General features: G+C 32.5%; 29 protein-coding genes and 2 tRNA genes (2 of these 31 cut by a window edge). 14 read left to right on the top strand and 17 right to left on the bottom strand.

Annotation, left to right across the window (positions count from 1 at the left end):
• Positions 1 to 605: the end of a class II fumarate hydratase gene (fumC, locus tag P856_RS02740; RefSeq protein ID WP_025300645.1), read on the top strand. It extends 805 nt beyond the left edge of the window; only the last 605 of its 1,410 coding nucleotides appear in the window; its start codon lies off the left edge, out of view; it ends in the stop codon at positions 603 to 605.
• Positions 606 to 1,753: 1,148 nt separating this feature from the next.
• On the opposite strand, the gene serS is transcribed toward fumC, so the two are convergent.
• From serS to argS, 6 genes are all read right to left on the bottom strand, one after another.
• The gene (serS, locus tag P856_RS02745; RefSeq protein WP_025300646.1) at positions 1,754 to 3,037 is read right to left on the bottom strand and encodes a serine--tRNA ligase; all 1,284 of its coding nucleotides are present in this window, start codon (positions 3,035 to 3,037) and stop codon (positions 1,754 to 1,756) included.
• A 118-nt stretch (positions 3,038 to 3,155) separates the two neighbouring features.
• Positions 3,156 to 3,968: a twin-arginine translocase subunit TatC gene (gene tatC / locus P856_RS02750; RefSeq protein WP_044215016.1), complete on the bottom strand. Its 813-nt coding sequence runs from the start codon at positions 3,966 to 3,968 to the stop codon at positions 3,156 to 3,158.
• Positions 3,969 to 3,973: 5 nt separating this feature from the next.
• A complete protein-coding gene (locus tag P856_RS04150; RefSeq protein ID WP_025300648.1) occupies positions 3,974 to 4,471 on the bottom strand; it encodes a twin-arginine translocase TatA/TatE family subunit in 498 nt (165 codons plus the stop codon).
• A gap of 111 nt (positions 4,472 to 4,582) precedes the next feature.
• A complete protein-coding gene (locus P856_RS02760; RefSeq protein ID WP_025300649.1) occupies positions 4,583 to 4,777 on the bottom strand; it encodes a twin-arginine translocase TatA/TatE family subunit in 195 nt (64 codons plus the stop codon).
• Positions 4,778 to 4,916: 139 nt separating this feature from the next.
• Positions 4,917 to 6,014 carry an ABC transporter ATP-binding protein gene (locus P856_RS02765; protein WP_025300650.1) on the bottom strand — a complete coding sequence of 366 codons (1,098 nt, stop codon included), beginning with the start codon at positions 6,012 to 6,014 and terminating at the stop codon, positions 4,917 to 4,919.
• Positions 6,015 to 8,526: 2,512 nt separating this feature from the next.
• Positions 8,527 to 10,281: an arginine--tRNA ligase gene (gene argS / locus P856_RS02770; protein ID WP_025300651.1), complete on the bottom strand. Its 1,755-nt coding sequence runs from the start codon at positions 10,279 to 10,281 to the stop codon at positions 8,527 to 8,529.
• 1,385 nt (positions 10,282 to 11,666) lie between these two features.
• Between argS and P856_RS02775 the strand changes: the two genes are divergently transcribed.
• On the top strand, positions 11,667 to 12,461 hold the full coding sequence (locus tag P856_RS02775) for a hypothetical protein (protein ID WP_144079727.1): 795 nt from the start codon (positions 11,667 to 11,669) through the stop codon (positions 12,459 to 12,461).
• A 1,995-nt stretch (positions 12,462 to 14,456) separates the two neighbouring features.
• Here P856_RS02775 and P856_RS02780 read toward each other — a convergent pair.
• The gene (locus P856_RS02780) at positions 14,457 to 16,469 is read right to left on the bottom strand and encodes an aminopeptidase P family protein (RefSeq protein ID WP_025300653.1); all 2,013 of its coding nucleotides are present in this window, start codon (positions 16,467 to 16,469) and stop codon (positions 14,457 to 14,459) included.
• Positions 16,470 to 18,264: 1,795 nt separating this feature from the next.
• On the opposite strand from P856_RS02780, the gene P856_RS02785 reads away from it, so the two are divergent.
• A complete protein-coding gene (locus P856_RS02785; protein ID WP_025300654.1) occupies positions 18,265 to 19,071 on the top strand; it encodes a sulfotransferase in 807 nt (268 codons plus the stop codon).
• Between the two features lie 497 nt (positions 19,072 to 19,568).
• Here P856_RS02785 and P856_RS02790 read toward each other — a convergent pair whose 3' ends face one another.
• Positions 19,569 to 20,462 (bottom strand): DMT family transporter, encoded by an 894-nt coding sequence (locus tag P856_RS02790; RefSeq protein ID WP_025300655.1) that lies wholly within the window; start codon positions 20,460 to 20,462, stop codon positions 19,569 to 19,571.
• Positions 20,463 to 22,373: 1,911 nt separating this feature from the next.
• Here P856_RS02790 and P856_RS04540 point away from each other — a divergent pair.
• The 5 genes from P856_RS04540 (at position 22,374) to msrB (ending at position 29,034) form a co-directional block, all read left to right on the top strand.
• The gene (locus P856_RS04540; protein ID WP_420885838.1) at positions 22,374 to 23,192 is read left to right on the top strand and encodes a DUF4167 domain-containing protein; all 819 of its coding nucleotides are present in this window, start codon (positions 22,374 to 22,376) and stop codon (positions 23,190 to 23,192) included.
• Between the two features lie 1,315 nt (positions 23,193 to 24,507).
• Positions 24,508 to 24,816: a 2Fe-2S iron-sulfur cluster-binding protein gene (locus P856_RS02800; RefSeq protein WP_025300657.1), complete on the top strand. Its 309-nt coding sequence runs from the start codon at positions 24,508 to 24,510 to the stop codon at positions 24,814 to 24,816.
• A 2,326-nt stretch (positions 24,817 to 27,142) separates the two neighbouring features.
• Positions 27,143 to 27,216 (top strand) — tRNA-Cys (locus P856_RS02805).
• Positions 27,217 to 27,285: 69 nt separating this feature from the next.
• Positions 27,286 to 27,360, top strand: a tRNA-Asn gene (locus P856_RS02810).
• Between the two features lie 1,272 nt (positions 27,361 to 28,632).
• Positions 28,633 to 29,034 carry a peptide-methionine (R)-S-oxide reductase MsrB gene (gene msrB, locus P856_RS04120; RefSeq protein ID WP_047170281.1) on the top strand — a complete coding sequence of 134 codons (402 nt, stop codon included), beginning with the start codon at positions 28,633 to 28,635 and terminating at the stop codon, positions 29,032 to 29,034.
• 3,011 nt (positions 29,035 to 32,045) lie between these two features.
• On the opposite strand, the gene P856_RS02815 is transcribed toward msrB, so the two are convergent.
• A complete protein-coding gene (locus tag P856_RS02815; RefSeq protein ID WP_227028657.1) occupies positions 32,046 to 33,209 on the bottom strand; it encodes an ABC transporter substrate-binding protein in 1,164 nt (387 codons plus the stop codon).
• A gap of 1,957 nt (positions 33,210 to 35,166) precedes the next feature.
• On the opposite strand from P856_RS02815, the gene P856_RS02820 reads away from it, so the two are divergent.
• From P856_RS02820 to thiM, 4 genes are all read left to right on the top strand, one after another.
• Positions 35,167 to 36,081, top strand: a complete 915-nt coding sequence (locus P856_RS02820; RefSeq protein WP_025300659.1) for a homoserine O-succinyltransferase — start codon at positions 35,167 to 35,169, stop codon at positions 36,079 to 36,081.
• 1,720 nt (positions 36,082 to 37,801) lie between these two features.
• Positions 37,802 to 38,800, top strand: a complete 999-nt coding sequence (locus P856_RS02825; RefSeq protein WP_025300660.1) for an RluA family pseudouridine synthase — start codon at positions 37,802 to 37,804, stop codon at positions 38,798 to 38,800.
• Between the two features lie 133 nt (positions 38,801 to 38,933).
• Entirely contained in the window at positions 38,934 to 39,821 is an 888-nt protein-coding gene (rpoH, locus tag P856_RS02830) for an RNA polymerase sigma factor RpoH (protein ID WP_025300661.1), read from the top strand.
• Between the two features lie 968 nt (positions 39,822 to 40,789).
• The gene (gene thiM, locus P856_RS02835; RefSeq protein WP_025300662.1) at positions 40,790 to 41,575 is read left to right on the top strand and encodes a hydroxyethylthiazole kinase; all 786 of its coding nucleotides are present in this window, start codon (positions 40,790 to 40,792) and stop codon (positions 41,573 to 41,575) included.
• A 1,247-nt stretch (positions 41,576 to 42,822) separates the two neighbouring features.
• Here thiM and P856_RS02840 read toward each other — a convergent pair.
• Positions 42,823 to 43,032 (bottom strand): cold-shock protein, encoded by a 210-nt coding sequence (locus P856_RS02840; RefSeq protein WP_025300663.1) that lies wholly within the window; start codon positions 43,030 to 43,032, stop codon positions 42,823 to 42,825.
• 49 nt (positions 43,033 to 43,081) lie between these two features.
• Positions 43,082 to 44,542, bottom strand: coding sequence for a DEAD/DEAH box helicase (locus tag P856_RS02845; RefSeq protein WP_025300664.1), 1,461 nt, complete (start codon positions 44,540 to 44,542; stop codon positions 43,082 to 43,084).
• Between the two features lie 1,827 nt (positions 44,543 to 46,369).
• On the opposite strand from P856_RS02845, the gene P856_RS02850 reads away from it, so the two are divergent.
• Together P856_RS02850 and P856_RS02855 are read left to right on the top strand one after the other, a co-directional pair.
• Entirely contained in the window at positions 46,370 to 47,182 is an 813-nt protein-coding gene (locus P856_RS02850) for an ABC transporter substrate-binding protein (protein WP_025300665.1), read from the top strand.
• 10 nt (positions 47,183 to 47,192) lie between these two features.
• Positions 47,193 to 48,200: a FecCD family ABC transporter permease gene (locus tag P856_RS02855; RefSeq protein ID WP_044214902.1), complete on the top strand. Its 1,008-nt coding sequence runs from the start codon at positions 47,193 to 47,195 to the stop codon at positions 48,198 to 48,200.
• A 2,157-nt stretch (positions 48,201 to 50,357) separates the two neighbouring features.
• On the opposite strand, the gene P856_RS02860 is transcribed toward P856_RS02855, so the two are convergent.
• From P856_RS02860 to obgE, 6 genes are all read right to left on the bottom strand, one after another.
• A complete protein-coding gene (locus P856_RS02860; RefSeq protein ID WP_025300667.1) occupies positions 50,358 to 50,927 on the bottom strand; it encodes a DJ-1/PfpI family protein in 570 nt (189 codons plus the stop codon).
• A 2,067-nt stretch (positions 50,928 to 52,994) separates the two neighbouring features.
• Positions 52,995 to 53,552, bottom strand: a complete 558-nt coding sequence (rfbC, locus tag P856_RS02865; RefSeq protein WP_025300668.1) for a dTDP-4-dehydrorhamnose 3,5-epimerase — start codon at positions 53,550 to 53,552, stop codon at positions 52,995 to 52,997.
• A 106-nt stretch (positions 53,553 to 53,658) separates the two neighbouring features.
• Complete coding sequence (locus P856_RS02870; RefSeq protein ID WP_044214903.1) at positions 53,659 to 54,282, bottom strand: nicotinate-nucleotide adenylyltransferase; 624 nt, start codon at positions 54,280 to 54,282, stop codon at positions 53,659 to 53,661.
• 128 nt (positions 54,283 to 54,410) lie between these two features.
• Positions 54,411 to 55,721 carry a glutamate-5-semialdehyde dehydrogenase gene (locus tag P856_RS02875; protein ID WP_025300670.1) on the bottom strand — a complete coding sequence of 437 codons (1,311 nt, stop codon included), beginning with the start codon at positions 55,719 to 55,721 and terminating at the stop codon, positions 54,411 to 54,413.
• A gap of 15 nt (positions 55,722 to 55,736) precedes the next feature.
• Complete coding sequence (proB, locus tag P856_RS02880; protein WP_025300671.1) at positions 55,737 to 56,903, bottom strand: glutamate 5-kinase; 1,167 nt, start codon at positions 56,901 to 56,903, stop codon at positions 55,737 to 55,739.
• Positions 56,900 to 57,671: the 3' portion of a GTPase ObgE gene (gene obgE, locus P856_RS02885; protein ID WP_025300672.1), read on the bottom strand. The gene runs 284 nt beyond the window's last position; only the last 772 of its 1,056 coding nucleotides appear in the window; its start codon lies beyond the right edge, outside the window; it ends in the stop codon at positions 56,900 to 56,902. Before obgE ends, proB begins: the two co-directional genes overlap by 4 nt.

Genomic DNA, 57,671 nt, shown 5'->3' on the forward strand with positions numbered 1-57,671 from the left:
CCGCCCATGACGCCGTAGTAGAGATTTCTGGCGTACTTAATACTGTGGCAGTATCTCTAATGAAGGTGGCAAACGATGTACGCATGCTTGGTTCCGGCCCTCGTTGCGGTATAGGTGAGCTGATTCTACCTACCAATGAGCCTGGTTCTTCCATTATGCCTGGAAAGGTTAACCCAACTCAAGCTGAAGCTATGACTCAAGTCTGTGCTAAGGTAATGGGGAATCACACTACCATCACTGTTTCTGGTTCTAATGGACATTTTGAGCTTAATGTATTTAAGCCAGTAATGGCAGATGCGCTATTGCAGTCAATTCGTTTACTGGGCGACGCAGCAGCTAGCTTTGCTGAACGTTGCGTAGAAGGGATGGAAGCTAACAAAGGACGTATTGCCGATTTATTAAGCCGTAGTTTAATGCTAGTTACCGCCTTAGTACCACATATTGGCTACGATTCAGCAGCTAAGATTGCCCAAAAAGCACACCAAGACGGCATTAGTCTAAAACAGGCTGCTAACGCCCTTGGATTAGTTTCAGAAGCAGATTTTGACAAGTGGGTATGTACAGAAACAATGTTGGAATCGCGGAGACAAACAGCGTTCGATTAGAAGAATTAATTAAAATTTCTCATAATATTATCTGTAAAAACTAGCGAAAGAAACACAAAAAACATTTTCATGCAATCATTGTATTCTTTTAGATGATGTACAACTTTCTTTTCAAATAAAATAGTTGTTTTAAGTTAATGCAACGATTACACCAGATAATAAATTTATCTATGGTGAACAAAAAATTTCTATTTCAGCAAAGGAAATTCATGCTTGAAAACAGGTTAATTACCTAAACTCATCTAGCCATTACTAAAGAAAAGATCTAATAGGTGGATTTCTTCATGGATATTAAACAACGGCATTACAATACTTAAAAAATAATTTAACTACAATTTATAGCACAAAAACAATTTAAAAATCCTAGAAGCTAGGATTATTGTAATAGTCAATAAAATCTATTAAAAATTACACAGTTTATTGAAAGATTGTTTTTGAATTCATTTACAGTACTAAAAAACAAATAAAGAATCGCTAATGACAGTAGTATTTTTCTCCTAATCAACTAAAAGCTAAGTAAGATATGCTTGCCATAAAGTGACTGCGCTTGCTTTCTTGTAGATCATAATTTTTTAATTAAGTTGCTCGACATTTATCACTAAATTATGATTATGCTGTAAAATTTAAAAAGTAATAAGTGATGAATCTGAAATGGTGGGTAATACTTGCAATTCTTTGCTTTATCATTAGCAAATTAATTTGCCGATTAGTGTCCCGTGCTTTCGCAATGAAAAGATAAAATCAGGTATTAACAATTAAATTATAGTTTTTAAAATGATATTTTTATTATCCATTGTTAAAATTTGTAAATAGTGCCTAGAATAGAAAGCTTGATAGGTTATAACCAATCACATACAGAAAAGCGCTTTGTTATTGTATGATGCTTTTATCGTATTTTAATAAATAATTTCCATAGAATCACTAAGGATTCTAGATTAGTAGAAATCTAATAAAGGTCATCTTATTGTTTGCATAAAATATTTAAAATAAATTAAAATTTAACTGTAACACTTAAAAAGATTTATTCTATAAGAATCATAGATAGTTATTTACCCTTATTCTTTGCATTATGTACCTGCAAATTGCAGCGCATTAATCATTAAACAAGCAATTTGGTAAATTATGTCGTATGATATGGCCAGCAATTATTATACTAAATTAATCAGATCCCTGCCAAAATATGGTTGTAAAACATCAGGAACCGATATTGAGCCATCTTCTTTCTGATACGTTTCCAGAATAGCTATCATCGTTCGTTCAATAGCAAGACCGGAACCGTTCAATGTATGGACAAAATCAGTTTTCTTTTTTCCCTTAGCTTTAAATCTGCTTTTCATACGTCGCGCCTGAAAAGAACCACAATTTGAGCAAGATGAAATCTCGCGGTACTGTCCCTTGCCTTCATTTTGACCCGGCAACCAAACCTCCAAGTCATAAGTGCGCTGAGCAGTAAACCCCATATCACCTGCAGATAACTTCATCACACGATATGCCAAGCCAAGCTTTTGTAGAATAGTCTCAGCACAATTAGTCATTCTCTCTAATTCATCGTCTGAATTGTCTGGATGAACTATAGATACTAACTCAACTTTAGTAAACTGACGTTGCCGAATCATACCACGAGTGTCTCTTCCAGCAGCACCTGCTTCTGAACGAAAGCACGGAGTATAAGCTGTAAAACGCAAAGGTAGTTCATTCTCATCAACTATGCTATCTGCAACTAAGTTAGTTAAAGGAACTTCAGCAGTCGGAATCAACCAATATCCATCGATGGTTTGAAATAAACTGTCAGAAAATTTAGGTAATTGTCCAGTGCCATAAACCGCAGCATCACGCACAATGAAAGGTGGAACAATCTCAGTATATCCAAATTCTTTTGTATGAATATCAAGCATAAAGGATGCGATTGATCGCTCTAGTTTAGCTAGATGACTCTTCAATACAACAAATCGAGAGCCAGCAAGCGCAGCACCCAATGAAAAATCCATCATACCTAACCCTTCACCAAGCAAAACATGATCTTTTGGTAAAAAATTAAAACTGCGCGGGGTACCGAATGTACGCATTAAAATATTAGAATTTTCATCTAGGCCATCTGGCACATCATCCGCTGGAATGTTGGGCAAAATCTCAAGCATAGCATTAACTTCAGCGGCAAGCTTCCGCTCTAATTCTTCCAGGTTAGCTATATAATGTTTAATTTGCGATATCTCAGCAATAATGTCTTCAACACCTTCCCCTTTGCATTTAGCAACATATACTTGTCTGGATGCTTCATTACGACTTCGTTGAGCAATCTGTAGCTTAGTAATTATTGCTCTCCATTCTGAATCCTTAGCTAAGACAGCTTTAGAAGGTGAAGCTATGCCTCGTTTGATTAATCCTTTATCGAAAGCGGCACTATGTTTACGTATGCTTTGAATATCGTGCATGATTAAATTATAGGCTAATTACGAATCTTATAAATACATTCTAGGAATTCATCATGACATTTAGTTTAAAAAAACCCCATTGTTTTAACAACTAGATAAGGATTAATAACTTATAACATTAAACCACACCGCACCCTGTTGTCTCTAGATTTTCTTTACGCCTATTTTCGACAAACTGGGCAACAAAAATAGAAAACTCATAAAGAAGAATAATAGGAACGGCAAGCAGAACTTGGCTAACGACGTCGGGGGGGGTTACTATAGCAGCTACTATAAACGACAATACAATGAAATACTTTCGCTTTGCTTTAAGGATCCGAGAATTAACTATACCATACTTAACTAGCAAAATAAGCAATACAGGAAGCTCAAAAGCAACTCCAAAAGCAAAGATTAATCTCATTACCAAAGACAAATACTGATCAACTTTCGGCTCTAACATCATAGCTAAGCGACCATGCGAAGTGGCGATTTCAAAACTGGCAAAGAACTGCCAGGCAACTGGTATAACGACGTAATATACAATAGCTCCACCTAGCAAAAACAACAGCGGAGTAGCTACCATAAAAGGTAATAATGCACGACGCTCCCTCTTGTATAACCCAGGAGCGATAAAAAGCCATATCTGCATCGATACTAACGGAAAAGATAAGCAAGTAGCAAAAAAAAAGCCTAACTTTATGTAAGTAAAGAAAGCCTCATGCAAACCGGTATAAATAAGCTGGCGCTCTGACTGACCAATCCACAATTCTCGTAGAGGCTCAACCAAAAACCAAAAAATCGGCTCAGCCAAATAATAGCCTAAAAAAAAACATGCTAGGAAAGCTGCAATCACATAGATCAACCGCATCCTCAACTCAAGTAAATGAGCGACGAACGGCATTTTCGCATTATTTAGATCATATTTTTGATCTCTTAGAGAATTACTCATACCGATCAATTACTTCTAAAATATTTATTCTCATCAACGCGATGAGTATTAACAGAATCTTCCTCTGGCAGCATAGAAGATAAACTCAAAGTAGTTTTTTCCCGAAAAGATGATAATGTTTTATCAGAATCATCACATGCGATATCAAAAATTCGTGACGGATTATAAATGCCGTTATCAACCTCATTACTAGTGCTATCAAAGATCAATTTTGCATTTACTGACTTGTACATTTCCTTAAAACTATTATGCATAAAACCCCTCTGCTCAGAGGGCACATCGAAGTTTTTGCTAACTATTTCCTCAAAAACCGAACGCATATCAAGTTGCATGCCATCAAGCCCAGGCTCTTCTATAATACGTTGAAATTCTCGTACCATCAAAGCTATTTTACGCATACACCGACCAATTGATCGCATTACGTAAGGCAATTCTTTTGGACCCAGCACAATAATTGTTACAATGGCTATCATAATGCATTCTTGCCATCCAAGTTCAAACATTTATATTTACTCACTCTGTTCGCATTACTATAATACTTCAAGCAGCAGCACTTTAAAAATTTAAGGTCAGCACTTAAAGATTTTTTGATCAAGTCACTTGTTAATCTTACGCTAATCTTTGGTCTTTTCGGATATTAACTTGTTTGTTTTTTGAGCACCAGAGCTATCAGATTCCATGCCTTGTTTAAGATTTTTTATTCCTTTACCGAAGTCACCCATTAAGCTAGAAATTTTACCCTTACCTCCAAACAACAAAAGTAAAACTGCTAACACAACAAGCCAGTGCCATATGCTAAAGCTTCCCATGAAATGTTCCTAAAAATTCTAGCCTAAAATGAATTTATTTAACTGACTTTACCAACGATCTATAGCAAAATCATTATAATTTTAATGAAAGCAAAATATATAAAGCCAGATTATGTTTAGATACCATAGCCTTTCGCTTTTACTTGGGTTCACTATGCGCAAACACAAAAGTTTGAGAAGGATCGATCGTAATCCGTACACGAGTTCCAGGCAATGGCAAAAAAATTCCTGACACACGCGCAATTAAATGCAATGTTTTACCAAATCTCGCATCCTCACTTCTAACACTAAGATTAATTAAGCTAACGCTACCCAGTAATCGGGATTGATTTACTTCACAATAAATACCGCAATTAAATGTGTCAGATGCAGTCTCAATATGCACACCTTCTGGCCTCACAACTACAGTAACATGTTGATCATTAGGCAGTCCACCAGAAGAAAATGCTCCGGCTATAGTATCGACCGTATCACCACGCACTCTACCCTCAATCAAATTCACCTCACCGAACAATGCAGCGACAAAAACTCCAGATGGTGAACAATAAAGCTCAGCAGGACTACCACGCTGAACAATTTGCCCAGCTCTCATGACGACAATCTTGTCAGCCATAAACATAGCTTCCTCAGAATCGTGAGTAACCATTAAACAAGCAGAAAAACTTGATTTCAAAATACGTAGCATTTCTTTTCGTATACGATCCCGCAGTCGAGCATCCAGGCCAGAATACGGTTCATCAAGCAGCACTAAACGCGGCTTCGGAGCTAAAGCGCGAGCTAGTGCAACACGTTGCTGCTGACCGCCGGATAGTTCATGGGGAAAGGCTTTGGCAACATCTTTCAGTCCGACTATTTCTAGCATATATGCCCCGCGAGCCTTACGATCACTAGCTCGCCAATCAATCAAACCAAAGGTTACGTTACCTATCACATCAAGATGCGGAAACAAAGCGTAATCCTGAAAAACTAGTCCAACTCCGCGCTTTTCCGGAGCCAAATTGTTGCCGTTTACCGCCACAACTTGTCCGTTCAGGGATATCTCTCCCTCTTGTATATCCTCTAGTCCAGCTGCCAAGCGTAAGATTGTTGTTTTTCCACAACCAGACGGGCCAAGTAAACAAACTATCTCACCAGGCCTAACAGAAACATTTAATCCATCAATAGCCTGTACCGATCCATAGGCATGGCGAATACAGGTCATGGAAAGAGCTAGAGGAATACGATGCTTGTATGTCATATTAGATGTAGGCAACCCAAAAGTGTCAGCAGCCGTGACTATTACATAAAAAATTTAGTCAAAGAATTGCTTAGATTTGTCTAAAGGATTAACAATTCACTAGTCAGCTATTAAGTAGTAGCTTACCGAAATATCCTAGTAGATAGTCTCCGAGCAAAATTCAAACTAAGACATTACCTTTATTATTGTTTCCTAACAAAAGCATAATTAGGAACTGCCCATACAAGAATGTTTGTTATTGTATTAATAATAAAAATTAAGAATAATTATTAATTTACTGATAGTATTTTTTATTCATTGATAGAGATCTTTTCGATTATTATAACTATAAAAATCTATAATGCAATCGCCAAATTAATAAAGCAAGCAAGCAATTATTTTTACTTACTGGAAAAATTAATATAATTAAGATTATATTAAAGTGATGCTGTAGTGATCATCTAAAAACTAATTGTTAGGCTTATATTCCTAACTGCAATACATAATATTCGTTGTCAAAGACAAAAAAACAAGAATAATGATTTTGCTAGATGTAAAAAATCGCAACTATTAGATTATTGACAGATAGATCAAATCTGATAATAGGTTCTAGCACATAAAAACATAAACTACTTAACATTGTGCAATCGTAAACATTCTCCTACCAATTTACGACTAATTTAAATATAAATTTTTAATAAAAATGATCTAAATTTTAGACCGGTTAATCTTATTAAAGGCGAGCCAGATAATTTTTCCTTACTTAATATGCGCTATAACGCATAACAGTATAAGAATTAATCTAACCTAAAGGAAACTAATAAATCTTTACCTTAGCAACTTTTAATTTCACAGCAATTAGCAAGTTTATACTCATCGAGTGTTATCAAAAAATATTGCGTTAAGCTGCAATGTTTGCGATGCAATCCCCTAAATAGAGTACTTCAACGTAACACAGAATCGATGCGCTAAGAAATAACTAGATCTAAATAACTACAAATGAATTTGTACCTGAAAGAACCCAAACAGTAAATATTAACAACAAATACAAATCTAGATTATCCATCACAGGTCATAGACTTGCTCTGAAAAAAATTAATAACGCATATTGTTCCACTAACTACAAGTCCCTAGCTAATAAGCTAGTATAAGTTCACGAAATTGCAATCAAGAACAACAAGATTCTATCAGTGTAGAATTAAATTAACCTTATGGATTACATAAATCAACGCATGCTTATCTTAATACTTATTATGGCCGTAAGCACAAGATCAGTAAAAAGCGTATTATTAGGATAAGCTCCGGAGACATCTTCTAAATAATTTAATACAAAATATAAATACTTAGAAGTTTTTGGCATTTAAAAATATTCCATAATATAATGAATAATATACTCCATAATATAATAAATAATTAATATAATAAATAATTATTTATTAGCGACCAAACGCACTTTATGACATAAAAAGAGAACACAATTATATGACTATTAGGTCTTTAATAAGGATTTCTTGCTATATTAATCAATATTAATTATCCTAGAAAGATGAAGTATATTAAAAAAAACTTCTTTAGTGAAAGCAGATTTCTATAATTAAATGTAGAATTTTAGTAAATAAAATCTTTGGATTAGTTTGGAGTTAATTAAATTCTAATTACTAAAATAAGATAAAAAAAGTTAACTAATCCGCCTAAACATTTTTTATCTTGGGTGGCTATACTACTGCTAAAGGCAAAAATGCTATTTTACAGACGCTATAGATTAAAAGGTAAAATATCAGCATTGTTTACGGCACTAAGAGGGATATTTGTTTGGCTCTCGTCATTTTGGTAGCATACTACTCTGCTCTTACAAAGGAGCGCATAGTTGTTTGAGCAATGTGCTAACGCTTAATAGCTTGCTTGCTTCCAAGCAATAGCATGCATTTAAGCCGTAAATATAAAATACCTTCACTTATAACAAGTGCTATTAATAAGATCTAAGTCAAGGAAGTTGTTTCTGTTATTAAGTTAAAATATATCAACAAACTATCCTAAATTGAAATAATTTCTTAACCTGAATCTAGGCTAAAGCAAATGCTATTAAAATAAGGAATAATCTTATCCAAGGTCGCTCATGTTAAACTTACTTACCAATTTTATCTGCTATTAGCTGTTGTATTGTTATCAATATACTAAGGTGTATATCAATATTCTTTTCTCATCCCAAGTAAAATAATAACAGCATCACATGGAATAATTTTATACCACGATGATGGTGCAGTGTTAGAGTTTGAATAACTGATTGCATTGAATGTATTGATATTATGAACTATTGTCAATTTATCTTATATTACCACGTCGCGACTTCCTTGTCTTGCATATCGAAAATTGTAAGTTGTAACTATAAAATTCAAAATTCCACTTGTGTCAGTAAGAAATTACTGAATCTAATTGCCTCTAAGCTACATAGCTTAGTCCGTACAAATACCCGACGGTAGATCCAAAATAGTTATTATAAGGCTCTCTTGTGTAATTTACTAATTATTCTTCTTTATCCTCTGAGCTCATCCATAGGTGTAACACCAATGATTTTTAGTCCAGAGGCAATCACCGTAGCTGTTGCACGCACCAGGGCAATCCGTGCCATAGTTATTTCTCGTTCATTTTTTAAAATAAAACGCAACCGAGCATTTTCTCTACCCTTGCTCCAGAGCTCATGAAAGGCAGCGGCAACATTAGCAAGATAGAATGCAACTCGATGTGGTTCGTGTGATGACGCTGCGCTTTCTACGACTCGAGGCCAACTTGCAAGCAGCTTGCTAAGCTTTAACTCATTATGGTCAGTTAATAAATTTATTTCAGCCTGAGAAAGTGCAAAATCCGAGAGATCTTCAGCAACAAAAATTTCCTTAGCGTTACGGATTACTGAACAAGCTCTGGCATGCGCATACTGTACGTAAAACACCGGATTATTTCGGCTTTGCTCGCTAACCTGCCGATAGTCAAATTCCAAAGTTTGATCGTTACGCCGAGTCAACATAATAAAGCGTAGAACATCAGGTCCAACTGTATCTAGTACTTCGGACAAAGTAACAAAATTTCCGGAACGCTTTGACATACGCACCGGCTTGCCGCCGTCCAACATATGCACAATCTGACACAACTTAACGTCCAAATTACCCTGACCAGCAGTTATGGCAGAGACTGCCGCCTTTATTCGATTTACATAGCCTCCGTGATCAGCGCCAAAAACATCGATCATATCCATATAACCGCGTTCCACTTTATCCATATGATAAGCGATATCATTGGAAAAATAAGTCCAGGAACCATCAGGTTTTTGTAGTGGGCGATCAACGTCGTCACCAAACTTGGTTGACCTAAAGAGAAGCTGTGGTCGTGGTTCCCAATCGTCAGGACATTTTCCCTTTGGTGGGGTTAACACACCTCTGTAAACTAACCCAGCCTCTTCTAGTTTAGCTAATGCACGACTAATAACATTTTTTTTTACAATAGCACGCTCAGAGGAAAATCTGTCCATATGAATGCCCATCGTTAGTAGGTCTTTCATAATATTAGTCATTATAAGTTCGACGGCAAAAGTCCGAACAGGTTCTAGCCATTCCTGTTCTAAAGCATTTATCAAATTATCGCCCTCTCGCATTACTAATGCCTTACCAAGATCCTTTAAATATTCACCCGGATAATCGCATTCTGGAATGTTCGAGTTAGCATTCAGCGCTTCTAGATAACGAAAATAAACAGAGTGAGCCATCTTATCTATTTGTGAACCAACATCGTTGACGTAATACTCTCGTACAACTTGAAAGCCAGCTTTCTCTAGCAAGGATGCAAGTGCATCACCAAAAACCGCACCGCGGGCATGAGCAGCATGCAGTGGACCGGTAGGATTTGCAGAAACGTACTCCACGTTTACTTTACGGCCAGCGCCCATCCTAGAGCTCCCAAAATTTTGGCCAAATTCGAGTATTTTGCTAACCTGGGCCAACCAAACACCTGATAATAAGCGAATATTGATAAAGCCTGGCTCGACAATCTCAACGCTTTTGACAGATTCAAGCTTTTTCAACCCTTCTGCCAGCGGTAAATAAATATCGTACGGATCAATCCCAATCGGCTTAGCCAATATCATGGCAGCATTCGTGGCAATATCGCCATTAGAAGCATCGCGCGGAGGCTCAACAGTAATTCGCTCAAATGGTAATTTTTCTGGCCATTTTTTTGAAATAGCTGCGCTTCTTAAACAAGCTTTGATTTCGTACTTGATCCAATTAAATATATTCATTATAACTTACTTATTATTTTTCTCTCTCATTCCAATTATTTACATTAACAGCGCAAACTAAGCTTAGTAAAAAATCTTATGCAGGAAAACGAAGAGTGTCTACGTAAGAAATATACTCCTTTTGTACGTTTAGTCTTTAATAGCTTTATATTGTAAATTACTTACTTAAATTATAATCATATACAAAGTAATTTTTCTCAAGAAAAGTACTATAATTTAAAAAAGATAAGCTTTTGATAGATGATCAATGAAGTAAAATTGATCCTTAATCAAACTCTGATCCACTTCCACATTACTAGGTTAAAATTTTTAGCTTCTCTATTAGTCCGCGAAGAAAAATAAAAATATCAAAACAAACTCTAGTTAATAAGAAACAAACAATATGTATCAACCAGGTACTATGCTATCATAATTACAGTTTTATAGTATAAAATATAATCTTTAATAGCAAAATCTATCTAAGACAAAATGTTAATACAAACAAGTTGTTGTAATTGCTAACAATGCTTTTTATAGTTCATGATTAGCATCTCATTACTGAGACAATTAGATTTTATAGCTCGCACTATTGATCTCAAATAATACAACTAGCAGATGTACGACTAAAATTTACTTTAACAAAATAACTTTCCTGGGCTCTATGCAGTGTAAAATTATAATTTTATAGTAAGTTATTTAAAATATGCTAAGTTTGTGGAATAAAAACCAAACGCTATTATTTAAATCACCGGCGTTTACTAAAAAAGACTTGCAACATTTTTCACTGAGCATTTAGCAAAGTTTTGCTTGTTGTTGTCCAACTATAACAAGAATCAAAAAGACTCAAAGCATTTCTTATTGTCTCATCCCGTATATCTAAAATCCCAAGCATGATAGCTAATGCTTACTCCATCCGAGTACGATAAGTGTAACACATTTTAATTAAAAGTAATTTTTACTAAGCTAAAGTAAAAGTTATTCTAAAAAATGAAAGTTAAATTAACTAAATCATGCTGACCAAAGCTATTGTATGAAAACTCAAAGAATTATCAATTTAACAAACCTATCAATATTTTTTATATCGTCTTATCGCACGTAATTATATAAAAGCTCCATATTACTAACGTTAGCACAAAATTTCAAGAGAACAATTATGAATTATAAGCAGATAATTAATAAAATGATAAATATATTTATCATAAATCATTATTTATAAGCAATAAAAACTAGCAACGTGCATAATGCACACTTTAATAAAACACTTTAGACAACTTAAATCTTAACAAGAATAAAAATAATGCAGTATAATATTGCCGTTGCTGCTAATGTTAACTTTACTATTCTTTTTGATCAATAATAAATCAAGTTATCGTTTGATACCTAAACAGCTCTCAATTTTAAGCATTTTGGTTCTATTATCTGCCTGCGGACAAGTACCACAGCCATTTTCTAAGAACATAGCCAATATAGCTCATGATTCTTTCCTAATCCCCCCTTATACAGAAGGAGTATTGGTACGTCCAGTGATTGGTCTAGCGGATCCCGCTGTAATGAGCCGAATTACAGCTATGGCCGTTAAAGAACTCCAAAAGCGTGGTATACCTGCTAGTTTGGTAGCATCAAACCAGTTAAGTTTAATTCTTATAGTACTAGTTGAGCAACAATCGGATGATAAACTAAAAATCAATTGGACTTTAAAAAAACCAGACGGCAAAGTGGTTGCGGTGCGGAAGGATATGATCGTAAGTAATATCAGTCTTAATCAAGCTCTAAATCAAATGACCTGTTGGATCATGCCAGAAATTATTAGTTGCATTAATATTAAGCCCGCGGATCTAACAATAACAATCAATAAAATTATAGGTGCCCCGGGTAATGGCAACGATTTGCTGCATCATAGTTTGACTGATGCTATAAAAAAAGTTAATGTCAATATTACTAAGTTTCCTGCGAAAAATGGATTTGTGGTACAGGGAACAGTTATGCTAACACCAAATGATATCAATAATGATTTAGTTGTTATTTCTTGGAGTGTAGCAGATGCTTACGGGTACAATCTAGGTAGCATTAAGCAATCCAACGTTGTTGCTCACAAAAAGTTGCTGATGGATTGGTCAGCAGTTGCTTCACAGATTGCTACAGCTGCAGTTCCTGGTCTCTTACACCTTATTAGATCACACTTATATCTTATTGCAAGATAGATAGGTTTAGCTGTCAATTTGACAATTATGTAATACACTTAATTTTTATAGATATCTTGAATAATAAATTAATGAGCAATAATGTCTGCATTGATGATTATGTAATTATCTAATGGCGACTAAAAGCACTGATATCGCTTTTACTAAAGTTATAAAATTACTCAATCATTCTAGGCTAAAAATTAGCAACAGAGCAATTTTATTATAGATTCAGGGATTAGCTTGCAGCAGATAAACTAGAGAAAAATTAACTAATCTTCCCCAGTAGAGATATTTGTGGATCATTTAAGCACTTAATCTTTTCATAAGCCGCTCAAAATATAACAAAATTTAAAATCTTCGATAATTCTGTATTATCTCGAATTATATTTAATAAGATCTATTAGAGTAAAATATTCCACCTTTGTTACGTTACAGAGACCTTTAGTAACGTAACAAAGGTAGTAGATTAGGTGACTGCCTTGTCAAGTTTTCCAAGATTATTTCTAATTAAACATCTAAATACAATCTTAACAATCAAATTATCTTTATAGTACCCATCAATAAAATAATTACATGAAGAATATTACATCCAATCGTTAGATAATTTGTACAATAAACTTTTTATACAACACTTTCTTAGATTATTAGTAACATCAATAAAAGTAAAACTTAGCAATTGGATTTATATATACAGCAAAATTTAATGTTAATTTTATTAAGGCTAACTTGACTAAAGGGTTTTGCGAATTCATTCTGTAGCATACCAAAGACTAATGCTACTAAAACAATATTAAATTTTAACTAACGATTTTAGATAAATACTTCTAGCTACTTAGTGTGAAGCGATGCCAAATAGCTCTATAGCGTAAGAGACAAATATTTAATAAATCCTTCTTTTTGTATTTTACCTAATTTTTTATAATTACATAACTATAGCTAAAAATACATTTTATTGCTTATGTGCTATCCTATTACCAGACAAAAATACTAACAATATCCTAATACCCTAACATCAAGCTCACTAAAAATAAAATAATAAATAAATAATAAAACTATCATATAATTTTTTAAAAAGCAACAAAGCATTTTATTGCTGGTTTAATTAAGTGCATGAAAACTTAAAAATAGCAATAAGATCTAATTTTTATCACTAATTAATCGTTGTTTTAAGTAAAAATATGTTATCTTAACTAGCAGTACTATCGGTACATTAGCAGGTATCATTATACGATCAATCTTCACTAGATTTATCTTTTTAATAAAAAGATTATTACTTTTACCAACAGCTATCTGCTAAAAATCTAACTATATGATACAACTAACAAAAACCTCTGTTCGATTTTTAGTAGATAATCAAATAAATTGAAAGCATAATATATTTCTCCAACTACAGTAACACAAAATTATGTACAAGATTACCTTATTGCTAGAAGCAAATGCATAAAAATAACTGTTTTTATTCTAAAAAAACAAAATTTGATTATTAAGATATCCAGATAGTTATAGATTAACGACTGATAAAATTATTTTCAACGCTTGTTAATTACAAATTAGGTAACCTAAAAGCCTATATATAGCTTATTGCTAAATCATAAAAACAATAGTTACGATTGCCAATCAAGGCAGCGCATTAAATTATTAATAGGATTAAATAGCGAATAAATTAAAAAATAATGATGACTCTATTGTAAGACGACAGATTGATTAGTTATCTTAGATAGATTTGAAATATAAACATTAGGTATACCCATAATCATTATACCGACTGGCTTGCAAAGCAAGCAATCATCCGATTACTTACCGCTAAATATTCAACATAAATATTAGTATTCTTAAAAAAAAGAAAATAAGCGAATTGCTAATCTATTAGCTCACCGGCAATTTATTTTTAATTACAACGCAAAAATACAATATATTAAAAAGCTGGTATGAGGTCTTTCTTCTTAGATTAAAAGCTAAGTTATATTTTGATTAAACTATTTGCTGATAAAGATAAAAACCGAGCAATTATACTTAGCTGCCCAGAGGCGCTGTCGCCTGTTTTAGCCAGTCCTGGTGAATTGGATCCAAATGCGGCAATATTGTGGCAAATACTTCTGCATGATAAGTGTCAAACCAGCTAATTTCCTCCTTTGTCATCAATGATACCTCGATTAACCGCCGATCGATTGGTACAAAACTAATGATCTCAAAACCCAGCATTTCAGTTACTTGATCATTATCTGAAGGTATTGGTACAGTTATCATCAAATTTTCTATACGAATGCCATAAGCACCAGGTTTATAATATCCCGGTTCATTCGATAAAATCATTCCAGCTTCGATGGGAATACTATTTGCAATGGCTATCCTCTGTGGTCCTTCGTGAACACCAAGAAATACTCCCACCCCATGCCCTGTGGCATGATCGAAATCAAGCCCAGCTTTCCACAAAAACTGTCTAGCTAACGCATCAAGCTGACCACCATTAGTTCCAACCGGAAAACGCGCTGAAGCAATGGCTATATGTCCCTTTAAGACCAAAGTAAAGCGCTCCTGTATCTCTTGATTTGGCTCACCTATAGCGATAGTTCGTGTAATATCAGTAGTTCCATCAGAAAATTGAGCACCGCTATCAATCAAATAAAGATTATCATTATATAGCTGACGATTATTCCTTGATGTTGCTCGATAATGCACTATAGCACAGTTAGGGCCAGAGGCAGATATTGGGGGAAAACTAGGACCACGCCAATCAGCAATCTCAGAGCGAAATTTTTCCAATACCTCAATAGCACCTAATTCAGTAGTGTTATTAGCATTACCTTCTAACCACTTCAAAAAGCGTATTACCGCAACTCCATCGCGAATATGAGCATTACGAGTATTAGCTAGTTCAACAACATTCTTGCGCGCCCTAAACATAATACAAGGATCAGAAGCCAAGACAATAACGGCACCAACGTTTTTCAACTTACGACGCATCCACTCAGTAGCGTAATTCGGATCAATTGCTATTTTATTATCCGGCCCTAAAGTAGCTATTTCGTTATTAATGTCCTCGAATGGCCGCAAAGAAAGCATCTTATTATCCAAGATGGTGGATAAGCACTTCTTGCACTTTGCTTCTTCTAAAAATAGCTTAACATGTCCGGTATGATTAATAATAGCATAAGCCAATGGCAAAGGTGTGTACTCTATATCAGCACCACGTAAGTTTAGCAGCCAAGCGATTGATTCTAATTGATTTAATATCATCGAATCTACTTTATAGGTTTCCAGTGTATTTGCAACTAACTTTTGCTTAACTACCGCTTCTAAGCCTGTTAATGTAACTGGAAGTAAATCTACTGGACCAAACGGAGGATATGGTTGATTGGTCCATAACTCATCAATTGGATTGATTTCCAATGGAACCATAACACCGCCCACATCTTGGACTGCAGTAGTCAATTGCTTAATTGTGTTAATCGAATGTAGTTTAGGATCAAAGGCAAGAGATCGGCAGGCAAGATACTTCTGTAAGTAGCTGGTTAGGTTTTTGAGAGAAAAATTTTCCACTTTCCATAGATCAAGGTCAACTTGCTGAACGACTTGATTAGTGTAGCGGCCGTCTACAAATATTACCGCTACATCAGCTAGTATTAACAACACAGCAAATGAACCAGTAAAGCCAGTTAACCAAGATACACGCTCCGCTGAGTATGGGATATATTCACCCATATGTTCGTCCGCTCGAGGCAGAATAAATCCGTTAAGACCTATCTTTGTAAGTGCAGTGCGTAACTGACTTAACCGAGATGAATAGGACTTTGGTCCTGCCTTATAGGTTGTTTGACGTAATGATTCCACCGCATAATCGAGATTATCTGCCAAGGTATTAGGCAAAGCAGAAGTGAAGATTAGCTGATGCCACGCACGAGTTGGATAAGTTCTGGGACTACTCGCGATTCGCATTAAAATTTGAGTTAATTCACAAGCATCAATTTCAATGCCTGTGGCATGCAAAGAAAAGCAAAGAGAAGAGATATAGCTAGGTATTTTCAATTAAAGAAAATCCATCCAAATATGCTTTTTTCTTATGATTTTGATAAAACAAAGAAGAAAAGCAACATTAAATTATTTTAATATTGCTTTTCTTCTAACCAAGTAATAAATAAAGTAAACTCCTAAATAATTCAAACAACTTCATTGTCGATAACACTCTAATTACAAGCAAAACACTTATGGGTTTGCAAGATCTTTAAATTTTTTTTAAAAACATAACAGCCTATTCTAGCAAAAATCTAGGAAAATGAAACAAATATTCATAATTCTTATCTATTAAGGAAAATTAAATCACATCAAAGCATATGCTAACTTAGCTGCTGTCTATGGGTAATATTTAATGCTCATCAACAACATATAAAAATATGGTTATTATAATTTGAGAGGTTTTTGTAATTTTTAAATACTATTGATATGATAAAAATCTATTGATTGATTTTCCTAAAAAATTTACCTGCTTTACATTACTTTTATTTACTCTCAAGAAAAATTAACGAAATAGATATTTCTCATTAAGAGAGCGAATAGGGTTACTTAATAACTACTTTAGTTTAAAAGTAATATTGAAGCAAAATGTATTTTCTTCTTATTAGAACTTATTGATGATAAGCTCAATACTAATACGTAAGCAACATACAATACTAATAAATATTTATACTGACAAAAATTATGAACAATGGAATATTAAAATCAGCTCATTCTCTTAATAGATAAATGAAACTTACTCATCTATAGAGTGTAAGCAAAGTTTTACAAAAGACTTGCATCTTATTATTAATTTAATTATAGAAATTTGTAAAATTATGTAATTTTATCCTTAGGTATATTTAACCTTCAAGCAGATTAAATTGCGTTATTATTTAATAATTTAATTTGGCAAACTATAAATTTTAATATTTTTTAACATCTTGTTATACAACTAATACGCTGAAAAAACTAATGTGCCAGTAGATAAAAAGAAAAGTTAACCAACTAGTGAGTAAATTTAGTATTATACGAACATTAATCCTAAAATTTACTTGATAACAAGGTAAGGCATTAGCTTATGTGGAAAAATAATATAATATTTAATCTTATTAAAGTCTTTTTATTTTAACTGTTCATAGGCTCTCTGCTTAGTCAACTAGAGGTAAAAATTGCTAATTAAGATTTGACAACAGACATTAGCTTACATAAGTAACAGAGTAGATCTATTGCAGTGCTTAACAATTACGATTCATTTACTATGTTTCAAATTACTATGTTCCAAAGCAGATTGTTAGCTTAAATTTACATTTAGTAGTTAATCTATTTTTAGCTTCCTATTATTACAACTAGTTATCTAGTTCATTAAAACTAGTTATCTAGTTGTAATAATTTTTAATTATGCGAAATACAGTCTAGGACTACGATTGATTGTTCGACTTAAAACGCAATTTTAAAAATTGCATGAAGTATGTATTACACAAAGCTCAATATAAATTCTAACACACCTTAACATTGATTTAACGTAGAAAGTTAGGATGTTATTACTTAATCCACATAACTAATAATTATTTTTTACTAATGAGTAATTAATACATTTTTATAATCTTACTTAAGAAAACATACTATATCATTCTACTATAATAAATTGTCAAAAAAAACTATGCATTATCTTAAATTACTTTAACTAGTATAATTACTGTTGATTAAATTATGTTGTATTACATAAAGAAAGCTATCAAAAATGTTTAATGATATAATCAGAACTTAAATTAAGCATAGATGCTATATATTACTTATTAATTAATTCGAGCAGATAAACACCATTCAAATGGTTGAATTTAAATTACCTATTATCTTTATAGGAGGAATTGGGGGCTCAGGCACTCGGGCTGTTGCTAATGCAATGATATCTTTGGGCTACTATGCCGGTGATTGCATTAATAATGCTAACGATAATTTGATTTTTACCGAGCTGTTTAAGAGACCTAACTGGATCCGCCGTGGTGTAGCGCCACAAAAAATTCACCAACGTCTTGCATTATTTGAACAAGTGATGCGGGAAGGTGTTAGCTTAATGTCAATAGCTCGCTGGCCAGCATTGGGGCGATTTTGGCATCGACAACGAAAAGGTTTTGATAGGTTTAAAGATCCCGTTGCTTGGATGACTAAAGAACCAAACTGTCATCTATTTTTGGAACAAATTCTAGATCATTGGCCAAAGGCGCTATTTATTTATGTCACTCGTCATCCACTTGACATGGCTTATAGCAACAATAAGGCTCAACTTGGAAATTGGGGTTGGTTGTTTGATATAGATTTAGATACTTATGCCACACCAGAAACTGCCCAACTTGATTACTGGATTCGTACTCAAAAGCGACTTAATAACATGACCGCACGATATAAAATGCGAATCTATAATTTAAAATTTGATACTTTTGCCGTCAATCCAATGAAAGATATGATTTCACTAGCTGAAAAGTTAAATACATCAATAGATAAAGCTACCTTGGTAAAGGCAACTAGTAAAATTACTGCGCCAGAAACCATTGCTCGATGGCGCAAACATGATTTATCTATTTTTACTCCAGCACAAATTGATTTCTGTCGTACAACCGGATGGCCAGTTGACTAAAGATAGACTAAAGATATTAGTCTTTAATGTCTAAGTTACTATTTCAAGCTTAATTTGCATTTGCTCTCTAAAACATTATTATCAGAAGGCATCGATAAATAATTTATCAAGTATTCGATTAATAAGATTATAGGCTGTAGAAAAAATCATATTTATATTATAAATGTGATTTATATCAATTTCGTGTAATATGCAGACAAGTACAACACATCTACTCTACAATTACTTCTAACTAATGCATAATTAAACGCTTCTTTATAAACCTTGCACTTTATTCTAGTTATTCTCCAACAATTAAAAAATTTAGGCCAACGGCAGAATAAAATAAGCAAGAAAAACAAACATCGCAATAATCTATTTAATTTGCTAGATTTAATTTACTTAGCTTATATTAAATATAACTAATTATCTGTTTATCTGAGATGATCCATATATTACAAAGTATCTAAGAATGATTTAGTATTTAAGTGATCATACTTCTTTAATGATTCAAACACTTAATTACCGAGAGCAATGACAAAAACAGAAATCACAACGATAAGCGTTGAGCACACAATTTTATTACTCAAACGTTCGCTATGAAATATTAGCACTGACAACAGCATAGTAAATATCGGTGAGGTTGCCGCCATAGGCGAAATGAAAACCAAATCACCACGCAACAATCCAACATTCAAGCAAATTATACCAGCTGAGGTCGTTGCTCCACCCAACGCAAACCACTTTATTCCAGGAGCTCGCCAATCTATCAAAGTGGAATCACGGAGCAAGCCTTGTGCTGACCAAGTTATGATCGCGGAAACTGTAAAACCAACAATACTTGCGAAATAAGGATCTGGAATGCCGGACTGCATACCAATTTTTGACAGTAAGTGACCTAAGGCACGTAGCAAAGCAGCACCGATCGGTAAAAATAATGCCCATAACGGCCAGTTGGCCTTAATCTCTCCACGTTTAGATAATAACAAAATGCCGATCATAATACCGACGGTTCCAATCGCCATTAGCCATGTAAATCTTTCTCCTAAAATTAAAACACCCATAACAGTATCGAATAATGGAGAAATAGAAGCTAAAGCATTACCCAATGTAGGCCCAAGATAGCGTATTCCAGCAGCAGCTAGATTTGCAGAGACAGCAGGACGAAAAAGACCAACTGAAGCAAATATCAATACTTCCGGTTCTAGCCAATATTGCCAATGCATAAAAAAAGGAGCAAAAAACCACAGGGTGCAAGTAGCTGCAGTAATTAAAACCATTGCTCCAGTAGACCAGTCTACAGTCGCTAAGCCAATTTTTTGCCATTGAGCCCCAAGGGCAAACATCAGTGATGCAGTTGTTGCTAGGATTATTTGTATATAATCAAAGGAAAAGTTCGTCACCTCTATCATCTTTTATGCTTTTGGCTAAATTATTTAGTATTTAGATATTATGAGATATGGAATAAATATTAAATTTTATTAACGTAACTCGATTAAATTTTATTAACGTAACTCGAAACAACCTACGATTCGTACTAAATTTTCATACAATCACTCATATTGAAATGTCTTACTCAACTAATTCGCGTAACAAGAACACCAGTACTTTTTGTTATATTGAACATTCCTCGGCAGGATATTAAGTTTAAGTTGTATTTATAGTTAAATGTTTTGTTTTTCAAATATATTAGCACCTGAGGACATAATTGCATATAGCCTTAATGGCTTTATAAAATTTTTACAAAAGATACAACTTTAGTCACAAGCAGACTAGCAAATAACTAAGAAATAGCCAAAAAAAAACATACAGAGAATTTTACTGAAACTCTATATCCAAGGCATCAATTTCCTTAGCTGAATCAGAGCTGGTTCATTTTTAAGTCACCATATAGTATTACAGAATAATAATAAATACTTATCTTAAGTGCGATTTTATTTGTAAACGCACAATGATTATGCAATAGCGAATTACTCACAAGTAGAACAACAGCATTAGGATAGATACATACTCAATAACAGTGCTCAAATATAAAAAATATTAGCGGGTAAGTTACAGCATTATATCCTAAAAATATTAGAAGTGATGACAATAGGATCTACGCAGTAAATTATTTTATCGTCTAGTCAATAACTAAAACAGTTCTCTTATTCCTAAGAACTCAGACAACAATTAAGCTAAACAATTACTTATACGATTAACATCTTAAAATATCTGTCCTGTTTGTGGTTAAATTTTATACTTTTTTCTTAAAGAAAATTACTTTAATGCTAGATGCATTGTTGGCAATTGTTTGGTAAAATAAATCGTTATCGGTAATTTTTTATTATTTATCTCAACTACTTAAATGATTATAACCTAACATTAGACAATTCTAATCAGACATACCGCTCGTGTAATACAGTATAAGATATACTTACAAAAGTAAGCTTTTTAAGTGCGATTAGATAATTACCTTTTTATATAAAATCGCATAATTGTTTTTTTATCTAAAAAGATCGATTGCTATTTTTAGAGTATTGTCACTGTAATTTGCTCATAATTTTTTTATTATTGTCTACTTTTAACGACTTAAATTAAAACAATCATTAAATAAAAATCTCTCTGTACTTATGTTTAACTAATGCATATATAGCAAACATTGATTCGGACACATAGCTAACAAGTTTATTCTTCTAGTAATAAACTATATGATCATTCGATTCTGATATCAACTTACAGTCTAGACTGATTTTACTGCCTATAATGTATTATTTGCTAATAATTATCTTTAAAGACTTTAATAAAACCCATACTTAGGGGAATAAAGGTTATCTCATTAACTAGAGCTTACTCTTTATGTAAATACCTCAATTGTTTGCTATTAAGCTTACCTCATAATCATTATTTGTAATAATATACTAAAAATTAAATGTTAGTAGTTCATTGCCAAATTTGATCTTATAGCGCACCGCTAATAACATTTTGCTACTGCGATAAAAAATACATACATCAACGCTAGCTCAAAAAAAAGTAATTGTTATGCTGCTATTGACTATTTAGCACTCATATATTGAACGTATACATCAGTTAGAATAGTTTTGTGAATGACTAAAAGTAAAAATAAATCTATATTAAGTTATTAGCTATAAAGCTTATCTATGACGGCATAATAAAATATTTTTACAAATCTCTAACAACAGGAAAACCGCTTGGAGTGCATGAGGAAATGCTATATTATGACATATGGGGTTATATAATGTTTTATTTCATTATGAAGTTTCTATCTAGAATAAGGATTGCTTTGTGCAAATTGACCATTAGTGTGAAGCACATAGGTAGTTTTGTTTAAAAAACGTAGCCTAAGAACTAGACAATGGTTCGATTTTGAAACAACAGGAAATGTGGTTGGCATGAGACAAGGCCCGCATCAAAAGCGTAATCGCGGACGTAGTAATTGCCGTACGAACACGCCTAATCGTAATCAAACATTTGATAGTAATGGACCTGACGTGCGTATAAGAGGCAACGCTAACCAGGTCTATGAAAAGTATTTAGCTCTCGGACGAGATGCCGCAGCGTCCGGGGATCGGGTCCTTGCAGAAAGCTACTTCCAGCATGCAGATCACTATTATAGAATTGTTAGTGCATTTGCAGAAGATGAAGCTGACCGCCATGATCGTAATAATTTTCAAGTTCAACAGCACAATGGCGCTCCCCGTGATTCGAATGAGGAAGAAGTTGAGGATTCTCGCCTTGCATCTTGCAACAAAACAGGAAATAACCGTATAAATAATAGCGATGATAATTACCGTTCTGAGCGACGATCTTATGATGGTCAATCATCTAGTTTTGAACGGGGTGAAAAACGTAACGTCAAAGCAGTTCCATTAGAACAATCTAAAAAAAAGGACACAAAAACGGCAGCTTCTATCCATCAACTTTCAAGCAAAACCTCTACAAAATCTAACGAGGTAGTAGAATCCGTTAATGATAATGCTGCACAGCAAATACTTCGTGTCTCAAATAATAAGGAAGATGATTTGCTTGCTATTAAGGGTAGAGGCGAAGATGATGAGCCTCGACCGCGCCGAAAACGGCGACGTAGAGGCTCTAATATGGAACAGTCTGTTAACAAAGACATCATAGATACAAATAGCTGATTAGCTTAAATGAGAATGAATTGAATAATTTTACATAATCAAGCGGCTTGTTTTTTATTAAAAATCGTTGATTTAGCTTCATAATCTAACTTTCTATTTATATTCTAATTTATATAACTTTAAATTCTTTTTATAATTTTAGATAATTTATATTATTACTGTTTCTACAAAAACTTCTTCTAATGTGTCAAAAATAGATTTTAAAGCTACTGGTAATAAAAGTTAGTTATTTATCAGGAAAATTGCGCGATTAAACAGATTTTACGTATTAGATGCGTATTTTATACATAAATGATTATGTAATATATTACAAAATATTATAATATGATGTACTGATATTGCTGTTCCTCCTATTTTTAGTATTGTTAATTATTCTATAAAAACTAAGTTAACAATCTGCATTAAGATGATATTAATAAAGAATATTTTAGATTTTGCCTTTGAAATTTTATTCATATTACGAAAATATATCAAATATCTCGTCTATTTATCAGTTTTATCTTGTAATAACAGCAGTGCTTTATTACATAACAATTGTTATGTGAAATTAGTTGTTCTGTTTTTCATATTTGCTACTTTATCCATAAAGTATTAGCCATTCATAATTTTTATCTAATTTAGATTGTCTTAAATCTTAGAAAGATTTTCAGCGTTATTGATTGAATAGTTTTTTTTAAAATTCTTTATGTAGAATTTATTTTTTATTTTACTTTAGTAAATTTTAATTTTTAAATTAGGCGCTTTGATGTATTAAGTGTTGTTCTTGGTAATTTTGAACATGATCAGTTTGATGCTGGTTTTTTCACGTATTAGCTAATGTTTTTGCTTCGATTAATGTTGATCAACTGTTACAGAAAAGCCAAATAGATTAAATATTTCTCTCTGGTTAAGCGTGTAAATATTTCTCTCTGGTTAAGCGTGATATCAACATGCATAATAAATACAGTAGCAATATGTCAAAATTAAAGATAAAGTAACCGCCATTACTTCTAGTTTAATAGATTTATATTTTAACAATTATAAAGTTTAATCTTTAAATTTTAAGAAAAGCTAAAATATAACTAGTTATATCTAGTTATATCTAGTTATATCTAGTTATATCTAGTTATATTGATTTATAAGACAGCAATTAACAAATGCAATTAACAAATATCTATTATTTTTAAACAGACTTATCCTTCTCGCGAGCAAGTTAAATAATTGCAATATTTAACTAAAAAAGCTACATGTTACTATCTAATAAAAAAGGTTAAAATTTATCTAAATCTAGCAAAAACTTTATGCTAGAGATACATACTCATCTGAGGGAAACAAGATGAAAATTTATGTAATAGATAGGGAGGGTAGAGAGCACGAACTTGAAGCAACTCCGGGATGGCGAATAATGGAGATTATTCGTGATTCCGGTCTACCAATTACTGCGGAATGTGGAGGTGCATGTGCTTGTGCTACTTGCCATGTCTACGTTGATCATGAATGGTTGGACAAGCTGGAACCACAAAGTGAAGAAGAGAACAACACGCTAGATCTTGCATTTGAGGTTAGTGGCTATTCTCGGCTTTCTTGTCAAATTTTGTTCAACAAACATTTAGATGGGCTCAAAATGAAACTAGCGCCTGAGTAACTAGTGAATTTAAATAAATAACGATTTGATAACGCATGAGGGAGTATGTTTATCGAGCGATAAAATACAAAAAATAATTCAGCAACATCATAAAGTTATTGTTTATCTAGTGATTATTTTAGCTTATTAATTAATGTCCTATTCGATTTGTGAATTTAAACGATGATTGATTATAAATACCTTATTAGTAAAGTTTTACATCTACTAAGAGCTAAGCTTCTTATACCTTGATTATATTCATATAAAAAACTAATCTTTAACTAATCTTTATTGTTAAATAAAATCGCTTAATTAGCTTGCATAATCTATTATGCAAGCCTTTGATTTTACTATTAAGTAGTAGTTCGTTCTATTGATAGGGAGAAATTAAATTCACTTTTTATAAATGCACCTATCGTGACTTTGCTTTATATTTTAAAAATGAAGAATTTGTGTTTGAGTATGAATTCAACAATAAATACGATAAGTTGAAGATTATTCAATATGAATAAGTTACTGTATTTCATGCAAATAATATATTGTCTGCATTAAGCGATGTGTTTGGTAAAACTGCATATTGTTCTTGAAGAAAAATTACAGTAAAGATTTTGTATGCCATGATAATATTTTCTTGCTTATTACAATGAGGAATATTGTTTATTGATACTGTAAGCTAATCAATCTGACCTATAATATAGCTACAATATACAATACTGATGGAAGCTATCACGAACTATAGTACTATACTACCTTGTGATTTTGTCTTACAATCAAGTTAGTAATTTAATCAAGTATAGGGGCATGAATCTTATACTCTCAAGAATATATGGAAAAGTACGATGTAAGTATTTTGCTTTTCATAGAAAGAGATTTCTAATTCACATTTTTGTCAGATCATTGCAAGATCCAAATCAATGTATCAAAAAGCATTTGATCCATTTGTATCACATAAATATATAACCTATTATTCATCAAAGTTAATATCAAACAGTTTTTTTAGAGTACTAAAAATTAAATTGCTTCATTATTACTTTAAACACTTTGATAATATCATTTCTATTACATTATTTCAAGATATAATATAAAGCTACAGTTTTGATAAATGATATAAACTATACAAAAAAAATTATTTCTTATTAATAAATTCTATTTAAAGCTAGATAATAGCTCTGCTTTTACAATTATTTATTTAACTACAAAGCTTTAAAAATATAATTTTAGATTTTTATATAATTAAGCTCAACTTGAGTGTAGTATTTTAGTAGTAAACTTGATTATTAATTTTTATTGGTACAAAGATATTTTGAATACTGTTTCTAGAAAAAGATTTTGTGAAGCGATAATGATTTAATGAAATAATAAAATTAGATTTTCATAAGAAACATTATACTGGTCAAGATAGAGTTTTGTTATTTTATTATTTAAAAATGTAAATAATAAAATAAGTTAATATCTTTACTTGATTCATATACACAAATAATACTTATTTAGGTAATTGAATTTACTATTAAAATATAAATATACTAGCTTTAGAAATGAAATTTTGAATCTTCTATGATCAATGTACGGGCTAAATCAAAAAATAATATTGTATTTTGCATCTAACATTATTAAGCTCTACCGCTTAAAAACGTAATTAGCCATTTTATTTTTGCATCTCTGATACAAAAATTTAGGTCAGTTATGTAAACTAGTATTTTCTGATAAAATCATTTTAATTGGTTGTTAGTTTATTTCTTATTTAAAACAGAATTGTAAAAAACATATGTTTTGCTATATTAGCTACTTAGAAATTGCTATAATTACCCTTGATGAGTTAGTGTTTACTATTTTATTTGTGATTAAGTTAGGCAATTATTATAGGAATAACAAGTCCAATTACTCATTATATTAATTGGTCATGGCTAGTACTAGTGATTAACAAAATCAAGGACAAAAACATCATACTTTTGGTATTATCATAGCCTAGCAGATTAACATTCAAAGGTAACTCTGATTTATCAAAAATTAATTTAATGGGATTTAGTAAGTAACAACCGTTCATTCTTAGTATAAAATAGCTATCTGTTGTTAAATAACTACCATGATCAATTAACCATATTAGGGAAAATATATATTTTATCTTTATTCAACAAGAGTAATCTTTGCATGTGCTTGAAATAATTGCATATTGTTTAATATGCAATTACCAAAAGAATTCTTTAGGCTGTATTATATACTATATGATGAACATAAAAATTGTTAATTTTATTTAACAGCCGCTTTGTATGCTATCGATTTTTTAAATTAAGAAAAGATCTTATATTTTCCTACTACTTTAAGTATCAATTTGTATTAGCCTCTAGATGGCCCCGTGGCAGAGTGGTTATGCAAAGGACTGCAAATCCTTGTACATCGGTTCGATACCGGTCGGGGCCTCCAAAGAAGAAAGATAAGTTGTTTATCTTAAGCTATAATTTTAGAAACAACTTGTACAACCTTGACATCTAATCCCGGGTAGCTCAGTGGTAGAGTCGGCGGCTGTTAACCGCTTGGTCGGGGGTTCGAATCCCTCCCCGGGAGCCATTTGTCTATTAGATACCGTAGGTCGTTAAATTAGTTTTTTTGTTTTCGAAAATTGATATCATCTTAGTACTAAATTAGTAAAATATTATTTTGTTAAAAATTTTAACTTTAAAGAATAATTAAAAGCCTATCAAACCAATTGATACTATGCTATTAGTGGTATCAGAAAATGACGTAGAATCTTTTATAATGAAGATAATCGTCAAGCTATATTGTTTCTATATTTAGACAACAGCAAGAGTGAGTTACTCTTAGTGAAACACTCAATACTAGATTATTTAAAACTTAATTTGCATGTAAGTTAAAGATTATTTTGAAATATAACTACATTATAAATAAAAAATTTGGAGAATATATTAGCTTTATCAAGGCTAGATTTTAAATTAGTTGAATATTATTCACATAGCATCATGCCAAGAACATCAAAATCATATTCTATGATGATTAGTAAACTTCAGTTAGCAGCTAAAATCTTAGCCAATCTTAAGTTTTGATTATTATTGGCTATGTACGAACAGTTAATATAACAAATATACAACTAGCTGTCTTTAACTAATACTAATCTTATATAAGATTAGTATTAGTTAAAGACAGTGATTTATTTGCATTATATTGGGAAGCATATCAAAAATGATATTGCCATGTAAAAATTAGTGATAGATGATTCAAATTCATACTTACATAGTTGTTAATTAAAGCCATAAGTATACTTAATCCAAGAGGGATTTTTTAAAAAGGCAAGCCGCTAATCATGTAAGAGATGAAAGAGCAGCTTTTATCTTGCTAGAAGATTATCTGGAAAACACGATACTGCGATTAACTACTGCTCAAATCGAATTGTATACCTGAAGACTATGGTTTATTAGATAAATACTCTAATAAACCACTCGTTGCATTATAAAGAACAATAAATATTATAATATTGATCATGATTTTTCGATTCTCTCTGCAGAGCAGAAGTGTATCTAAGCAACAACAGCGTCTAATTATTTTTATAGTATAACCCAGAGTCAAAGTTTAATTCATAGTTAAGAAAGTTCTATTATACTGTAGGCAAGTGTGCAATTTTACACGTGACGATCAAAAGACTACAGCAGAACTAGTGTAAAACAAGAACATAACACGATACAAGCTATATTTCCTTAATTTGCTAATGGATATAGATTCATTTAAGATAATTATCAATTATAATATGCCACACATATTTAAACCTTTAACTTGTGTATTCTACGAATGTATGGTTACAATACAAAAAAAATTACGGCGGATTAAATGATAAATAAAATCAATAAGTCTAATTCTGAGTGGAAATCTGAATTAACTCCTGAGCAGTATAAAGTCACACGAGAGCATGGAACTGAGCAGCCATTCGTGAATAAATATTACACAACCACAACACAGGGAATATATGCATGCGTATGCTGCGATCAGCCATTATTTGACAGCAATACTAAATACAAAAGCGCTTCGGGTTGGCCTAGTTTCTCGTCTCCAATTGTAGACAGCGCAATCGGTACTAAGATAGACTACTCTTTCTCTATGAAACGCAAAGAGATACACTGCAGTAAGTGTCGAGCTCATCTTGGACATTTATTCTCAGATGGCCCCCCGCCCACAGGGCTACGGTACTGTATAAACTCAACCAGTATAAATCTAAAAAAATCGAAAATATAATACACAAATTGGCGCACAAATATGCTAATAATTTTATTATTAGTGAGTTGTCTATATGATAAATTTAAAATCTTATTCTAAACTAGCCTTAGATTAACACATCAAATCTATTAATCGAGATGATTAATAGAAATTAGTAATATTTTTGCATTAAAATGAATTAAACTTAATCCTTGATTAATTTTTGCTTTTCCTTAAAAACACACTCTATTTGATTTAATATTTGTAAAAGATATTTTTTGATATATACAATACGCTTCGGCTATATTTTGAAAAGAAATTATACAATTTTAATGGAACCTAATAAATCTTTTTATTTAAAAGTCCTAGACCTAATATAAGAGTTTAAAATAAACTGTGATTGAAATTATTATTTTAAATGCAGTGCCTATTTTCTCATTTGTATAAAACACCAAGCAACTTAAGAAATATATAAATAAAAAATTTCTTATAATTTGCAATAACCGGATTATTTAGATAGTTTTTGATATTTCGCTTGAGTAAATAGGATTAATCAAAAGAACTTTATCTAAATAAAAGATTCAGATAGTTGTTTTTATGCTTAATTAAAGGCGCATGACTGCACTAAGTACCATAATGTACAAATAGTAAATACTAATTTATCTGTTACTAAAACAACCTAACAGTTATACAATTAGCCATAAGTGAATATCTAAATTCAATAGAGACAATTTGCTATAATCTTAAGTTATAAAAAATCTCTGATAAAACATTACAATAATTAACTTCGTTACGTAATGATATGCGAATGCACTTAAGCTATTGCAAATCATAAAAAGTTAGTTAAATTATTCGTTAATTATTAATTAAAACTCGCTATTCGCGTAAATACCCTATCCAATAAAAGTATAGTTTTTGTAAAAGATTAAAGAAAATTAAGAAGAAAAATCTTAATTTATCTAGCTAAAAGAAGTATTAATGCCCATAATATCAATTATATCTAACGTACAAAAGTATCTGAAAATTATTTTTTACTAATGAATACTTCCGTCGATTATTAAGATTATATGTTCATAAAATCAACTTCTAATACTGATTACTTCTTGTTTTAAGTATTACTCGTTATATGAGTAATACTTAAAAATATGAATTTATGTGTAGAAGATAATACAATAGTCTAATAAACACAAGAGCTGAGCTAATAAATAATTGGCATTATAAATTTATTAAGCCTAACCTTATTAACTACTAAAATTTTTGCCCTTTAGTTAAAGCACGCCATTAACACTCTAATATCAATAATCAAAAATATATCAATGATTGACTGTATCAGATATTATAACAGGTCAAAGGCAATCAGAATAACAAACAACTTATTATTAATACAATAATAAGTTGTGAAACAAATATAAACAGCATTATACCAAATAATTTTGATTACTTAATTTGATTGAATACGATCATAGAATTTAGTTAATCTCATTAGTCTAATAAAAAAAAATAATTTTAAAATTTTAAATTAATTTAAACATAGAATAATCTTTATTTTAGGTTCGAATTATATACAGCTATTTAATAGCTCACTTCTCAAGTTCTATTCTAAATTAGAATATATTTTTTGCACTGTAATTGCTTGGTGGAGAGGATAATCTAAAAAAAATACAACAATATTTAATCAATCCGATTAAATAAGACTTAATTTTACTTTAACAGCAAAACTATGCTTTATCTGCTTAGCGCCCAAGCCGTAACAGTGCAAAAAAAATAAAATAGCTTAAAACATTATTTTAATAAATAAGCAAGTATAAAATAGCTCAACATATTTTATACTATTTTTAAGAAAAAAATCAAATGTAATTATATTACATTTGGCTATAATTGCTTATAGCTCGCCTAATAAGGGATACTATCCATTTAGAAAAATAAATAAAAAGTACTTTATAATTGCTTCAAAAATTAAATATTAAAACTGATTGTTGGCTTCAAATAACAAATCAAAAATTTAAAGAGATTGGTAGGTTATTTGATCTCGTCAAGTTTAAGCAGATAAGATAAATAGTGATCTTCATTACGTATAATAACAGATCCTAAAGGAAATTATAAGTTTATTATATCATTAAAGGGTTAAAATATAATGAATAATCATTTTCTATAACTCTACTCCTTTTTTCTAGCGAAAGATTTCATTCAAAATTATTGTTAGTCATGCAAATTAGCTATCGAATCAATACAAGCGAATAAGTTTATAATTTATGCATATTACGTAAATACAAATGCTAAAAACTAGCTTTAGTCTAGCAAAAGCAAAGCATTGATTGATCCGTTAATATAATCTATTTTATAGAATAGTATATTTTAAATAACAACTGTAAAGAAAAAGATTAAGCTCAACATTATATTACTCAATTTTTATTTTATATAAATTAATAATTTTATTCGTTTGATCTTTAGCTTAAAAGCTTTTACCTTTGCATTTTCTACTTCCTAGTTGTTTTACTAAGTACTTTTTAAACTAAAAACACCATATACTAATGAGCAATAGATAGTAGTTAAAAAAAATCACGCTTAGATAAAAGCATTATTTCAGCATAATATAATAACTTGTAGTAATTATGAATTTAAATTCATAAAATTTTTTATAGCTAATGAATAACTTAATAATCCACCATTTATTTTTTTAAGTTTACTTTATCTATCGATAGATAGAACTTACTAAGTATAATATAAAATACTATATTAAATAATATGCGTTGATCGCATGTGCCTTATTCTATCTTTTATTAAAGTACATTAGAAATTTGAAAAACATCTATTAAGATTTGCATGAACAAGCTATATACAGCAGATTCTAATGCAATAGAAATTTTCTATTACATGGTTAAAATCCAATTAACTACTTTACTTGTTGCGTCTTAAACCTTCAAAATAATATTTAAGCAAACAATTTTATCTATTTGTTTTTAGCTAAAATTCAGCTAAGTATCCATCTTCAATCGAAGTTAACAACAACTAGAATATGACAACTAGATAAATAACTTATTCTAAGGCACTCAATGATACGAAACTGTATTCCAGGTGCCATTAATAATAATTTTTTCACTAAAGCTACCAAAGGATTCGCCAGGAGCAATCAATTCCACAGCGGTACTGCCAACATAATCAATTTCAGCACCATCAGCAAGAATTTTTAGTGCTTTAGCCAACTCACCAGGATAAATCTTCTCGCCCGGAGAGTTGGCAACCTTATTTATATGGTATTTGTATACATTGCTATCGGTAGTACCAGCGGACTGCATAGCAAGCAGCATAATTGCGCATGCGTCATATGCTTCCCTAAAATAAGGATCGTTTCCATTAAATCCCTTCCTTTTAGCAAGCTCAACTAACATCTTCGAACCAAGGCTATCATTGCCCTGTACAATACCAATTGATCCGTCCATAGTTTTACCAAAAGTATTAGTCAAGGAATCACCAACCATACCATCTGGTAACATAAATTTTTCGAAAGCACCGGTATCCATAGCAGCCTGGATTACTCTCTTGCCGCCCTGATCTAGATATCCTACTACAATTAATATATCCCCCCCAGCCGAAGCCATAGTAGCGACTTCAGCTGTATAATCTGCTTTCCCATCTTCATGAGCAACAACAACAGTAATTTTGCCACCATTCTTTTCAAAAGATGCCCGAATAGCTTCAGCAAGACCCTTCCCATAATCATTATTTGTGTAAGTAAGAGCCGCAGACTTAATCCCCTTAGCAAATAAAATATCTCCAATAATTTCTCCTTGACGAGCATCAGACGGAGCAGTGCGAAAAAACAAACCGTCATCCTCAAGGAGGCTTAGTGCTGGGGATGTTGCGGATGGAGAAATCATAACAACGCCATGTGGTCTTACAACGTTATTAAGAACGGCCGTAGTTGCACCAGAGCAAGTAGTACCGATTATACCTGCTACTCCCTCTAATGTGATTAAACGATCAGCTGTAGCTGTAGCGGCTGCAGTATCTATGCAAGTAGTATCGCCTCTTACTGAGAGTATCTTCTTTCCGCCAAGAAATAAACCACTGTCAGAAATTTCTTCAATGGCCAATTCACCGCCCGACACTATCGGAATAACTAAAGACTCGGTAGGGCCAGTAAATCCTTGAAGCATACCTATTTTGCAGTAATCTTGGATGGGGACAGCAGCTGACAAGAATACAGCAAACAACAACAATAATAATAGTTTAGTAAATTGTAAAAATAATTTCACTTTAAAAAAAATCTTTAACTCATCTGAGATGAATGAGTAGAATTGCGTTTTTATGCAACTTGTGAATTGTGATGATAATATAATTATATTACAAAAGTATATAATTTTTTACAAAGGTATATAATTTTGCGTAACTTTAATTACAGCATTGTAAGAATAAAATTATACAAATGTACTTAAGAAGGCTAGAGGCAATACTACTATACATAGTTAGATTTATAACACATCTCTAAAAATAATCAATCACACAAGCTAATAATAGCTAACATTTTCCTCAGTCTATAGTTACTATCATCATTGATGAATGATGAACCACAACGCAAAAACGTTAAGATGTTTTATTAATTTTCACCTCTCTCGCTTCCGGCGATCGCAAAAATTATTAGATATATTATGGTTATACATCAACACAAAAACTGCATCAAACATGTTGAATCAGTCTCTAATATGTCAATAACAATGTTCCAATTAATCCGCATTAAATAAGTAAAAATTAAGACTTCAGCATGACCAATTAAAAAACAGAATTAGCAAGCGCATTTCATCGCTGCTTGCAATTATTGCTAGTATCATTAAATCCATTAACTAGCTGATAAATTTAATGTTAAATGCATTCTGCATTTTATATCAGTAAGCAGATCCATTAATAGAATAAATTTATCACAATACCATACCTACATAATCTAAAAAGAACTATAGACAGAAATTTATAAAAATAACATTTTGTTAGTTATCCCTTGTAATTTTAAAAACTAAACTGCTTTCTGTCATAGCAATTAAAATATTTCATTAATCATTACTTGTAATACAATAATTATCCAAAGACTAATTTGAGTGGGATAGATTAACTAATTTAAAATATTAATAAATTTTCTCAAACAAAAATCATTAAAAATAAATTATTCATTAAACTAGCTAATGTCTAGCTCTTATCATTTTAATAGTTAATTAAAAACAAACAACTAGTATAAAATTAACTATTCAGTACAATAAGATCAAAAATGACCTATAATTAATACTTAAACAAATTATTTAATTACGAACATAAGAGATACAATTAAAAGATTGTATAATCAAATGCAACAAGCTAAGTTAACAATAATAATCTCTCCTATTATCAATTTCCTAGCCTAGGATTAACTCCGTAAGCAAGTATGAAATTATTTTGCGTAGTAATAAATAATCTAACTTATTAGGGAGCCGTAAAAATCTATCCAATATAGTTTAGATTTAATAATCTATACTGTAGCAGTTATTCAATTTACTTAGTCATGATATATAAAAACCATCATCCTGTTGACTTACCTGGAATAGGTAAAAATTAAACCTATAATGCTAACCAAGCGACACTTGATTACCTCTATACAAAATTAAAATAATAAAAAACAAAATTATACAATTACATCTTTATATAAAATTTATCTTAAACTTTAATTTAAAAACATGCAATATGTATGATTTGCTAAATTAAAGTTTAAATCTATCAAATAGATATACATACTTTTCATCAAAATGCATTGTCACACGTTTAGTCACTCAAGTGAGTTATAAAATAGATGAAAAGTTAAGTAAATACTTCATCAAAGGAGTAATTTTTTTTACTGCTATAAGCAAAGGCTAGCTTTGAATTAATGTTTTGTTTTAGCTAGATGCAAATAAAGGGAAAATTTATAATTTTATTAGTTAAGATCCAAGATAGAATAATTTATAATTAAAATATAATAAACTTCTTATTCGCATATGGATCAATAATCTTTTAAATAAAAAAATTTAGGAAAGCATTGATAAATTTGCCTTTATATTAAAGTATTACAACTTTAGCGTTATATTCATTTAGCTCATTGATATAAAATTCAAATTAAAAATTGGCTATTTCTCTAGTTTAGTTATTTTTAGATGAGGGTAAAAACTGGTAATGCCTATCAAGATTTCACGCAACCTACCCGCTCGAACTCAGCTAGAAGCAGAAGGAGTCATAGTGATCGACGAATCTACTGCAGTTCGTCAGAGTCTACGACCAATTAAAATTGGTTTGTTAAATCTGATGCCAAATAAAATTCGCACAGAGACTCAGTTTGCTCGTCTTTTAGGAGCAACGCCACTTCAAGTTAATCTCACTTTAGTGAAAATCACGAATCACATCTCCCGTAACACTTCAAACAAGCACATCGTCTCCTTTTATCGAAACTGGGAGGATATTCGAAACCAGCAATTCGACGGATTTATTATTACTGGAGCACCGATAGAAAGGCTAAAGTATGAGGAAGTTACTTACTGGGAGGAAATGTGTCACATTTTTGACTGGACTCAAACTAATGTGCATGGATGCATTAACATATGCTGGGGAGCACAAGCAGCTCTTTACCATTTTTACAGGATGCAAAAATACGATTTATCGAAAAAAGCTTTTGGTGTATTCCGTAATTACGCATTAGATCAAACCTCGCAGTATTTGCTTGGTTTTCCAGATAATTTTGTTATTCCAACTTCCCGTTGGACGGAAGTTCGAGCTGAGGATATCCCAGTCAACAGCGGAATAAAAACCTTAATGGTCTCGAAAGATACTGGCCTATGCTTACTAGACGACCCGCAACATAAATCACTGCACATGTTTAATCATATTGAATATGATTTGTTTTCTTTAAGTGAGGAGTATTTTCGCGATTTGGAGCGAGGCGAATCTACAGAAATGCCTCACGATTACTTCCCTAATAATGATACATCCCTACCCCCCAAAAATCGATGGCATAATGAAGCTAAGTTATTGTTTTGCAACTGGCTTAATGATATTTACCAAACTACACCGTTTGACCTTAAAGAAGGTGAATAGTTTGGTTCGATCGCATAGTACTTCGTTTAATAAAATGCTAAGAAAAATCCTCAATCGGGGGATTGACGGATTATTACCATATTCGCTCAAAGCAAGTTTTCATCACTATCAGGAAAACGTTGTCTTTGCATTTTTGCTCACAAATTATATTATCAAATAACCCTTTATACAATCGAAGTCAAATAATCATGTCGATCCACTAATCTCGAAGATACTAAAAAAATTATGTTATGTATATAGTAACGTTCCATTAATGTTGATGCAGGATTATTACACCATTATCTCATAAACAAGTAAATAACACCACAACTAAACATCCCAAGTATATTGTAAAGCCTAATATTAAAAAAAAGCAAGCGACATTTAACAATAAAAGCAAAATAAGTTTTTGCAAAAAAAATACTATTTAATGATTAAAAAAAACTATAACAGCCTCCAAAAGTTTAATTGTTAAACTTAACAACAATCTTTTAGATACATTAGCGCTTAGTAAAGAACAAAATAAAAACTCACTTTGAGTGATAAGATCTTCGTCTAGTGCATTACAGTAAAGATTACTTTTCTACAAAAAGAAATACTTTGTATGCATAATTTTACTAGAATAACATAGATTATTAATTTGTAATTAAAAACTAAGAAAACGCGTAATATCAATGCATAAGAATAGATTATTAAGTAATGCTAGAACGATTATTTTAAAATTTTAGTTAAAAACAGCCAAAATCAGCGACGTAAGATTGTAGCAGATACTATTAATAAAATAATGCATAAATTAGCGAACTTAGCTTTTTCAGTAGTATGTTATGCTTTCTTCCCAAAGAGAAGAAAGCATAACATACTACTGTTTATGCAAAGAATGTAAAGATAAATTGGTGCAATAGGCACAAAAACTAAGCAACGTGAGTAAATCTCTCCAAAAAATTTCAGATTGAGCTAAATTTAATACATTTAGCAGGTGCAGGGTTATTACCTAGTTTATTCATAATTTTTCTTTCTGCAATCAGCAGAATACATTTTATTACAAATTACTTAGCTTTATGATAAATTAAAATTATACAAAAACGTAAATCGATTAGCAATTATTAATAAATATTGTTCTACTTTAAAAGTAATACACAATCAAATAACGAGCATTATATACTATACTTAAGTACTCTATAAGTTATATCGTATGTGTTACCAGAGATACTCTTAATTATCATATGACTAAAAATATGACCACTAAAGTAGTTTGGGGCAAATCTACTCCGTAGTCTAAGATAATTAATAACCTTCTTGAAGAGAAAGTTATTAATTATGCTTCGATAACTTGTATTGTATTAATTCGTAAAATAATTCTGTTATTCCTTAGTTCTTGAGGAATTTTAAATCATAAAACCAATAATCGAGAGTCACATTATATAATTTTATAAAAGCTATTGCGCAAAAATCCTGGAATGGGTTATCAAAATAAATATTAAGCATTTACCTAAAGTTTTTGCAGTAAAACTTGCTAGGATCTATAATGTCACAACCTTTGTAATGCAATTTATTTAAAAAATCTAAAATCAGATCGAGGAAAAATCAACTTACAAAATGTATTTTATACACATTGATTAGATTGGTTCTATAGCCCACAGTGTAATGAAGAAGTATCCAGCTATTTTGCTAAAAAATTTTAATTTTATATGTATACAAAAAAATAATGGAACAACAGCATAAAGGATAGTTAATCGTGAATATGGAATGTGTTGTTGTCGAAGTTGATACTGCTGCATTGGCAACACTACAAACCGATCGTATCGATAGCTGGCTTACTATGGCTTGCAAGCAGCTAAAAAATTTACCTACACAATTATCTCGCTCCCAGCTAAAGTCTTTGATTAAGCAAGGTAAAGTTAGTGACGGAGTAAAAACAATAACCAGTCCATCATCTCGAGTTAAACCAGGCGCAAAGTATAGAATTTTTTTAAAACCCCTACCGGAAATCTATCATCCCAAAGCTCAGAATCTACCTTTGAACATCTTATTTGAAGATTCAGAGCTAATAGTTATAGACAAACCTGCTGGTATGTCTATGCACCCAGCCCCTGGGTCGTTAAACAACACCCTAGTAAACGCACTGATCTATCATTATGGAGATCATTTATCAAGTATAAATGGGGTACACCGTCCAGGAATTGTACATCGAATAGACAAAGACACATCGGGTCTAGTGGTAATAGCTAAAACAGATACGGCACATGCCGCTTTGGCTACTTGCTTTGCTGCCCATGATATAAAACGAGTATATCAAGCTATTTGTTTCGGGAATCCAATTCCACTAAATGGCACTGTTAATTTGCCTATAGGACGCGATTCTAAAAATCGTAAGCGTATGGCTGTGGTTGATCGATACAGTGGACGTTATGCTATTACTCATTATCAGTCGTTAAAACGAATGAATGGTGGTAGTTTACTAGAATGCCAACTAAAAACAGGAAGAACTCACCAGATCCGAGTTCATTTAAGCCATATAGGGCATCCGCTAATTGGTGATCAACTTTATGGTCGATACCATAAAGTTGAAATATTAGGTAGATCATCTACTGCACACAACATAGCTCGGCATCTTTCACGTCAAGCTCTGCATGCAACTATACTAGGGTTTAATCATCCAGCAACTGGCGAGTCATTAACTTTTAAAAGTCAGCTTCCAGAGGACTTAACGAGACTTCTACAGGTACTGGAGACAACTTAAATATACAATCAAATCCCCATTGAATACGCTAAAATCTAAGAATAGACTAATATGATATACTAAAATGACACTTTATCTATCTGCGTATTAAGCTATGCGGCACTATAAAAAGTTGTAATCGAAAGGAAATCGCATGAAATCAAACGGCAACACATTACCCACGATTAATACAGAAGGTAATCTATCACGATATCTACAAGAGATACGTAATTTTCCAATGCTAGAACCGGAGGAAGAGTACATTTTAGCTAAAAACTGGAGAGAGCAAGGAGATACAGATTCAGCTCATAAGTTAGTAACTAGTCACCTCCGTCTTGTTGCCAAAATTGCTATGGGTTACCGTGGCTATGGACTCCCTGTTGCAGAATTAATTTCAGAAGGTAATGTTGGCATGATGCAAGCGGTAAAGCGCTTTGATCCAGAGCGAGGATTTCGTTTAGCTACTTATGCAATGTGGTGGATAAGAGCATCTATTCAGGAATACATTTTGCATTCCTGGTCGCTTGTTAAAATGGGCACCACAGCAGCTCAAAAAAAGCTTTTTTTCAATTTGCGTAAGCTTAAAGGACAAATGCAAGCTATTGAAGACCGTGATCTGCCACCAGAAAAGGTTACAGCAATAGCCAAGCGCCTCGATGTTGCAGAGGCAGATGTAATATCTATGAATCGTCGCCTAACGAGCCCAGATCATTCATTAAATGCTCCACTAAGAATTGATGGAGAAGGTGAATGGTTAGAATGGCTTGTTGATGACGAGCAAATCAACCAGGAAACTCGCTTAGCTGAGGATGAAGATTTAAATAAACGCTTATTACTTCTCAACAAAGCAATGGATAGTTTAAAAGATCGTGAGCGACACATATTGACAGAACGTCGCCTAAGAGATAATCCTACTACACTAGAGGATCTAAGTCAAGAATATAGCATTAGCCGTGAACGAGTACGTCAAATAGAGGTAAGAGCCTTTGAGAAATTACAAAAGTTAATCAGAAATGCAGCAATGGATCAAAAAATTCCGTAATATGGCTTGCTCAAAGCAATATCGTGTATTGTCAAAATTTTGTACATTTTAGGCCGGAGAAAAATTATTTTAACGTTAGGTCAAGTTAATTGTTGCAAATAGTACCAGCACTTATAATTTTTAGATAATTGTCGCTTTTAATCAAAAATAACATAAAGAAAATATAATTAATTGCTTAAAAGTTATGATAAATTATAATGAAGTGTTTTTCTGTCATTTAGCATTTTAACAAATTTCGATGTATTTTTTAAGAAATCAGCACAGCTCTTTTTAAGAGCCATAAATCTATTCCGAAGAATAGATTTATTTTTCCGTATAAAAGCTTGTTATTGCTAAAGTGCGATAAAAAATTTGCGTGCGAGAATGAATTTCTTGTACTACAGATATTCAAACAGCTTAAAAATTAATCATAAACAATTTTATAAATTATTCTAATTTGCTGTTTCATTTAACGTGAAAAAACATAAAAATAAATTAAAAATCGATTATCAATGAAGCAAAGACAAGCAGTCGAATAGAAATTATTGCGGTAGTAATGTCAGTATATTCTTAGTTCAAATACAATCAGATAAAATATTTCTTATTATATAATGTCTTAATGTTGACCCCAATTGAAATTGAGGCCTATCCCTGTAGTTATATCAGATTTTAACCCAAAATAATTTAATTATTTTTTTCAAAATTGTTTACAGAGTAATTTTTAAACAAAATATTTACAAAATATAAGTAAAAATACCATGAGCATGGAGTAATAGATAGATTACTGAATAAATCAGATGCTTTTAATTTCAATGTGAGCTTAAATGTGATACTTTCACTCTATCGTGCACTTGTTTACGATAAAAAATTTTATTATCTTATTCGCTGACAAATTAATAGATGTTTTTTCGATTAAACTATTTTTCGATTAAACTATAAGAGTAACTCTTTTATCCAAAAATTAATTATAATAAAGACCACTATTAGCTATGCTGGCATCGTATATTGAAATTCTGCGACATAAGGTACCATTAGTACAAAATATTACTAATTTTGTTGCTATGAATCTGGTTGCCAATACGCAGATTGCGGTTGGCGCTTCGCCAGCCATGGTACATTCAATGGAAGAAGTAACTGAGTTTATAGAAATTGCTGATGCACTGACAATAAATATTGGTACCGTTGATACTGACTGGGGAAAATCAATGCTTGCTGCTGCATCAATCGCTTCAAAAATAAACAAACCTTGGGTGTTAGACCCAGTAGCTTTGGGTACAACTAAATTTCGCCATCAATTAGCATCGCGCTTACTTGCAATTAAACCAACAGTGCTGCGAGGTAATGCCTCAGAAATCATAGCGCTAAATGCTAGCTGGAAGCGACGTGGTAAAGGCGTAGATTCTATTGATACCGTGACAGATGCTGAAAATGCTGCTAAGCAGCTAGCAAGATGTATTGCTGGAGTAGTTGCAGTCAGTGGATCAGTTGATTTTATAACCAATGGTGAGCACTCAATGCGAGTCTTTGGCGGTAGTGAAATGATGAGTAAGGTAACTGCTATAGGATGCGCACTAACCGGCGTAATCGGTGCATTTATAGTTGATCAACAACCTTTTGGTGCTACGATTGCGGCTCACGCTTGCTTTAACTACGCTGGTAGTATTGCTGCTCAATATGCAGCTGGACCCGCTACTTTCAATTCCGCCATGATTGACGCGCTATATAGCATAAAACCATCTGCGATTAATAATGAAATTAAAATTGAAGAGGCCTGATTGCCAAACAATTAATTTAATTGTACTCCATATTTTTAAAATAAGCAACATTTGCAAACTGCACAGCTCAATCAAAAACCCGACGTCGCCTAAAACCATCCATTTCACAGTTTTACTTTAATTTTATCACAAAGGTAATCAAAACAAGCAACATTACAACGTATACTACTAACGACCAGCGTACCACGTTATCTGCATCAAATTAAATAAAAAAAGCAACATCATTTTAAGTTAATTACCTTAGATAAAATCTATAGCAAATCTAAGACTAAATAGTCAATTAATAATTTGATCCAAAACTTAATTAGTCTTATTAAACCAATAATCAAAGTCAAATAGTAATTTTCTGCTCTTTTATCTTCTTCAAAAACGATGCTAACGTGTTAAATTATTTACTTTTAGTCGAGCTATTGTGTTAAAATATCTTAATTAGTCTACGCAACAGCAAGTTAATTTTGTAACATTATCCCAGTAAAACTATAATAATAAAAACAGTACTATAATAGTAATATACGTGCTATTTAATGCAGATTAAAAATAAATATACCAATTTATCATGATTTTGAGGATAACCGCAAGCCAACTACTTGTTACATATCCACTAACACTAAAAAATAAGCTACAATTTGTCGTACATTAGTCTAATAATTTAAAATATTTTAATTTAAAGATAATTCTAGGTACTTAAATAATGTCCCTTTATATCAATGCCGCTTATAAGATACCTTCGATTAAGCTACTGATCTTTATCTTGGTAAACAAAATCACTAAAAACTTAATCATCGATTAAATTATAATGAAAAATTAGCTAATGCTAGATAAAGTTAAGAGCGAATGTAAGTTATACATTGATATGTCAAACAATCATTAATCTAAATTGACTACTTCAATAAAATCTAGCTCTATAAGAAAATTATATACTTACGACTATAACTATCAAACAGCTAGTGCAGCAGACGCATCAATGTACTACAAATTTTAAATTAAAAAATAATTTAATACTCTCATCAGCTTTCTCTATTATCCAACACAAGAACAGTATAATCAAATTAACGATATTTAATCTTTTATTTCAGTTTGATATTACCATATATTTTCGATATGCGGTAGTGTAGTTTCAGTTATCAATACCAACAAACCATTCTTATCGAAATAATTAGAAACATTGAAGTCAAGTATAAAAAGCCCCACCAAGTTTTAATTAGCGAGGCTTTTTTTATATTCTATCTCTGCTAAAGCCTAAAGGCCTAAGTAGTTGACAAATTACCCGCAAAAACCTTATTCCGACGCGGATCCGATTGTAACTCGTATGAGATTTTTTGGCCCTCATTCAGGCTATGCATTCCGGACTGCTCAACAGCACTGATATGCACAAAAACATCCGCACCGCCATCTTCCGGCTGAATGAATCCATAACCCTTGGTGGTGTTGAACCACTTCACCGTACCAGTGGCCATAACTGTAGCTCCTTTCATATTAACGTTGATTGGTATCCAATCCGCCAGCTCAGGTTCCGGAGAATGGAATCCCTGTCCTTTGCCGCTGCGGTGGTTTGCGATCAGCAAATCGAACAATCTCAGAATTAAGTTCATTGCTGTTCAAGCATTCCGTTCTCTGGAGATTTTTGTTATTTAGCTTCTTCTGCCGCTTCCCGTTTTTAAGCGCGTATTTCGATCGATTGACGCCTCTATTTTTAATCTGTTTTTGATAATTTCCAGCAAAAATTTGTTGTTTTAGATCATTCTTATCATTAACTTGTCGCACATTAGTAACAGAGCGATGACGATCGCAATTTACTTCTTTTTTAGTTAATCTGCCCAAACGTGATCTATGTCTGCAAAAGTCAACAGCTTTATCAGTTAACAGAGATCGACCAATAAGACGCTCTATGGCAGTAAGCAACTCCATTTCTTGATTATCTACCAAAGATATAGCTACACCCCCCGCGCCAGCTCGCCCTGTGCGGCCGATTCGATGAATATAACTCTCTGGGACAACAGGTAATTCATAGTTAACCACATGAGTTACGCCGATAACATCAATACCACGAGCAGCAACATCCGTTGCAACTAATATTCTAAATTTACCGGCTTTAAAATTCTTCAATACGCGCTCTCTCTGAGCATGACTCCTGTTACCATGAATAGCGTCACTTTCAAAGCCAGCATTGCTCAAGTATCGAGCGATATGATCAGCGGCTCGCTTAGTTCGTGTGAAAACAATGGCACGTTTAACAGCAACATCCGACAATATTTTAATTAACGTTTTGCCTTTATTGGAGCGAGACGCTTGCACGATACTCTGTCTGATTAAATCAATCGGCACAGCATCCGGTAACAGTTCTATCTCAAAAGTATTGGTCAAAAATTCCTTGGCCAGAGCACGGATCTGATAAGGCATAGTCGCAGAGAATAAGAGCGTTTGCCTTTTTCCCGGTATCATCGATAATATACTGCGTATTGCTGGCATAAAACCTAAATCTAACATTTGATCAGCTTCATCCAACACAACAATCCTAGTACTAGTCAAATCTATAGTACCTGACCTAATATGATCAAGCAATCGACCTGGAGTAGCTACCAAAAAGTCAACGCCTGGGGCACATTTGCGAATTTGTACACAAGATTTTGCACCACCAATAATAACGGCTGAGCGTAGACGTAAATTTTTACCATAGATCAAAATAGCTTGATGGATCTGAGTCGCTAGTTCGCGAGTTGGAGAAAGCACTAATACACTAGTACAATTTGGTCTTGATATACCACCAATTTGATCCAAACGACTGAGCAAAGGTAAAAGAAAAGCAGCAGTCTTACCAGTCCCTGTCTGTGCAACAGCAACAACATCACGTCCTTCAATAATGAAGGGTATAGCCTTAACTTGTATGGGGGTTGGTGCGTCATATCCTTCGGACAAAACAGCCTGAACTACAGCCTTAGCCAAACCAAGAGCATTAAAATTGGTCAAATGATATCTTTCACTCTACATTAATCCCGTCACAGCAGACGGTATCCAAAAACTTTTTAATTGAGCACGCCAAACACTTGCTATAATAAACCTATAATGGCACAAAGGCTCAGTAATAAATTTGCAGATTATAATAGCAATATGCTGGCTTCACATTATAAGGTTATATTACTGAATTCGCGTTACAGCCTCCCTTTATAGATAATCCACTCGTTTAGGGCAACATGGGCCTTGCAGCCAGGATTGCAAGGTAATTCGTAAATCTTGTGATTTACTGCACATCATTATATAGTTCTAGAAGAAGCTTTCTTAATTAGGTTTATTCTAAAATAATTAGTATTTACAGCACTTTAGTTGTAGTACTTAATATTATTTTAGTGGTTGGTCTGATTTACCAAAATTTTAAAAGTAGATAAAAATTATCAAAATTTAATCATCTAATTCTAATAGAGGGTTTTGGTATCTCATGCTTTGAAAATAACAAACGTTAGGGTATTTATATTAGATATCATCGAACCTGCTATACTCTAAATATTTGCGATAAAGTACTGTTATAATGCTCAATTTTATTTAAGATTTAGCTTGAAAAACAGTCTATTCTGCTATCTTTGTTTATTCTTCAGATTTTTAGAAAATCAGTATTACAACTACAAAAGTTTAGTTTCTAAATTATAAAAGTTGATAATTCCAGGAATAGACTAAAATGTTAGTTTTCCTGATAAAGTTTATCCCTGTTCCTACTCAGGAAGAGGGTTGATTGTTCTGAGCCCATGCGTTTTTAAAATACCAATCTAAGAAGCAATTAGACGGATGCAACTCACATAACAACAAGCAATTAAATTTTCTTAATTTACTAAAATATCTAAACAATAACATTTCTCTTCTTATTAAAACAAGGATATTAAGAAGTCTGCTTAAAGTTGTCCAAGATTACAAAACAATTAATTTTTCTAGTCGAAATATCTTATTAGCTAATTTAATTAATTAAATTAGGGTTCATAATGAAATAAATATTCAAAGTTTATCATACTTAATACTAATGTACACTTTTAAAGTAAAAAATTTATACTAGATATACTTAATAACTAGATATAATTTATACTAGATATACTTAATAACTAGATATACTTAATATAAAATATTATTACGAAGTAAGTTTCACTTTAAGTAATAAATAATAATTTTTTCATAAGTAGAATAATGAATAATTCAAAATAATTAAGGTAGTTAATTTGGCTATATATTTATTTTTTTAATAAACGCATAAATTTTATCTACATTACAATTATGTGCTTTTAAATATAATTTTATCGGATCTATAATCCTCATATATTCGATAAACTCATAGGGATTAAACTAAAGTTTAAGCTAGCGCAGAACTTAGTAGACAAGCAGAATTTTAATATTCTACTAGAATAGCTATCCTCCCTACAAGTAATAAACTGAAGCTTGCAGCAACACAGCTTGCATAGAAAATTAATAAACATTGTATGTTATAAATCGAGCAAGTGTCTGATTCATTAACATTCACAAAACCAATAATTAATCCTTTAAAACTCAAAGATACAGATTATGCTCTATATTGCTTAAATAAAAAAGTACGATTTAGTAGAGATATTGTAGAAAATAATTTAGACAATCAAATAGAAATAATAATTTTTTGAAAAAAATTATACAAAAGTAAGCAATCGTTCCTTGAAAAGGGGCGGAATAATAAGAAGAAAGTTAATATTAACATATATTTCAATAAAATATTATTAAAATATGATCCATATACAATCAACATGGCTAGCTTTTTTTAAAAAGATATTATTAGTTTTTTTAATTATGAAGCGATTGCCAATTGTATTAGTAGCTATTATAAGCTGGACTAGACCAGCTGCTTCGATGCTATCTGCTACCACCGTAGTATCTTTAGATTATTGTTCAGACCAATACGTCCTAGAAATAGCTGATCAAACGCAAATTCGCGGAGTATCGCACGAAGCTAGCAAACCTTTCTCTTATCATCAAAAACTAGCTATTGGCTTACCGACAATTAGGCCAACAGCCGAAGCTATATTAGCAATATCTCCAGAAATTGTCGTATACTCTTGGGCAGGAAACCAATACCTTGTCTCTATCCTGACGCGTGCCGGCATCAAGACGATTAATATTTCAAACTGTCAGAATTACAAGACAATCTTTACCAATTTTACTAAGGTTGCTGAAGCACTTAATCGACCGATAACCTCAATAATTACGGAACAACAATCCCGTATTTCCACTTTAAAATCCCAACCAAAGTTGAGTATGAGAGCTCTTTACATCACACCTAGCGGCACTACTGGCGGTATCGGTAGCGATATAGATGCAATGATTAGACTGGCAGGACTAGAAAACATGGCTGCCAGTTTAGGTTATTTGGGTTGGCGTACAATTCCTATAGAACAAATAATTACTAACCCACCTGATTTATATATCGTAAGTTTCTTTAACGCTCACGAAGTGTCTCTCTCTTATTGGTCATCAACACGAAACCCATACATCGCAAGATCTATGGGTGAAATTAAAACGGTATCAATACCAAGCCGATTTTTGTCTTGTAACGGAATGTTTTCTGTCAAAGCAGCAGAATACCTCCGCGCATCCCTAGATTAGGTAATGTAGAATGATCCAGTTAGTAGAGATTAGTGATCGTGTATTACTAAGCATTCTAGCAATCACACTCGCAGTAGTAGCACTAATTTCATTATACTTAGGTCCCGCGCAGCTAACAATATTGGAGATAATATCTGCACTATTTGGCAAGGGGACTAATGTACAGCGTATTATTGTCATTGAATTAAGATTTCCCAGAGTAATACTGGGTATTATGCTTGGTGGAATGCTAGGATTTTCCGGTGCAGCATTGCAAGGACTTTTGCGCAATCCACTGGCAGACCCCGGTATTATAGGTGTAACGGCGGCAGCTGGTATGGGTGCTGTGATTGCTATCGGTTTTGGTATGGCGGCTATCTCATTAATAATGATACCATTGGCGGCAATTATCAGCGCTGCATTAGCTACTATGCTACTTTGTATTATCGCTATACGCAACGACAATATGTTAGTGCTTATCTTAACCGGTATTAGCATTTCTAGTTTATCTACGGCACTAACTTCGCTTGCATTTAATTTAGCACCAGATCCAATTACTTTACGCGATATGATTTTATGGTTACTTGGTTCGCTTGAAAATCGTACTACCACAGACCTTGCAATTTCTGCTCCATTCGTATTGCTAGGTTGGCTTATTATGGCAAATATTGGACGCAGTTTAGATGCAATGAGCCTGGGTGAAGAAACCGCCAAATCACTTGGTATCAATGTAAAATTGCTGCGTTGGCGAATAATATTAGGCGTATCGACTTCGGTAGGAGCAATTGTATCAGTATGTGGCGCGGTTGGCTTTGTCGGTCTTGTAATACCGCATATGGTCAGGCCATTCGTAGGATATCAACCAAGACGCTTACTTTTGGCTAGCGCACTGGGCGGGGCTATTCTGATAACCCTAGCTGATTTGGTTACCCGTATACCTACTGAAGGTATTCCAATTCAACTTGGTGTAGTAACTGCATTAATTGGCTCACCTATGTTTATTTGGATAATTCAACGATATCAGATAAACAACAGATAAATAGCCAGTTAGTTACTTAACTATTTAAATTACTATTATAAATTATGTAACTTATTCGTTAAAATTCGTATTATATATTAATTCATCTAACAATAGTTTATATTTTTAACTTAAAATAAATAAGATAAAAATATAAACTAGAGAAAATATAATACAGGATAGACCTAATGTATATTTTATGCATTAAAGTTATGATAGTTTCCTGAACTATTTAATTCCATTCTCAATTATAGTAAATATTACATAACAGATCATTGATTATTATAAAATAAAATTTGTTATTAAATAAGAAAATACATTTAAAAAACAAAGTATATCAATATCCTGCGATAATTCAAAAATTATCCGAGACATAAATAGAATATGCATATTAGCATAATAATCAAACAATAATGTAAAAGCGATTTGCTCAGATTATACTAAGCAATGAGATAAAACATTCTAATTTCAGAAATTAATATTATAATGCTAGTACAAATAATAAGGAAAATTTTCTAAATAACAATCTAACCATTTGTGCTATAATACTCTCTCGAACTAGGAAGCTACTAAGAAAAAACCATCAATTTTTTAACTGAATAAAAAATGCTAATTTTTAAAATTAATAATTAAAACTTGCTTAAAATGGAATATAGCAATAATTACCAATAAACTTTGAAATAATGTTATTGTCTCAAATAAACTACTGCTTGGATTATAAACTTAACTGTTCTTTGATTAGCGACAATTTAATTGTCGAAGTTCACGCGAGAAAATTAAACCAATTGTAAGATCATATATAAAACAGCAAATTTGCTGTAGTAATATTATAAAATTGATAACTAAAATATTAATCTTGATCTAAAATAGATTAATTATTATGCTTAGCCGATTAATTTTTAGTTTAAATATTTCTTAAACTTTGCCCTAGGCAATTTTATTGGTAAAGTATAGAAGTAAATTTTACAATAAGATTTCTTGTAGATAATGCTGTGTTGCTCTTCGCTGTAATTTTTAATACCTAATAGTGGTCTAGTTATTTTTCTGTAATAAAAATATTATGGTAAAAGCGATGCTGCAAATCTATTAACCTTATATCATTTGCTAAATTTATTGAATGATGATATACATTATAAAATATAGCAAGGATATTAATAATTAAAAAAATCTTTTCATTGGAATCCTAACAAGGAATTCTGTGGTAATACTTCAAAAAAAATTCTTTCATAAGAGAATCATGCTAATTTTAAATTCCATACTTGTATTAAAAAAATAATTATAGAATATGAATCCGTTCTAAAACTTTAGCTGGGTAAAATAGCTCTCGCCTTATATAGATTAATAATCTATAATTATTAATCTATAATTAAACTTGAATTGAAATTTGAATAAAAATTTACTTTAGGAGTAATCAACAAGTTACCGATTGTTTAATATAATTCTTAATATGCAATGACTTTATTTAATAAATATTAAAATTTAATTTCAGCACCAGTCCAGCAATCCTAAATTATTACCCCAATTATCTTCTTGCTATATAAAATATATAAGCTAGTTCGTTATTTTTACTTCAAAAATATTTAGGATAATTTTTAAATTAGAATTGTATATTTAAACTACCCAAAAGCTTAATATAACTTAGTCAACAATAATTACTAATTGTTGTGTTAAAGAAAGTTAAAGCAAAAAATCATTATGCTATTAATAAATTTTAAAATTATTTTAAGTCAGTAAACTACTATGTGAATTATTTTAGCTAGATAATTTCACAAAAGATAACTCTATGACTGAGTCAAGCAACAATTAACAGATAAAATAAAAACAATAGCCATCGTTGTTATATGGAAAGTGTAATCTATATTTCCCAATAGTAAATTTCTTTACTCAATACAATTGGTACATGATATTTAATCTAAATTAGCTAGGTAGTTAAAAAATTATTATTTAAACGTTAACTGATCACGCTAAAAAACGAATGCGTTCTTTCTTAAAGAACAACCACTGACAAGCTGCGTAAACTTACTAGCATATATAAAGCCAAGTTAAAATTTAGTTAATAATCAGCATCAAAAAGCTTTATTGAAAATATAATACCTATTAAAAGTAATAAAGTATAAACAATTAGGCAAAGATAATATTTAGATAAAGATAATATTTTTTTAAATAATCTATAAGGCATTAAGCAGCGTTAAGATCTTTCTTGTCATAAGCATCCACTATAGTGACAAAAACCTTCATCGCATCGCGAACACCTTCGATACCATTAACAGTAACCAAAGCATCTTCAACGACAAAAGGCGCAGCTTTCCATATAGCTCCATTAGCCTCAAGCTCCTCTCGCACATTTACGGATGAAGTTACAGTAAGGCCATGCACTATTTCTGTTCGAGCTAACAATCTGCCTGCATCACCTACAATAATAGTCGGCATGGAGGCGCGCATAAAAGCCTTTAGGATGCGTTGGCTATGCGGATCATCTATCATTTTATCTATTGCATGCATGCCACCGGGAATAATTAAACCGTCATAATCAACCGATAATGTTTCTGCTAGATCAACGTCAACCGGGAAAAAATGACCCCAGGAATCTTCATACCAACCATTAACCAAGCCATTTGCACGCGATACCACTTTAGTAGTAGCACCAGCTTCTATTAAGCTCTTCTGAGGTTCAGTAAACTCAATTTCATTAAATCCATTAGCGAGCATAACTGCAACAATACGGCCGCTTAAAAGCTTATCTGCCATATCTTCCTCTTCATTAATAATTTTATTGCTTCTCGATCAAACTATCCAAGGGTGCTAAATGATAATACTCGAAATACCAAAAGAAAACAATTAAAAATTGTCGAAATATAGTAGTAGATGCAATTCAACTAGATAAATCTCTGAACAGAGAGGTACTTTAGCTACTTATTTCAACAATAAACAACAAATGGCAAGCAAAATATATTATATCGCGTTAAATAAACTTTAAATTATTCTTTTTTATTCTAGGCTAAGCTTAAGTAATTCCCCACTAACGTTAGTCATCTACCGACTAAATAAAATGCTCTAAGCTTTATCAAAAAATTAAAATTATTGGAATTAATTCTTAGCATACAGGTTTTGTAACAGGCAAGGTAAATAAATAAAAAAATACGCAAACATCCTTACTTAATTATAATACTGCAGTAAATAAGAAATAATTCATTATTAGTTTATAATAAATATAAAAAATATCTGATCCTAATGACTTAATTATCACTATGGTAAAAATATGAAGGATAACAAAAAATCTTAGTTAGATGCTTTGAGTTAGTCAAATGACATTTCTCGTAGCATATTTTGATTATCTCAGTAACAGTTAACTTAGAGAAAAAAATAATTTACTAAAAATAAATTCAACGATGTGTTTAATTTATAAAGAATAAATGTAATATTTGTGGCATTTTTCGTTTTAATAAGAAGTATGTTGATTAACATGATATCTTTTGATAAAGAATGCACTATTAATAATAAACTACAACTAAATAATATTTTTGTGCATTAAAGTAAAAGCTATAGAATAAACAGCTAATGATTAAGCTATGTTAATGGATCACATATTGTTATTCCATTAACATATTAGATAATAGCCGATTATAGCATATCCACTGATTGCCCTACCCTCTTTTAAGGAAACTTAGTTAAGTTTAATTATTGTTTAACGTTAAATCTATAGCATACTGTTAAAAGTATGACTAACTATTATGGCTTGATATAATATTGTATTTATTAATCATTAAACATGCATATATATAAAGTCTTTAACAAAGATATTTATTATTAAACAATAAATATAAGGATTTATGAATTAGCTTGATTGTCGATAAATAATAAAAACAGAAATTTACCTATTGTTAAAGTACATTCGACACCTTACTAATCTTACCAATCTATAGACAATGTATAAGTAATTTATATTAAGCTAAACTATACTTCCAATACAAGCTTATTTGTAAGTATTAGACTATATTTCAATATTATCAGTCTTGATAAAAATAATAAATTGATAACTATCCAGTAAATCAGTACCTTTTCGGTTTAACTATTTTATTAATTCTAGTCTACAAAATTCATTTTTATTCTTGGTCCGCTAAGCGAATTATACCAATCGCCATTGCGCGCAATGCTGTGAATTACATGCAATGGCGATTGGTAAATAGTAGTACATATTTACTTGTTATTCAAAATTTTTTATTTTATCAATGATAAGATCACTTTAATAGCTACAACAACTAACCAAAAATTGAATTATTATACCCAATCTGCTTAAGAAAAAGGGATTTCTATAATAATTTATTGATATTAAACAAATAATAATTATAATCAACTATAACTTTACAAAAAACAATTACTCTATTATAAAAGTAACCAATTTATTAGAATAATCAAAATAAATATTTTATATAATATTTCAGTATTTTTAACGATCATATAATAAAAGAAGAAGATTTGACCAAAAGCACTCGAATATTTTTGATAAGGACAATTGCGCTAAACGCTATTCCTTCAATAGGAAGGCGGAATTTAGTATATAATCCAACATTGAAATGGTTTTAATTTACTCAGATTGACATTAAAGAATGTTAATCTTTAAACATAAGGTCATCATAACTAATATCAATTGATATTAGTTATGATGACCTTATGTAATAACATTATTAATAAGTTTTGAAATAGGTCAATCATCCTTTTGCGTTACACACGCTATCAAGTAGACAAACACGATGACCAAGCAATTTAAGCATCAAAATTACGCGATTTAACTATTAACTAATGGTTATTCAAGAGTCAAATCGAGAAATAAGCTGGTAAATCGGCTAATGATGGATGTGTTTTATCCTTCTCAGAAATAGTTAACTTAACGCCTGTCAGCGGCCATTCAATACCTATCGCTGGATCATTCCAAGCAATTCCCCTCTCGTTTTCCGGAGAATAAGGGGAAGTAACCTTATAGATAACCTCTGTATCTGGTTCCATCGTAATAAATCCGTGAGCAAAACCAATGGGCACTAAAATTTGATTTCGAGCTACGGATGATATCTCTACACCAACCCACATACCATAGGTGTGCGAGCCTTGGCGGATATCAACTGCTACATCGAAAATCCTACCTTTAATGACACGTAATAGCTTGTCTTGAGCAAATCGCGAAATTTGGAAATGCAACCCACGTAGGACACCTGCTGATCTTGAAATGGAATGATTATCTTGAACAAAATCAAGATTTATTCCATGATTAGCCAGAGTTATCTTGCTGTAAGTCTCCGATAAATTACCACGAGCATCTATAAATTGCTTTGGTGTCATAACCTTAACATCCGTAATGGATAACGATTTTATTTGCATGGCGCACATTTCCTTTGATACAGTCCAAGCATTAATTAAGATAGTCTAATTTTGCAGATCGCAAAATATTACGATCTCTATCGTTGTTGTTCTTCGGTGGTTTTAATTAAGTAAGAAAATTTTTAATTATAGCGCTTTTAGCTCGTATTCGTGTTGACGATTCTTCGCATTGTGAAGTATGTAAAAATGCCCAAGCTGGAGGTTTCTTTCGCGCTAATATTTGTAAATTGCTATTTAAAATTCTTACCTTAGCAAATCGCTTAGCTGTTTGACTTGCTAAAGAACATAAAGAATATGTAGGGCGATCAAAAACTGCAATCACAACCATATGAAATATATGCAACCATCGCTCCCAACGATGAAATATCACTAAATTATCTGCACCCATAATCCATACAAATGACATATTAGGGCAAAGGAGACGCAAAGCAGCAAGAGTATCTGCGGTATAATAGGTACCAAGGTGCGATTCAATGTCCTTAATCTTGATACGCGGATGAAGAGCCATTTTCCTAGCGCACTCCAGGCGCGCAGAAAAGGGCGCCATGTCTGTTCGTGATTTCAGGGGGTTTTGTAGACTTACCAACCACCAAACCTCCTTCACTCCTAGCCGTTTCATAGCGGTTTTAGCAACATAGCGATGACCCTCATGGGCTGGATTAAAAGATCCACCCATTAGTCCGACCGTGATTCGCCTTCTATCTGCTAAAGTATAAGGTAATTCAGTAATCTCTTCTCAGCCTTATATGGTATAATCGGTGATCCGGAACAGAACAAACAAGACAATAGCTTTTTATAAGAATCATCAATAAATTTATAAAAAGAATAATTATCTGAATAGTACTGTTGTTAGCAAAGCTAATGCCGAATCTGACCACTTCCGCGTACTAAATATTTAAAACTGGTTAAATGTTCAGCGCTGATCGGGCCTCGAGCATGTATGCGCCCAGTAGAGATTCCGATCTCAGCACCAAATCCGAACTCTCCGCCGTCGGCAAACTGAGTGGAAGCATTGTGCAAAACGATAGCGCTATCTACCTCAAGCAAAAACTTCTCTGCAACTATTTTATTCTCAGTAACAATGCTATCTGTATGATGAGATCCGTGCGAGTTAATATGAGCAATGGCACCAGACACACCATCAACTAATGAAACCGACATAATGGCGTCAAGATACTCAGTATCCCAATCGCTATCACTAGCAATTTCCATATTATCACCTACAATGGACCGTGCATTTTTATCACCACGTAATATACAGCCAGCCATAGTAAGAGCTTCGGCCACCGGAGGTAATAACTTGGAAGCTACGCTCCGATCAATCAGTAAGACCTCAGCTGCATTGCATACCGAAGTACGGCGCATTTTAGCATTCAGCGTTATAGCTATAGCTTTTTCTGGATCAGCCCCAGAGTCAAGATATACATGACAAAGTCCGTTCAAATGAGCAAACAGTGGTACACGGCTCTCATTATGCACGCGCTCAATTAACGATCGTCCACCGCGAGGTACTATTACGTCGACATATTGTGGCATAGTAATCAACTTACTTACAGCAGTTCGATCGTTAGTCGGAACTAATTGGATTGCATCTTTAGGTAATCCAGCGGATATCAAGCCGTAATGCATTGCTGCGGTAATGGCTTTAGCAGAATTATAACTTTCCGATCCACAACGCAAAATCACTGCGTTGCCCGCCTTCAAGCATAAAGCACCAGCATCAGCGGTTACATTTGGCCGGCTTTCGTATATAACACCGATCACGCCTAATGGTACGCGACGACACTCGAAATAAAGGCCGTTCGGTCGAGTCCATTTTTTTATAATTAGGCCCACCGGATCAGATAGCCGTGCTACAACATTCAACCCAGCAGACATATCTCTTATACGACTATCAGTTAGCAATAGTCTATCGATCATCGATTCCCTAAGTCCATTTTTTTTAGCTAAAGAAACGTCTCGGGAATTAGCATCAAGAATCTTCGACATTTCCTTCAACAGAGCAGTAGCAGCGTTACGTAAAGCCTGATCCTTTTGTTCGGAATAAGCATGAGCTAAGACCACAGAAGCAATACGAGCACGCTTGCCTATATCCAACATAATTGCTTCTATTTCGTTTTCGGAAAAATCTACTGAATCCTTAACAAGGAAATCTTTTACAAAATCCATTATATTTTAAGCCCACTATTTAGGAATACTACATGCAATTAACACAAGATCGTTCCGATGAACAATTTCATCGGAACTACAGTAACCAAGAATAGTTTCTATTTCACAAGACTTTAGTCCAGCAATTTGTCGTGCATCATGAGAAGCATAAGAGATTAGACCTCGACCACATAATGCACCATCAGGAGCATGTAATGTTACTACGTCACCTCTTTCAAAAGTACCAACTACTTCGATTACTCCTGCAGGTAATAAGCTCTTGCCGGCAATCAATGCATCCAGTGCCCCAGCATCGAGAATAAGCTGACCACGAGGATCAAGCGAGCTAGCAATCCAGCGTTTACGAGTAGTTAAAGATGAAGCAAACTCATGAAACCAAGTACAACGTGCCCCATTATCAATACGATAAATTGGGTTTGGTTCCAATCCATTAGAAATAACCGTTCGGCAGCCTATCGTAGCGGCTATTTTAGCGGCAGCAAGCTTAGTGATCATACCACCGGATGTGTAGTTACTACCGGCATCACCAGCCATTGCTTCAATCTCAGAGGTTATACACTTGACCTCAGGTATATGATGGGCAGTTGAATTAGATCGAGGATCAGCGGTATATAAGCCATCTATATCTGATAAAATAATTAGAGTATCAGCGTTTGCTAGCTGAGCTAGCCTTGCACCAAGCCTATCGTTGTCGCCAAAGCGGAAACCAGTAGTCGAAACTGTATCGTTTTCATTGATCACTGGCACTACACCAAGTGCTAGCAAATCATTTATAGTAGAGCGAAGATATAAATGAAGCTTCCTCTGTTCGGTATTGTCCGTTGAAAGCAAGATCTGCGCTGTAGTTATGTCGTGACGAAACATTACCTCTTGATAGGCATGAGCTAGTATAATTTGGCCAATGGCAGCAGTGGGTTGCCTTGCCTTAATCTTTGATCGAATATGATTAATGCCTAATCGCCGGCAGCCAAGCGCAATAGCTCCGGAGGAGACAATCAAGACTTCTACCCCCGCGTGTCGTAGACAATTAAGGTCAACTGCTAAGGATTCCATCCAGCCTGTACGCACTAAGCCACTTTTCTTATCTACTAGTAGAGCTGAGCCAATCTTGATCACTACCCGACGAGACCCATAAATCCGATGAGGAGAGGAAGCAAACTTTATGACAGGAACAGTGCTCATGGTATCAATGCATGATTCTTTTTTTGATCTTTAGCTTTCTTATTGTTCACCTCTTGCCCATCGCGGCTCAGACGAATTCGATCAATTAATTTTTTTAAAACGTATCGTACTCCTTGACCAGAAGCACTAGATAAAGCGATGGGACGCTCACAAATTTCTTCTTCAAATAGGTCTTGTAACGCCTTGACATCGTACGCAGCAAGAGTATCAGTTTTGCTAAACACTAAAATTTCTGATTTGCTTTCTAATTGTGACCCATAGGATTTAATTTCTTCTCGCACAATCTTCCAAGCTGTCAGTGGATCTTCGCCATTAACATCAATTAAATGAAGCAAAACACTACAACGCTCAATATGCGCTAAAAAGCGATCACCAAGTCCTGCCCCCATATGAGCATCATGAATCAATCCTGGAATATCAGCCAAAACAAACTCCTCGTCAGCGATATTAACAACACCGAGACTAGGATGGATAGTAGTAAATGGATAACTTGCAATCTTCGGATTAGCAGCACTAACAGATGATAAAAAAGTAGATTTACCGGCATTAGGCAAACCGATTAGTCCAGCATCAGCAATTAATTTTAAGCGTAACCAGATCCACATTTCTTTGCCTGGCCAACCTAACGTTGTTTTGCGTGGAGTTCGGTTAATAGATGATTTAAAGTGTGCGTTTCCTAACCCACCATCTCCGCCACGGGCAAGGACTATTTGCTGACCTATCTTAGTCATATCAGCCAATAAAAATTTATTTTTTTCATCCCAAATT

The sequence above is a fragment of the Candidatus Endolissoclinum faulkneri L5 genome (assembly GCF_000510265.1).
Classification (GTDB): domain Bacteria; phylum Pseudomonadota; class Alphaproteobacteria; order Thalassobaculales; family Thalassobaculaceae; genus Thalassobaculum; species Thalassobaculum faulkneri_A.

Bases quoted from the DNA above. Each gene is read 5' to 3' on its own strand.
- P856_RS02765 (WP_025300650.1), bottom strand. From the start codon at position 6,014: ATGACATACAAGCATCGTATTCCTCTAGCTCTTTCCATGACCTGTATT.
- P856_RS02820 (WP_025300659.1), top strand. From the start codon at position 35,167: ATGCCTATCAAGATTTCACGCAACCTACCCGCTCGAACTCAGCTAGAA.
- P856_RS02800 (WP_025300657.1), top strand. From the start codon at position 24,508: ATGAAAATTTATGTAATAGATAGGGAGGGTAGAGAGCACGAACTTGAA.
- P856_RS02860 (WP_025300667.1), bottom strand. From the start codon at position 50,927: ATGGCAGATAAGCTTTTAAGCGGCCGTATTGTTGCAGTTATGCTCGCT.
- P856_RS02855 (WP_044214902.1), top strand. From the start codon at position 47,193: ATGATCCAGTTAGTAGAGATTAGTGATCGTGTATTACTAAGCATTCTA.
- P856_RS02760 (WP_025300649.1), bottom strand. From the start codon at position 4,777: ATGGGAAGCTTTAGCATATGGCACTGGCTTGTTGTGTTAGCAGTTTTA.
- P856_RS02875 (WP_025300670.1), bottom strand. From the start codon at position 55,721: ATGGATTTTGTAAAAGATTTCCTTGTTAAGGATTCAGTAGATTTTTCC.
- P856_RS02850 (WP_025300665.1), top strand. From the start codon at position 46,370: ATGAAGCGATTGCCAATTGTATTAGTAGCTATTATAAGCTGGACTAGA.
- rfbC (WP_025300668.1), bottom strand. From the start codon at position 53,552: ATGCAAATAAAATCGTTATCCATTACGGATGTTAAGGTTATGACACCA.
- argS (WP_025300651.1), bottom strand. From the start codon at position 10,281: ATGAATATATTTAATTGGATCAAGTACGAAATCAAAGCTTGTTTAAGA.
- msrB (WP_047170281.1), top strand. From the start codon at position 28,633: ATGATAAATAAAATCAATAAGTCTAATTCTGAGTGGAAATCTGAATTA.
- serS (WP_025300646.1), bottom strand. From the start codon at position 3,037: ATGCACGATATTCAAAGCATACGTAAACATAGTGCCGCTTTCGATAAA.
- P856_RS02825 (WP_025300660.1), top strand. From the start codon at position 37,802: ATGGAATGTGTTGTTGTCGAAGTTGATACTGCTGCATTGGCAACACTA.
- proB (WP_025300671.1), bottom strand. From the start codon at position 56,903: ATGAGCACTGTTCCTGTCATAAAGTTTGCTTCCTCTCCTCATCGGATT.
- tatC (WP_044215016.1), bottom strand. From the start codon at position 3,968: ATGAGTAATTCTCTAAGAGATCAAAAATATGATCTAAATAATGCGAAA.
- P856_RS02840 (WP_025300663.1), bottom strand. From the start codon at position 43,032: ATGGCCACTGGTACGGTGAAGTGGTTCAACACCACCAAGGGTTATGGA.
- P856_RS02785 (WP_025300654.1), top strand. From the start codon at position 18,265: ATGGTTGAATTTAAATTACCTATTATCTTTATAGGAGGAATTGGGGGC.
- rpoH (WP_025300661.1), top strand. From the start codon at position 38,934: ATGAAATCAAACGGCAACACATTACCCACGATTAATACAGAAGGTAAT.
- P856_RS02790 (WP_025300655.1), bottom strand. From the start codon at position 20,462: ATGATAGAGGTGACGAACTTTTCCTTTGATTATATACAAATAATCCTA.
- P856_RS04150 (WP_025300648.1), bottom strand. From the start codon at position 4,471: ATGTTTGAACTTGGATGGCAAGAATGCATTATGATAGCCATTGTAACA.
- thiM (WP_025300662.1), top strand. From the start codon at position 40,790: ATGCTGGCATCGTATATTGAAATTCTGCGACATAAGGTACCATTAGTA.